Annotated in this window: 46 protein-coding genes, 1 pseudogene and 1 riboswitch (2 of these 48 cut by a window edge); of the genes and pseudogenes, 20 read left to right on the top strand and 27 right to left on the bottom strand. The window is 56.4% G+C overall.

Features of this window, described 5'->3' with window-relative positions; all coding sequences use genetic code 11:
• On the bottom strand, positions 1–264 hold the 5' end (the start) of the coding sequence (locus tag GSQ86_RS19535; protein ID WP_158751865.1) for a magnesium transporter MgtE N-terminal domain-containing protein. Its footprint begins 990 nt before the window's first position; 264 of the gene's 1,254 nt are visible here — the first part of the coding sequence; its start codon is at positions 262–264; the stop codon falls past the left edge of the window.
• A gap of 160 nt (positions 265–424) precedes the next feature.
• On the opposite strand from GSQ86_RS19535, the gene GSQ86_RS19530 reads away from it, so the two are divergent.
• Positions 425–895, top strand: a complete 471-nt coding sequence (locus GSQ86_RS19530) for an ATP-binding protein (RefSeq protein ID WP_371720682.1) — start codon at positions 425–427, stop codon at positions 893–895.
• Between the two features lie 19 nt (positions 896–914).
• Positions 915–1,265: an STAS domain-containing protein gene (locus GSQ86_RS19525; protein ID WP_158751864.1), complete on the top strand. Its 351-nt coding sequence runs from the start codon at positions 915–917 to the stop codon at positions 1,263–1,265.
• A gap of 68 nt (positions 1,266–1,333) precedes the next feature.
• On the opposite strand, the gene GSQ86_RS19520 is transcribed toward GSQ86_RS19525, so the two are convergent.
• The 3 genes from GSQ86_RS19520 to GSQ86_RS19510 all read right to left on the bottom strand — a co-directional run bounded on the left by GSQ86_RS19520 (position 1,334) and on the right by GSQ86_RS19510 (position 3,374).
• On the bottom strand, positions 1,334–1,597 hold the full coding sequence (locus tag GSQ86_RS19520; RefSeq protein ID WP_158751863.1) for a hypothetical protein: 264 nt from the start codon (positions 1,595–1,597) through the stop codon (positions 1,334–1,336).
• 58 nt (positions 1,598–1,655) lie between these two features.
• Positions 1,656–2,150 (bottom strand): MerR family transcriptional regulator, encoded by a 495-nt coding sequence (locus tag GSQ86_RS19515; protein ID WP_158751862.1) that lies wholly within the window; start codon positions 2,148–2,150, stop codon positions 1,656–1,658.
• 111 nt (positions 2,151–2,261) lie between these two features.
• Complete coding sequence (locus GSQ86_RS19510; protein ID WP_158751861.1) at positions 2,262–3,374, bottom strand: DegT/DnrJ/EryC1/StrS aminotransferase family protein; 1,113 nt, start codon at positions 3,372–3,374, stop codon at positions 2,262–2,264.
• A gap of 739 nt (positions 3,375–4,113) precedes the next feature.
• Between GSQ86_RS19510 and GSQ86_RS19505 the strand changes: the two genes are divergently transcribed.
• From GSQ86_RS19505 to GSQ86_RS19485, 5 genes are all read left to right on the top strand, one after another.
• Positions 4,114–6,627 (top strand): ABC transporter permease, encoded by a 2,514-nt coding sequence (locus GSQ86_RS19505; protein WP_158751860.1) that lies wholly within the window; start codon positions 4,114–4,116, stop codon positions 6,625–6,627.
• 319 nt (positions 6,628–6,946) lie between these two features.
• On the top strand, positions 6,947–8,137 hold the full coding sequence (locus GSQ86_RS19500; protein ID WP_158751859.1) for a hypothetical protein: 1,191 nt from the start codon (positions 6,947–6,949) through the stop codon (positions 8,135–8,137).
• 130 nt (positions 8,138–8,267) lie between these two features.
• A complete protein-coding gene (locus tag GSQ86_RS19495; RefSeq protein WP_158751858.1) occupies positions 8,268–8,945 on the top strand; it encodes an NAD-dependent epimerase/dehydratase family protein in 678 nt (225 codons plus the stop codon).
• Positions 8,946–9,300: 355 nt separating this feature from the next.
• Positions 9,301–10,176: an aldo/keto reductase gene (locus GSQ86_RS19490; protein WP_254062502.1), complete on the top strand. Its 876-nt coding sequence runs from the start codon at positions 9,301–9,303 to the stop codon at positions 10,174–10,176.
• 26 nt (positions 10,177–10,202) lie between these two features.
• Positions 10,203–10,586, top strand: a complete 384-nt coding sequence (locus GSQ86_RS19485) for a nuclear transport factor 2 family protein (protein WP_158751857.1) — start codon at positions 10,203–10,205, stop codon at positions 10,584–10,586.
• Positions 10,587–10,731: 145 nt separating this feature from the next.
• On the opposite strand, the gene GSQ86_RS19480 is transcribed toward GSQ86_RS19485, so the two are convergent.
• Positions 10,732–11,100 carry a YciI family protein gene (locus tag GSQ86_RS19480; protein ID WP_158751856.1) on the bottom strand — a complete coding sequence of 123 codons (369 nt, stop codon included), beginning with the start codon at positions 11,098–11,100 and terminating at the stop codon, positions 10,732–10,734.
• A gap of 205 nt (positions 11,101–11,305) precedes the next feature.
• Between GSQ86_RS19480 and GSQ86_RS19475 the strand changes: the two genes are divergently transcribed.
• The 3 genes from GSQ86_RS19475 to GSQ86_RS19465 are packed head-to-tail and all read left to right on the top strand — an operon-like array spanning position 11,306 to position 17,026.
• On the top strand, positions 11,306–11,659 hold the full coding sequence (locus GSQ86_RS19475) for a PadR family transcriptional regulator (protein ID WP_158751855.1): 354 nt from the start codon (positions 11,306–11,308) through the stop codon (positions 11,657–11,659).
• A complete protein-coding gene (locus tag GSQ86_RS19470) occupies positions 11,656–14,346 on the top strand; it encodes an ABC transporter permease (RefSeq protein ID WP_158751854.1) in 2,691 nt (896 codons plus the stop codon). Before GSQ86_RS19475 ends, GSQ86_RS19470 begins: the two co-directional genes overlap by 4 nt.
• 34 nt (positions 14,347–14,380) lie before the next feature.
• Complete coding sequence (locus GSQ86_RS19465; RefSeq protein ID WP_216841217.1) at positions 14,381–17,026, top strand: ABC transporter permease; 2,646 nt, start codon at positions 14,381–14,383, stop codon at positions 17,024–17,026.
• A gap of 98 nt (positions 17,027–17,124) precedes the next feature.
• Here GSQ86_RS19465 and GSQ86_RS19460 read toward each other — a convergent pair whose 3' ends face one another.
• Positions 17,125–19,497, bottom strand: coding sequence for a transglycosylase SLT domain-containing protein (locus GSQ86_RS19460; protein WP_158751853.1), 2,373 nt, complete (start codon positions 19,495–19,497; stop codon positions 17,125–17,127).
• Between the two features lie 278 nt (positions 19,498–19,775).
• On the opposite strand from GSQ86_RS19460, the gene GSQ86_RS19455 reads away from it, so the two are divergent.
• Together GSQ86_RS19455 and GSQ86_RS19450 are read left to right on the top strand one after the other, a co-directional pair.
• Positions 19,776–20,402, top strand: a complete 627-nt coding sequence (locus GSQ86_RS19455; protein WP_158751852.1) for a sigma-70 family RNA polymerase sigma factor — start codon at positions 19,776–19,778, stop codon at positions 20,400–20,402.
• Positions 20,399–20,632 carry an anti-sigma factor gene (locus GSQ86_RS19450; protein ID WP_158751851.1) on the top strand — a complete coding sequence of 78 codons (234 nt, stop codon included), beginning with the start codon at positions 20,399–20,401 and terminating at the stop codon, positions 20,630–20,632. Before GSQ86_RS19455 ends, GSQ86_RS19450 begins: the two co-directional genes overlap by 4 nt.
• Before the next feature lie 83 nt (positions 20,633–20,715).
• Here the strand turns inward: GSQ86_RS19450 and metE are convergent.
• Positions 20,716–23,005: pseudogene (gene metE / locus GSQ86_RS19445) on the bottom strand (5-methyltetrahydropteroyltriglutamate--homocysteine S-methyltransferase).
• Between the two features lie 94 nt (positions 23,006–23,099).
• A riboswitch (cobalamin riboswitch) is annotated at positions 23,100–23,313 on the bottom strand.
• 224 nt (positions 23,314–23,537) lie between these two features.
• Between metE and GSQ86_RS19440 the strand changes: the two are divergent.
• On the top strand, positions 23,538–25,085 hold the full coding sequence (locus GSQ86_RS19440; protein ID WP_254062501.1) for a hypothetical protein: 1,548 nt from the start codon (positions 23,538–23,540) through the stop codon (positions 25,083–25,085).
• A gap of 202 nt (positions 25,086–25,287) precedes the next feature.
• On the opposite strand, the gene GSQ86_RS19435 is transcribed toward GSQ86_RS19440, so the two are convergent.
• Positions 25,288–28,773: a TonB-dependent receptor gene (locus GSQ86_RS19435; protein WP_254062500.1), complete on the bottom strand. Its 3,486-nt coding sequence runs from the start codon at positions 28,771–28,773 to the stop codon at positions 25,288–25,290.
• Positions 28,774–29,232: 459 nt separating this feature from the next.
• Entirely contained in the window at positions 29,233–31,347 is a 2,115-nt protein-coding gene (locus GSQ86_RS19430) for a protein-disulfide reductase DsbD (protein ID WP_158751848.1), read from the bottom strand.
• Positions 31,348–31,550: 203 nt separating this feature from the next.
• Here GSQ86_RS19430 and GSQ86_RS19425 point away from each other — a divergent pair, with 203 nt between their 5' ends.
• Complete coding sequence (locus tag GSQ86_RS19425; RefSeq protein ID WP_158751847.1) at positions 31,551–33,125, top strand: FAD-dependent oxidoreductase; 1,575 nt, start codon at positions 31,551–31,553, stop codon at positions 33,123–33,125.
• A gap of 52 nt (positions 33,126–33,177) precedes the next feature.
• On the opposite strand, the gene GSQ86_RS19420 is transcribed toward GSQ86_RS19425, so the two are convergent.
• From GSQ86_RS19420 to lnt, 3 genes are all read right to left on the bottom strand, one after another.
• Positions 33,178–33,594 (bottom strand): CoA-binding protein, encoded by a 417-nt coding sequence (locus GSQ86_RS19420; RefSeq protein WP_158751846.1) that lies wholly within the window; start codon positions 33,592–33,594, stop codon positions 33,178–33,180.
• Between the two features lie 2 nt (positions 33,595–33,596).
• Positions 33,597–34,731, bottom strand: a protein-coding gene (prfB, locus tag GSQ86_RS19415; protein WP_158751845.1) for a peptide chain release factor 2 whose coding sequence is annotated in 2 segments (ribosomal slippage) — positions 33,597–34,661 and positions 34,663–34,731 — 1,134 coding nt in all. Because the reading frame shifts where the segments join, the coding sequence is not laid out codon by codon here.
• Between the two features lie 79 nt (positions 34,732–34,810).
• The gene (gene lnt / locus GSQ86_RS19410; protein WP_158751844.1) at positions 34,811–36,418 is read right to left on the bottom strand and encodes an apolipoprotein N-acyltransferase; all 1,608 of its coding nucleotides are present in this window, start codon (positions 36,416–36,418) and stop codon (positions 34,811–34,813) included.
• Between the two features lie 46 nt (positions 36,419–36,464).
• Between lnt and GSQ86_RS23705 the strand changes: the two genes are divergently transcribed.
• From GSQ86_RS23705 to GSQ86_RS19400, 3 genes are all read left to right on the top strand, one after another.
• On the top strand, positions 36,465–36,590 hold the full coding sequence (locus tag GSQ86_RS23705) for a hypothetical protein (RefSeq protein WP_256366850.1): 126 nt from the start codon (positions 36,465–36,467) through the stop codon (positions 36,588–36,590).
• Positions 36,591–36,714: 124 nt separating this feature from the next.
• Entirely contained in the window at positions 36,715–39,090 is a 2,376-nt protein-coding gene (locus GSQ86_RS19405; RefSeq protein ID WP_158751843.1) for an APC family permease, read from the top strand.
• 259 nt (positions 39,091–39,349) lie between these two features.
• Positions 39,350–39,574: a hypothetical protein gene (locus tag GSQ86_RS19400; protein WP_158751842.1), complete on the top strand. Its 225-nt coding sequence runs from the start codon at positions 39,350–39,352 to the stop codon at positions 39,572–39,574.
• 65 nt (positions 39,575–39,639) lie between these two features.
• Here GSQ86_RS19400 and GSQ86_RS19395 read toward each other — a convergent pair whose 3' ends face one another.
• A complete protein-coding gene (locus tag GSQ86_RS19395) occupies positions 39,640–40,350 on the bottom strand; it encodes a metal-dependent hydrolase (protein WP_158751841.1) in 711 nt (236 codons plus the stop codon).
• Between the two features lie 139 nt (positions 40,351–40,489).
• Here GSQ86_RS19395 and GSQ86_RS19390 point away from each other — a divergent pair, with 139 nt between their 5' ends.
• A complete protein-coding gene (locus GSQ86_RS19390) occupies positions 40,490–41,590 on the top strand; it encodes a radical SAM protein (RefSeq protein WP_158751840.1) in 1,101 nt (366 codons plus the stop codon).
• On the opposite strand, the gene GSQ86_RS19385 is transcribed toward GSQ86_RS19390, so the two are convergent.
• Both GSQ86_RS19385 and GSQ86_RS19380 read right to left on the bottom strand, forming a co-directional pair.
• Entirely contained in the window at positions 41,580–42,239 is a 660-nt protein-coding gene (locus GSQ86_RS19385) for a class I SAM-dependent methyltransferase (protein WP_158751839.1), read from the bottom strand. The genes GSQ86_RS19390 and GSQ86_RS19385 overlap by 11 nt on opposite strands.
• 57 nt (positions 42,240–42,296) lie before the next feature.
• A complete protein-coding gene (locus GSQ86_RS19380; protein WP_158751838.1) occupies positions 42,297–42,722 on the bottom strand; it encodes a polymer-forming cytoskeletal protein in 426 nt (141 codons plus the stop codon).
• 189 nt (positions 42,723–42,911) lie between these two features.
• Between GSQ86_RS19380 and GSQ86_RS19375 the strand changes: the two genes are divergently transcribed.
• Positions 42,912–43,823: a hypothetical protein gene (locus GSQ86_RS19375; RefSeq protein ID WP_158751837.1), complete on the top strand. Its 912-nt coding sequence runs from the start codon at positions 42,912–42,914 to the stop codon at positions 43,821–43,823.
• 110 nt (positions 43,824–43,933) lie between these two features.
• Here GSQ86_RS19375 and GSQ86_RS19370 read toward each other — a convergent pair whose 3' ends face one another.
• From GSQ86_RS19370 to dcd, 10 genes are all read right to left on the bottom strand, one after another.
• Positions 43,934–44,689 carry a DUF2076 domain-containing protein gene (locus GSQ86_RS19370; protein WP_216841216.1) on the bottom strand — a complete coding sequence of 252 codons (756 nt, stop codon included), beginning with the start codon at positions 44,687–44,689 and terminating at the stop codon, positions 43,934–43,936.
• 136 nt (positions 44,690–44,825) lie between these two features.
• The gene (menC, locus tag GSQ86_RS19365) at positions 44,826–45,947 is read right to left on the bottom strand and encodes an o-succinylbenzoate synthase (RefSeq protein WP_158751835.1); all 1,122 of its coding nucleotides are present in this window, start codon (positions 45,945–45,947) and stop codon (positions 44,826–44,828) included.
• A gap of 17 nt (positions 45,948–45,964) precedes the next feature.
• Entirely contained in the window at positions 45,965–46,813 is an 849-nt protein-coding gene (locus GSQ86_RS19360) for a GNAT family N-acetyltransferase (protein ID WP_158751834.1), read from the bottom strand.
• Positions 46,813–47,667 carry a nucleoside triphosphate pyrophosphohydrolase gene (gene mazG, locus GSQ86_RS19355; protein WP_158751833.1) on the bottom strand — a complete coding sequence of 285 codons (855 nt, stop codon included), beginning with the start codon at positions 47,665–47,667 and terminating at the stop codon, positions 46,813–46,815. Before mazG ends, GSQ86_RS19360 begins: the two co-directional genes overlap by 1 nt.
• Before the next feature lie 27 nt (positions 47,668–47,694).
• Positions 47,695–48,315 (bottom strand): hypothetical protein, encoded by a 621-nt coding sequence (locus GSQ86_RS19350; RefSeq protein ID WP_158751832.1) that lies wholly within the window; start codon positions 48,313–48,315, stop codon positions 47,695–47,697.
• A gap of 3 nt (positions 48,316–48,318) precedes the next feature.
• Positions 48,319–49,323 (bottom strand): UDP-3-O-(3-hydroxymyristoyl)glucosamine N-acyltransferase, encoded by a 1,005-nt coding sequence (lpxD, locus tag GSQ86_RS19345; protein WP_158751831.1) that lies wholly within the window; start codon positions 49,321–49,323, stop codon positions 48,319–48,321.
• Between the two features lie 6 nt (positions 49,324–49,329).
• Positions 49,330–50,229, bottom strand: coding sequence for a lysophospholipid acyltransferase family protein (locus GSQ86_RS19340; RefSeq protein WP_158751830.1), 900 nt, complete (start codon positions 50,227–50,229; stop codon positions 49,330–49,332).
• Positions 50,230–50,360: 131 nt separating this feature from the next.
• Complete coding sequence (locus tag GSQ86_RS19335) at positions 50,361–51,047, bottom strand: lipid-binding SYLF domain-containing protein (protein ID WP_158751829.1); 687 nt, start codon at positions 51,045–51,047, stop codon at positions 50,361–50,363.
• Positions 51,048–51,393: 346 nt separating this feature from the next.
• Entirely contained in the window at positions 51,394–52,059 is a 666-nt protein-coding gene (locus GSQ86_RS19330) for a response regulator transcription factor (RefSeq protein WP_158751828.1), read from the bottom strand.
• Positions 52,060–52,614 (bottom strand): dCTP deaminase, encoded by a 555-nt coding sequence (gene dcd / locus GSQ86_RS19325; protein ID WP_158751827.1) that lies wholly within the window; start codon positions 52,612–52,614, stop codon positions 52,060–52,062.
• 176 nt (positions 52,615–52,790) lie between these two features.
• On the opposite strand from dcd, the gene GSQ86_RS19320 reads away from it, so the two are divergent.
• A complete protein-coding gene (locus GSQ86_RS19320; RefSeq protein ID WP_158751826.1) occupies positions 52,791–53,063 on the top strand; it encodes an HU family DNA-binding protein in 273 nt (90 codons plus the stop codon).
• A 13-nt stretch (positions 53,064–53,076) separates the two neighbouring features.
• On the opposite strand, the gene priA is transcribed toward GSQ86_RS19320, so the two are convergent.
• Together priA and GSQ86_RS19310 are read right to left on the bottom strand one after the other, a co-directional pair.
• Positions 53,077–55,539, bottom strand: a complete 2,463-nt coding sequence (priA, locus tag GSQ86_RS19315; protein ID WP_158751825.1) for a primosomal protein N' — start codon at positions 55,537–55,539, stop codon at positions 53,077–53,079.
• 57 nt (positions 55,540–55,596) lie between these two features.
• Positions 55,597–57,671 carry the 3' portion of a M14 family zinc carboxypeptidase gene (locus GSQ86_RS19310; protein WP_254062572.1) on the bottom strand. Its footprint extends 910 nt past the window's final position, so the window shows 2,075 of its 2,985 coding nt (coding positions 911–2,985); its start codon lies off the right edge, out of view; its stop codon occupies positions 55,597–55,599.

Genomic DNA, 57,671 nt, shown 5'->3' with positions numbered 1-57,671 from the left:
AAGAAAGTTATCGTCCTCGCGCAAAGGTTGCAGCGCCTCGCGGGAACTGAGCACCAGCGCCCCGCTGGCCATAACGCTTACCTCGGTTGGGCGAACGAGTCTCAGTCCGGCCTTCGTCTTCAGGACAACCCCGGCAATACTGCCAGCCTCAGAGCCTGTGGCCACGGCAACATCTTTTAGCCGCCCAAGCAGCTCTCCGTGGGAATCGGTCACGGGCGTCCCCAACAGCAGGCTCAGGCTTGGGCCATTGTGTTTTTCACTCATCTCAATTCGCGTCCCGCGTGCAGTCTAACAGGCTGCGCCGCTGGCTGCTTATAGAGGCGAGATTTCGATTTAGCGCATATTTCCACGAGCGGGCCGCGGCTCGGCTTGACATTAGTCCGTCCAACAAGCAAACTGCCCTACAACAGGATAAAAATTAAGGATGTCCATGCAGCATGGCGAGGAACATCAATTGACAGGTTCGCAAGCAGGCCGGATAACGTATACGCTCGAATCCTCGCTCGACAGCGTGAACCGTGTGGAACAGACCGCCGAGCAGATGGCGAAGAAGGCTGGCATGGACGAAGACGAGGTTTTCCGCATTGCGATGGCGGTGCGGGAGGCGGCAGTCAATGCAGTCCTGCATGGCAATTCTTACGACCCGGAGAAACGCATCACTGCATCCTTTGAAAACACCGGGGAGGCACTGGTGATTCGCATCGCCGACCAGGGCAAGGGACTGGACCCCGAGACGCTTCCCGATCCGCTCGCGCCGGAAAATCTGCTGCGTGGCTCAGGTCGTGGAATCTTTCTTATCCGCTCCTTTATGGATGAGGTACACTTCAAGCAATTGCATCCTGGAACCGAGCTGACACTGATCAAACATCTTGGTACCGCCCAAACCGGCAGTTAGTTTTAAGGAGGAATTTTACGTGAGCATGAAGGTGAATACCCGTCAGGTGGACGGTGTAACCATTCTCGATCTTAGTGGCCGCATTACCCTCGGCGAAGGCAGTGTGCAGTTGCGTGATGCTGTTCGGGACCTTTTGGCAAAGGGATCCAAACTCATCCTGCTGAACCTGGGGGATGTCAACTATATTGACAGTTCGGGCATCGGCGAGCTGGTAAGCGCCTACACCACAGTCCGTAATCAGGGCGGTGAGCTGAAGCTGCTGAACCTGACTAAGAAGGTTCATGATCTGCTCCAGATCACGAAGCTTTACACCGTTTTCGATGTCAAGGACGACGAAGCCAGCGCGATCGCTTCTTTCAACCGCGCTTAAACTCTCGCGCACATTGCAAAGAAAAGGCTGCCTTTCGGCAGCCTTTTTCTGTCGATTGCAGCTTATATCTAATTTGGCTTGCGGTATTCGATCTCATCCTCGCGCAGGAAGTATTCCGCCGAGCAGTTGTTTGCGCCGCAGATCATTGACTCCAGACCGGCAAACTGTGCTCGGGTAATCAGTCCGAGTGCGCCGCAGCTGGGACAGGCCAGCACGGCCCAATAAGGATTTTTTGCATCGCCCATTGTGCCTGCGTTTTCCAGCACAAACAAGGTTCCTGGTTCCATTTGTTCGGGGATCCATTCTTCAAGCAACTGCAGTTCTGCGGACATTGATGACCTCCTGTTTTTAAGGGCTTGCTCTAATTTATGCCTTGGGGTGGCGGCCTCTTTACGCTGCGCTCGATTCTTCCGGTGCCCTCCTTTTGTTCCGGTGCTTTGCTGCCGGTTTCGCTGGCTCTTTGGTCAGAACCTGATCCAAGTCGACCTGCAGCCGGCTGACAGTGTCCGTCAGACATATCAACAGCATCGGCTGATCAGTGTTGCGCATGAGATCGACAATCTGCTTTGAATCCGACTCGAGATAGATGTGTTTCCCGTCGAGGAGAAGATGATGTTCCTCGTGGCCTTGTACGATATCGGCCAGCCGCGAATGGACTTCCTTCCGCAGGAAACGTAGCACACGGCGCACCTGCTGGAGCGAAATATGCCTGCGGCGAAGCTCTTCGATGACGAGGATTTCAACCAGATCGGCGGTCGAGTAGATGCGGTTGCGGCCCTCGCGCTCCGGCACTACGACGCGTTTTTCATCCCACCACTGCAGCTGGCGCGCGGTAGCGCCTGTCAATCGGAGAACATCGCTGGTGGTGAAGCGGTCTGTCTGCATCGCCTGCGGATGACCTCAAAACATTTCGTTGTCGAAATGTTTGATGAGATTTTTACCCCAATGCGGTTTGGTGTCAATCCCTCAGTGGTTTTTTGGGTGGATCTTTTGTATTCATTTGGTAACGGCGGTCACTCCTGCCACCGCTTGTTTGACCGCTTCGCTGATGGTTACGATCTGGGAGGGTTCAAGGTAAGGATGGATGGGCAGGCTCAGCACGCGCTTGCCTGCTCGCTCGGAGTGAGGGAAGCTGCCTTCAGGCAGGTTCATTCCGGCAAAGACGGGCTGGAGGTGCAGCGGGACCGGATAGTGAACTGCGGTAGGAATTCCCGCCTGCTGAAGGGCTTTCTGGACGGCGTCGCGCTCGTCTACTTCGATGGTGTACTGCGCCCAGGCGCTGGTGTATTCTTCCCCGACTGCAGGCGTGTGCACCGCTTCCCTCAGCTGTTCACTATAAGCGGCAGCGGCTTGCTGGCGAGCGGCCAGTTCGTCGTCGAAGACGGCCAGCTTCGCGAGCAAAATGGCGGCTTGGATGGTGTCGAGGCGTCCGTTGATGCCGACGCTCACGTGATGGTAGCGGCCGGCCTGGCCGTGATTGGCCAGCTCGCGCAGGCGGTGGGCGAGATCGTCGTCGCTGGTGAATATGGCGCCCCCGTCTCCATAGCAGCCCAGCGGCTTTGACGGGAAGAAGCTGGTGCAGGCAATGGTGCTCAGATTCCCGGACTGGCGGCCTTTATAGGTTCCGCCGAAGCTCTGGGCGGCATCTTCGATGACGGCCACGCCGTGCTTCGCCGCGATGGCGTTGATCGGGTCCATATCGGCGCATTGTCCGTAAAGACTGACGGGCATAATCGCTTTCGTGCGCGGCGTGATGGCGGCTTCGATCTTTGCCGGATCGATGTTGTAGGTTGCGGGGTCGATGTCGACGAAGATCGGGAGTGCGCCGAGGAGAGCGATCATCTCGCCAGTCGCGAAGAAAGTAAAGGGCGAGGTAATGACCTCATCGCCGGGGCCGATGTGGAGCGCCATCATTGCCAGGAGTAGCGCGTCAGTGCCGCTGGCGCAGCCGATGCAGTGCTTCGCGCCGGTACGGGCTGCAAGCTTCGCTTCGAGCTCCGAGACTTCAGGGCCGAGGATGTACTGGCCGTGGTCGAGGACCTTCTGGATGCGGGAATCGATATCCTGCTTCAGCCTGCGGTACTGCGCTTTGAGGTCAATGAACTGCATCACTCTATTTTCGCGTATTTCCGATGCCCCGGGGGTACCCTCCCCTGTTTTGTACGGAGATTGTTTATTTTCAGTGATTTACAGAGGGCATTCCATACGGAGATTGTTTAGTTTCAGTGGTTTAGCTGTAGTTTTCCCGGTTTACATGTGGAGAAAAGCACTATTTATGTTTACCTACTTTCAGGATAGCAAATTTGGTCATAATTCTCGGCGCCTTCGGCTTCTTGCTAAACCTTTGAAAATACTGTGGATGCGGTTAGGTTATCGAGACGGGGATCTTGACAAGAATAAGGCGTGAGGACTGGTTTGCGCCTTGATATGTCTTGGGGATTCTTCGCTTCTCTCAGCGTACGAAGTCTCTATCGGCTGACGTCTATATTGGCCACATTCCACTGGATGAGTATGTGTATTTAAGAGCAAAAATCTGCACGCTGGTTCGCTTTGAGCGCATTTTTGGTAGGTTTTATGATGATGGATTTTCCATGCTGAAAATCCCGGTCTCAGAATCGAGACCCGGTGTGCACCCGGCATTTTGACAAAGTAGTCCTCAATTTCTGAGGCTTGAGTGTTCGCTGCGCCTTGAGATATCTTCTGGATTCTTCGCTGCGCTCAGAATGACGGCCTGAGGGTTGGGGAGTTCTCGGATTGTGGAGGAATCCCGTGTTAGCTTCGCGAACCTGGGGCACGCGGCTATCCCCTCCACCTGCGGCTCAGGATAGGGCACCTGGCAGATGCTAGTATGAATTTTCTCCTAGTCATGGTCGCCTCCCTGCGTTCCGATTTCTATTTTGCCCTGCGCCAGCTGCGCAAATCGCCAGGCTTCGCATTGACCGCTATCCTCACCCTCGCTCTCGGCATTGGCACCACGAGCGCGATCTACAGCCTCATCGACGGTGTCCTGCTCAAGCCGCTGCCCCTGCCGCACCCGGAACAGCTCACTGCCGTTTACACCGTAGAATCGCGCCAGGGCCAGGGACTCGATCGCAGCGGGACCTCTTATCCCAACTACCTTGACTGGCGCGATCGCAGTCACTCCTTCGCCCAACTCGCTGCATTCTCCGGTGACGGGCGTCTCATCAGCCGCGCCAATGGCAGGGATGGCGACGTTCTCCCCATCTGCCGCGTCACGGCCAATTATTTCGACACCCTTGGCGTCCAGCCCATCCTCGGCCGCAACTTCACCCACGATGACGATCAGGCTGGTCATCATGTCGTCATTCTCGGCTACGGCCTCTGGGAGCGCCTTTTCGCCTCCGATAAGAACATCCTCGGCACTACCATCCTCGTCAGCGACCAGCCTTTCACCATCGTTGGAGTGATGCCCAAAGGCTTCACCGAGCCGCGGGGTAACGACCAGGCTGAGCTCTGGACCAGCTTCTCCTATTTCCTCGATGGCTCCGCGCCACGCGGCAAGGAGCGCGACAACGGATTCGCCGAAATCATAGGCCGCCTCAAGCCCGGCATCACCCTGCAGGAGGCCCATGCCGACCTCGCCACGATACAGTCCAGCCTTGCCCAGACCTACTCTGAAGACCGCTACCTCACCTCTGTCTTCGTCCAGTCCAAGCTGGCCGATGTTACCGGAGACATGCGCCCCGCACTGCTTTTGCTCATGGCCGCTGTCCTCGCCGTGCTCCTCATCGTTTGCACCAACGTTGCAGGACTCATGCTCACCCGCACCATGAAGCGGCGCGGCGAAATCGCCCTCCGCGCCGCCCTCGGCGCATCTTCATGGCGCATCTGGCGGCAGCTTTTCATCGAAGCCCTCGTCCTCGCCCTCGCTGGCGGAGCCATCGGCATCGCCCTCGCCTATGTCTTACTGCATACCGCCCTGCCGTTCGTCCCCGATGACATCCCACGCATTGGCGAAGTCGCCATTGATGGCCGTGTCCTCGCCTTCACCGCAGCGATCTCCATCCTCTGCGCCATCCTGAGCAGCCTCGTACCCGCATGGAAGCTCACGCGGATCTCGCCCATCGAGTCCCTTCGTGAACAGAGCCATAGCACCACCGGCCGACGCTCTCACGGCTTCCAGAACACCCTCGTCATCGCGCAGACCGCCCTCGGTTTCGCTTTATTGCTGGTCTCCGGACCGCTCATTCGCGGCTTTGTCAACGTGCGTCATGCCAAACTAGGCTTTCAGCCCGACCATCTGCTGCGCTTTATGCTGCCGCTCACAAACGCCCGCTACCCGGATGCAAAGAAAGCTCTCTTCTACAAAGAATATCTGCCCAAACTCGCCGCCATTCCCGGCGTCCGCAGTGCCTCCGGTGGCTATCCCACGCCCATGGAGGGCGCCTACGCCAGCGCACCCGTTGAAATCGATGGCCGTCCCAACCCGCCCGACAATCCGCTGACCGCCTTCATCGGCGAAGCCGAGCCCGGATACTTCGAGACCCTCGGCGTGCCTCTACTGCAGGGCCGCACCTTCACCGCCGCTGATAACGACCCCAAAGCTCCCTTCGTCACCCTCGTGAATCAGGCCTTCGTTAAAGAATACTTTCCCAACCAGAACCCCATAGGAAGGCACATCCGCCCCGATCTCATCCAGCTCCGCAACCAGTCCAACGACCTCGATCCCACCACACGCAACGACCGAGAAATCATCGGCGTGCTCGCCGACTTCCAGCAGTACTCCATTCAGGAACCGCCGCAGCCGATGGCCGTCTTCCCCTACTCGCAGGCTTCCATGCTCATGCGCCCCGCCATCGTCCTCCGCGTCGCCGGCAACCCCCTGCAGTACGGCAAGCCCGCGCAGGCTGCGCTCGCCAGCATCGATCCCACGCTCTTTCTTCTCACTCCTGAAACCATGGAAATGCACCTAAGCCTCGTCTCCGGCACGCAGCGCTTCGAAACTCTGCTCATTTCCGCCTTCGCAGCCATCGCGCTTTTCTTAACAGGACTCGGTCTCTACGCCACCCTCGCCGCCATGGTCGCGACACGCACCCGCGAAATCGGCCTCCGCATGGCGATTGGAGCCGATCGCCACCATATAGCCTCACTCATCCTCTTCCGCACCGCCGCATTAGTTCTCTCCGGCCTCGCCATCGGAACAGCCATCGCCCTGCTCGCCGCCCGCAGCCTTTCGGCAGCTGCGTGGTGGAAGCCGCTGCTCTTCGGCGTCTCCTGGCTTGACCCGAGGACCTACTCGGCGATCGTTCTTCTATTGGGAGCGGTCTCCTTAGCAGCGTGCTTTCTCCCGACATGGCGCGCCATGCGAGTTGACCCTATGCGTGTCCTGCGCGACGAATAGTGTCGAAAGAGGGCTGGCGTCCGCAACCTGTCCAGTGGGTGATACTTTCTGCCGTTACGAACTTGGTTCGTTCTTGGGGGTGATGAATACTAGATTCTCGTTATCTAATGCTTGGGGTTCGCCGCGCTTTGAGATATCTTCTGGATTCTTCACTCCATTTCGGTCAGAGTCAGAAGGACGGCCTCTAGGGTGGGTAGTTCTTGGATTGTGGAGGATCCCAGGTTAGCTCCGCGAACCTGGGGCACCCGATCATTTTCTAATGCTTGGGGTTTGCTGCGCTTTGAGATATTTCTGAATTTATACGTTGAAGAAGATGAAGATGCGGCGACTCGATCGAAGGCTCAAGTTGATGGCACTCAGCCTAGTGCTGACCGGAAGCCTTGGCTGTGCAGCTCACCGTCAGCCTGCTTCGCAGGAGTTTTATAAGCTCGCGGAAGTTGATTCTCAATATTTTTTGCTCCCGCCAGGGAGTGCATGGTCTCAGCAAGCTCACCAGACAATCCAGCTCCCCATCCGTTATGACGGGAATCGAATGCCGGAGAATCAGTGCTCGATTCATGGAAAGTGGTTTTCTCTGTATCCGGCGCAGTATCAGGGCACGGCGTATTGGAGTGCCGAAACTCCACTCGCTGAAACATGGGCGCAGAATGGCGGCTATGTCGATATGAAAGGCGAATGGAGTAAGTTTCTCGGCGAGCTGTCTGCGCGACAACGATGCTTCGCCTCTCCGAATGAGTTGGCGATGGTCGAGCAGGGTATGGTCGCAAACATGGCTTTGCCTGCGGACGAATCGCTGTTCTATCGCTACTCCTATGGGCCGGGTGGATATGTTGATCTGGCGCTGGGCATGGAATTGCGCATTGAGCGCAATTTGTTTGCGAAGGAAGGAGGCGACTTACAGAGCGGAGAGAATTATCAAGGCACGATCACCACGTACTACAGGGTTGCGCATGATGCTGACCAACGCACCCAGCTGAAGTTTCTTCGCAGCGAAGGCGATTACAAGAAATTTGCCACCTCGGTCGCAAATCTCCCTGACACGACGCTCGCTTCACGATTCAAGGAAAGCTCTCATCTTCGACTCTTACTGCAGAGCCTGGTGGTCTCGGGCAACATCAAGAGCCCCGCGATTCTGCTTGGCGGACGGGAGATTCAAAGCCTGAATGAAGCGACGCGAATGATGGTGAACGACCCGAAAGCGACCTGCGATGATCTCGACCCATCTCAGGTTGACTGCGTGAATTTCCAAGGGGTGGTGACGGTAAGCGCCATGCTCAACGTTGTTGTGAATGGCCATACGACCTATATTCCGCTTGGATCGAGGGCCTGGTATGTGTTTCCGCACTCGCTCAATTCTCTGCAGTCCGACATTGTGAAAACGTTACGAATCAGGCGCAGGTTCGAAGGCAGATATATAGACTTACAGTTTGCGCGCAATGAGCAGGATGTGGGGCAGATTCTGCTCTTTGGGGGAGATGAGATTTCGTGGTCGAAAACATCACCTCAATAAGTACTTTGAGTCGTACGCCAATTGAGAAAAGCCATGCTTCACTGGCTCAATTTAGAAACCGAGACCAGGCATGCTTCCCTCCTGGGATGAACGGGGCTATGGCACCCTTCCCTAAGCAGAGGTCCTCTTGATGAATCAGAATTTCGCCGCAATTGTTCTCGGTGGTACCGGGCAAGTCGGTGGTGCAGCGGTCGCGGAGCTGCTCGCAATTCCGGAATGTCGCGAAGTAGTGATGGTCACCAGAAAGCCCATTGCGATGCCGTCGCGGGTACGCAACGTCGTTCTTGATACCGGCGCTGCTGACTTTGCCGAGCGCACCGCCGCCCTTGCCCGCGAAGTTTTAAGCCAGGGTCCCGTCAGCGCCGTGAGCTGTGTGGGTGTCGGTTCTGGATCGGCGCGCTGGAGCGAAGAGGAATTGAAACAACTCGAAATCGGCGTGGTCGGCGCCTTTGCGCGTGGCTGCCATGACGCCGGAATCGCCCAGTTTTGCCTGCTTTCTGCGGCAGGAAGCACAGCCCGCAGCCACTTTCGCTATGTCCGCGTCATGGGCATGAAGGAAGACACCGTGCGCGCCATCGGTTTTACCCGCCTCGCCATCTTTCGTCCCGGCATCATTGTCGGCAACGCACATACCCCAGCCTGGGTCGGTTGGTTGGGAAGCCTCGTGCCTGGGCGGTTCGGCAATATCGATCAGCGAATTCTCGGTCGCTCCATCGCCGCAGAGATAGCTTTGCACAGTCGAGAGGCCGGCGAAGTTATCCTCGAAAATGCCGCCATGAAAAAACTCGCTGCACAGCTCAATAGCTGACTTGGGATGTTTTCATGGGGGTCCGGGCTAGATGAATGGCAAGAGAAAAAACCGGCGAGCGATGACGGCCAATTCCCGGCAGCAATTCCCAAAATTTTCAATCCCGAGTATCGCTAGTCATCCAAAATTCATCATCCATACTTTCGTCCAATAGACTATGCTGACTTGCCGGGCTTTAATTTTTGTTCAGGCGTCCTAATGGATCGGATATGGCCCGCGAATATCTGTTGGGCAAAGCAGAATTATTGTGCCGGTCACCTCAAGACTCGGCGCACTTCTTGTCTAGCTGTTCATGATGATCGAATCCTCTGATTTTCGGACTACGAAAATACCGCTCAGCCACGGCGCCGGTTATATGCCTGTTCTCGGGTTTGGCACTCTGATTCCTGATGCAGCCACCACGGTAAGTGCTATCAGAGATGCGCTGGCTGCCGGATTTCGGCACTTCGATTGTGCGGAACGATATCGGAATGAGCGTGAAGTAGGCGAGGCGTTACAGAAAGGCCTTGCTGGCGGGATTGCGCGAGAGGACATCTTCATCACCACAAAATTGTGGAATACCAATCATCGCCCTGAACGCGTGGAACCGGCCTTCGATGCGAGTCTGGACAGACTCAAGCTCAACCATCTGGATCTCTACCTCATTCATACTCCGTTTGCGTTCCAGGCGGGGGACGACCAGGATCCGAGAGATCAAAACGGCAATGTCATTTACGACCGCGGCGTGACCTTGCTCGACACGTGGGGAGCGATGGAGAATCTCGTAGATCGCGGCAAATGCCGTGCCATCGGATTGTCGGATATCAGCCTGAACGAATTGATACCAGTCTACGAAGCTGCCCGCATCAAACCGGCCGTGGTGCAGGTCGAGTCGCATCCGTATCTTCCGGAAACGGAGCTTCTGGAATTCTGCAAGAAAAAGGACATAGTATTTTTGGCCTTTGCGCCTTTAGGACATGGAATGAGGCCGGGCCTGTTGGAGGATCCGGTTATTCTGGCGATCGCCATACGCACTGGAAAGACGCCAGCACAAGTGCTGCTGGCATGGGCGGCGCAACGCGGCACGGCATTGCTTACCACCCCGAAGAGCGCGGCTCGCGCGAAGGAGAATTTCAACATCTCCGCGCTTCCGGAAGACGCGTTTCACGAAATCAATGGCATTCAGACCAGGCAGAGACTCAATGAAGTGGTGAAGACCGGCAGCCCGGGTTTTATTCCACAAGGCAAATAAAACCGAAATCTCACCGGGAGGAATCCATGCAAGAGGAACAGATACGTGAAGCCCTGGATAAGCACTGGCAGGCGTCGGCTGCCGGAGATACAAACGCGGAACACGACATTTACGATGACGATGCCATCTGTGACTATCCCCAGTCGGGCGAGCGAATCCTCGGGCGAAGCAATTTACAGGCCTTGCGGAGTCATCATCCGGGCAAGCCGTCAGGCTTCACCGTGAAGCGGATTCTCGGACGAGATGATCTCTGGATCACGGAATACACGATCACCTACCAGGGGCGATCAGCATTCACAGTGAGCATTATGGAGTTCCGCGACGATAAGGTCGTGCACGAGACACAGTATTTCGCGGATCCCTTTGAGGCGCCGGCCTGGCGGAGCCAATGGGTTCAACGGATCACCTAACACCAGCGTTCTCGCATTTCTCTTCCTCGGGCTGTATGACACCCCTCAAGGGAGACAATTCAAGCATATTGATTTTTCTCATGACTGAGTTTCTTTTGAGTCCTATCTGATTTTGTTTTTCAGGCCGTGATCGCCGGTAGTAATGCTACTCCCGCTCAGTTGTTTCAGGCCGACCCCGAAAAAATGCGCGCACCTCGACCGGTGCCCGACAGGCGACAACAGCTTTGCGGCCCCATGCCAGTGCCTCGTCCAGGTCAGCGGCTTCCAGTATCCAAAAGCCGCCAATATGCTCCTTGGTTTCCAGATACGGCCCGTCCGTCATGAGCACCTCACCATTAGCCTGCGCCCGCAGCGACTTGGCACTGCTGGCCGCGGTAAGCCCGCCAGCGAAGATCCTGGCACCAGCAGCATCCATCTCTTCGTTGAGCGCGCTGATATCCCGCACCATCGCTTTGCTCTCTGTGGACCCGTCGTAGCCGTCGGGGTGGTGAATAGCGATCAAATACTGCGCCATAATTTCTCCTTCTCCTGTAATGGTCTTCGGCGGCCGGTTACCCTGCCTTCACCATATCAACGAACGGCCGGACCGGAATTCGACAAATCGCCCAAGAAATTTGATTTTCACGCCTTAGAAAATTTGACGTTTTCTTGACGTTTTCCTGTGGCGTCACCACATATAAGTATGCAATGGTTATGTGGTGTGGCCACAGGAGACTTCGGTGGGCGAGTCGAAACTTGATCTTTTGCAGGGAACGCTGGACCTGATGGTTCTGCAGACGCTGGCGGCGATGGGCTCGCTGCATGGCTATGGGATTGCGCGGCGTATTGAGCAGATCAGCGGAGATGAGGTGCTGCTGAACCAGGGGACGATTTATGCATCGCTGGTAAGACTGCAGCAGCGCGGATGGATCGATGCCGAATGGGGCACATCGGAAAACAATCGTAAGGCCAAGTTTTATTCGATCACCAGAACGGGGCGAAAACAGCTTGCTCAGGATGCCGCGTACTGGGAGCGGCTGGCTGGTGTCATGGGCCGGGTATTGGCCATGCAGAACGAAGGCGGTGGTCAATGACGGACTCAAATGGGACCTCCGCAACGACTAATACCGTGAGCGCTTCACTCCGACGGGCGCTCAGCCGTCTTCGTTCTTTTTTCCGCAAGGATTCGCTCGACCATGACATGACTGACGAGATGACTTCGCATCTTGAGATGGCGATTGAAGAAAATGTGCGACGTGGAATGACGCCTGAAGAGGCGAGAAGGAAGGCCCTTGTGCGCTTTGGTGGAATGCAACAGCTGAGTGAGCAGCATCGTGAAGAACGCGGTTTGCCGTGGCTCGATGTATTAGGGCAGGATTTGCGATTTACCTTCCGGACGCTGCGGCGCGATCGCAGCTTCGCTATTGTTGCAGTGCTGATTCTGGGGCTGGGAATTGGCGCGAATGTCGCTGTCTTCAGCGTAGTGAATACGATTCTGCTGCGTCCGCTTCCCTTGCGTGATCCTGAACGGCTGGTGCGGATTGTGGAGAAGAATCCGCAGAGCGGCGAATCGAGCAAGACGTATACGGCGGATGCTACTGAGGAGTACCAGAAGCGGAATCGTTCCTTTCAGGATGTAACGGGATATTTTGCCTTCACCGGACCGGACAATTTCAAGCTGACTGCGCGCGCAGTGCCGCTACCCGTAACCGGCATCCTGGTGATGGGGAATTTCTTCCAGACACTCGGCGTGGATCCCGTACTTGGCCGGTTGTTCAGGCCAGAGGAGATCGTGAAGAATGCGCGGCCGGTCACGTTGTTGAGCCATGCCTTTTGGAAGAAAGAGTTTGGCGGAGACAGCAGCATCGTAGGCAAGGCAATCAGTTTCAATAACACGCCGGTAACGGTGATAGGCGTGCTGCCGGAAAGCTTCGATTTCGGATCAGTGTTTTCGCCCGGCGCGAAGGTGGACCTGTTCGTTCCGTACATCATGGACGATTTCCGCGATGACGGAAATGACCTGGCGCTGATTGGACGTTTGAAGCCGGGCGTGACGCTGGGCGCGGCTCAGGCTGAGGCCGATATGTTGCTGCCGCAACTGTTTTTCGAGCTGAAACACCCGGAGTACGGAAAGGGTTATACGGGCCAGCTCACGGTTCTGAAGGAGTATGTGAGCGGAAAGCTGCACCGGTCGCTGATTGTGCTGTGGTGCGCGGTGGGTCTGATTCTGCTGATTGTGTGCGTCAACCTTTCGAACCTGCTGCTGGCGCGGGCGGCGGCTCGCAGCAAGGAATTTGCCATGCGCAGCGCGCTGGGCGCGGAACGCGGACGGCTGGTTCGGCAACTGCTAACGGAGAGCCTTGTGCTGGCGAGCCTTGGCGCAATGCTCGGGCTGGGGATTGCTTACTCGGTAACGGCTTACCTGGCGCATCAGGGATCGATTGCGCTGCCGCTGCTGAGCAGTGTGCGCGTGGACAGCACGGCGCTGGCGTGGACAGTGATGATTGCGGTAGCAGCGGCGGTGCTCTTCGGGCTGGTTCCGGCGCTGAGGGTTTCGCGCGGCGACTTGCAGGAGGCGCTCAAAGATACTGGACACGGGACGAGCGAAGGCAGAAAGCATGAGCGGATGCGTTCGGTGCTGGTGATTTCAGAAGTAGCGCTGGCGTGCGTGCTGGTAGTAGGCGCGGGACTGTTGTTGCGGAGCTTTCTGCGCGTGCTGGATGTGGACCTTGGATTCCAGCCAAGTCGGGCTGCGGCGATCAGCGTGGACTATAACGATGGCGGCAATGCGGAGAAGAGAGCCGCGATATGGCAGGAAGTGGTGCGCCAGGTTTCGATGATTCCTGGAGTCGAGGCGGCAGGCATCTCGGACAATCTGCCCATGAGCCGGAATCGAAGCTGGGGCATTGCGGCAAAAGGCACCGAGAAGCCTAAGGACAATGATTTCATAGGTATTTTCGTCTACGTTGTTTCGCCCGGATATGTGAACGCGATGGGCATGCGCATGATGAAGGGGCGCGACATCAGTTGGGAAGATCTGGCAAATAACCAGAACGTGGTCGTTATTAACGAAACCATTGCGAAGAAGCTCTGGCCGGGGCAGGACCCGATTGGACGTATAGCTGTTGCGGGTGGCGCAGAAGTGCGCGTGATCGGCGTGATTGCCGATGTGCGCGAAAGCAGCGCGGAGGACAATGCAGGCGCGCAGATGTATCTGCCAGCGAACAAGAACTTTGGGCCGGAAGGGGCGAACCTGGTGGTGCGGACGAAGCTGCCGCCATCGGCACTGGCTTCGAGCGTGATGCATACGCTACGCGACATCAATCCGGGACAACCTGCTACCGAGTTCAAGCCGATTCAGGGGCTGGTGGATCATGCGACGTCGCCCCGGCGCTTCTTTGTGCTGCTGGTGGGCATCTTTGCGGGGCTTGGACTATTGCTGGCTTCGCTGGGGATTTATGGCGTGATCTCATATTCCGTCACGCGGCAGACGCAGGAGATTGGGATTCGCATGGCGCTGGGTGCCTCGCGGTCGCGGGTACAGCTTGGGGTGATTCGCAAGACGCTGCTGCTGGCATTGATTGGGATTGGTGCGGGTGCGGTGGCTTCGTTCGCGGTGGCTCGCGGCATTGCGTCGCTGCTGTATGGGACGGAGCCGACGGATCCGATTACGTTTGCGGCGACGGTGGTGCTGCTGGCCGTGGTTGCACTGCTGGCTGGGTATATTCCGGCGCGACGGGCTTCGCGGATCGATCCGATGATTGCGCTGCGTGCGAATTGAGGCTGACTACCAGGTTCTTTGAAAGGTAAAGTTTATGACCCATGTGTTTCTGCAGATGCTGCAGCGTATGCGCTCTTTTTTCGCGAAGGCACCTTTAGATCGGGATCTGGATGCGGAGATGGCTTCGCACCTTGATCTGGCGATTGAAGAAAACGTGCGGCGCGGGATGACGGTGGAAGAGGCGCGGAGAGCGGCACTGGTTCGCTTTGGCGGGGTGCAGCAGGCACGCGAGCAGCAGCGCGAAGAACGCGGGTTGCCGTGGCTCGATGTGCTGATGCAGGATCTGCGCTTTTCGTTTCGCACACTGGGGCACGATCGCGGCTTCGCGCTGATTGCAGTGCTGATTCTGGGGTTGGGGATCGGCGCGAATGTCGCCGTCTTCAGCGTGGTGAATACGATTCTGCTGCGGCCGCTTCCGTTTCACGATCCTGAGCGGCTGATTCGGATATTGACGAGGGATACGCGCGGCGGCGAGTCGAGCATGACGTACTCGGCGGATGCGGTAGAGGAGTTTCAGCAGCGCAACCATGCTTTTCAATCGGTGAGCGGCTACTTCGCCTTTAATGCCGATGACAATGTGAAGCTCATTGGTAGCGGCCAGCCGGTTCCGCTCAGCGGCATGATAGTGATGGGGAATTTCTTTCAGACGCTAGGCGTTGAACCGATGCTGGGACGGCTCTTTTTGCCGGAAGAGTGCTTGAAGAATGCTCGTCCGGTAGGGCTGCTGAGCTATGCGTATTGGAAGCATCAGTTTGCCGGAAACCCTGCCGTTGTTGGGCAGGCAGTCAATCTTGATGGGACGCTGACGACGATTATCGGTGTGCTGCCGGAGAACTTTGATTTCGGCTCGGTGTTTGCTCCGGGGAAGAAGGCGGATCTTTTTACGCCGGTCATCATGACCACTATTCGTGAATGGGGAAATACACTGGCGCTGATCGGGCGACTGAAGCCGGGGGTAGGCGTGGGGTTGGCGCAGGCCGAGGCGGACATGCTTTTTCCCGAGCTTGATAGCAACGTGCAGCGTCCAAATCAGAAGCCGGGCTACACTGCCAATCTTTTAGTTCTGAAGGATTATGTGAGCGGCAAGCTGCGGCGGTCGCTGATTGTGCTGTGGTGCGCGGTGGGCCTGATTCTGCTGATTGTGTGCGTGAATCTTTCAAACCTGCTGCTGGCGCGGGCTGCGGCCCGCAGCAAAGAGTTTGCCATGCGCAGCGCGCTGGGTGCGGGGCGCGGCAGGCTGGTTCGTCAGCTATTGACGGAGAGCCTGGTGCTTTCCGCTGCGGGATCATTGCTGGGGTTGGGCATTGCATTCGGTGTCACGAGCTATCTGGCGCATCAGGGATCGATTGCACTGCCGCTCCTGAGCAGTGTCCGGCTGGATGGAAGCGCTCTGGCTTGGACGGTGCTGATTGCAGTAGTCGCGGCGGTGCTGTTTGGGCTGGCTCCGGCGCTGAGGATGTCACGCAGCGATCTGCAGGACGCGCTCAAGGACAGCGGACATGGGGCGAGCGCAGGCCGGAAGCATGAGCGGATGCGCGCAGTGCTGGTGATTTCAGAAGTAGCGCTGGCCTGCGTACTGCTGGTAGGCGCGGGGCTGCTGCTGCGCAGCTTCATGCGCGTGCTGGATGTCGATCTTGGCTTCGAGCCGAGCCGGAGTGCGGCGATCAGCGTGGACTACGGCAATCCGGATACAGCTGAAAAAGCCAGGGCAAGCTGGAAAGAAATTCAGGGGCGCGTGCAGAGTCTTCCTGGGATTGAAGCTGCGGGGATCTCTGACATGCTGCCCATGAGCCGCAATCGAAGCTGGGGGATCTCGGCCAAAGGGCATGGAGAGTATGCCAAGGGAGAACTGGAAGACACGTTTGTCTATATCGTTTCGCCAGGATATCTCAACGCGATTGGTATGCGGCTGGTGAAGGGCCGCGACTTCGACTGGAACGATGGCTTCAACAGTGAAAAAGCAGTCATTATCAACGAGACGGTCGCCAAAAAACTCTGGCCCGGTCAGGATGCCGTGGGCCGCATTGCAGAGGTAAACGGGACGGATGCCCGCGTTATCGGCGTGGTTAGCGATGTGCATGAGAGCAGCGCAGAAACCGCTGCCGGCTGGCAGATGTATCTGCCCCTTTCATACGGGCCTGTGGGTGCGGAGCTGGTGGTGAGGACGAAGCTGCCTCCAGCTACATTGGCTTCGAGCGTGATGCATGCGTTGCGCGAGATCAATCCGGGACAGCCCGCGACGGAGTTCATTCCTATCCAGACACTGGTGGATCATTCCACCTCGCCGCGACGGTTTTTTGTCATGCTGGTAGGGATCTTTGCCGGGCTTGGGTTATTGCTGGCTTCTCTGGGAATTTACGGCGTGATCTCGTATTCGGTAACACGGCAGACGCAGGAGATCGGGATTCGCATGGCGTTGGGCGCTTCACGGTCGCGCGTGCAACTGGATGTGATTCGCAGGACGTTGTGGCTGGCGCTGGCGGGTATTGCTGTTGGAGCTGTTGCGGCGTTTGGAGTCGGAAGATTGATCGCTTCCCTACTCTTTGGGACAGAGCCTACCGATCCGTTGACGTTTGCGGGGATGGTGTTGCTGCTGGGTACGGTGGCCCTGCTGGCCGGATATATTCCGGCGCGTCGGGCTTCGCGGATCGATCCAATGATTGCGCTGCGAACGAATTAACTGGGTTGGGGCGTGATTGGCTCGATGGAGAGATTGGACCCCGCCCTTTGCTTCGCAAAGGATGGGGCACCCGGGTTATCGCTTAGACTGACATCACTTTATTTAGTAGCTGAGGCGCTTTGCTGTGTCGAGGCGTGGTCGAGCTCGCGATAGATTTCTTCATTGCGGATGATGGCCTGCACGTATTCGCGTGTTTCGGTGAAAGGGATAGATTCTACGAACTCATCCATGCCACTGTAGTGACCGATGGATTGCCAGTCGGTAACGCGATTGTCGCCCGCATTGTAAGCTGCAAAGGTGTACTCGGGCTGGCTGTTGAATTTCTCGAGCGTCTGGCGCAGGTAACGCGTGCCGAGGCGGATGTTCGTATCGGGATTAAGCAGATCGTTGGCTTCGAAGTGGTGGATACCTTCTTCTTTAGCCATGCTTTTGCCAACCGAGGGCAATAGCTGCATGAGGCCATAGGCACTCTTGTTCGAGATGGCGGCGGGATTGAACTCCGTTTCCTGGCGAATAAGCGACGCGACCATGTAAGGATCAAGCCCGTTCTTTTCCGATTCAGACTTAATGGTGGACCAATAGGCCTGCGGGAAAAGGATGCGCCAGTATTCCATCGGCAGCGAGTCAATCGGCGCCGAGGTGTAGAACGGAAGCGCGCGCTTCATGCAGCGCATGGCGCGCCAGTTCTCGCCATAAGAGGCATAGATCTTCGCTTCGGCGAGAGCGCCCCATTCGTCACTGCCGTCGGCCGCCTGAATTTCAGGCGCGATGTATTCGTTCAATCCGGCGTTGGCGAGAAGGTGTGCGCGAACGACATGCGGATCGTCTTCGGGAATGTCGTCGGTAAGCGTGGGGATGGGCTCGGGATGCATGGCTTCGAGCGAGGCGACGTTGGCCGGAGTCACGCTGCCGAGTTCAGCAAGCCGCTGCTGCGCGATGGATGCGTAGTAGTAGTGGCGATAGATGCGGGCGACGGTGTGGTAGTAGACCGCGGCCATCTCCGGGCGGCGTTCCTGATTTTGATAGAGACGTCCGCGCCAGTAGAGCGCTGAGGGAATTTCCTTGCCGCCGTGGTAGACGGCGATCTGCTCATCCATGAGGCGGGCAGCCTCAGAGTATTGCCCGGTGCGATAGTTAAGCCACGCGGCACGCCAGTGAGCGCTGGGCGCATAGGAGGACTTGGGGAATCGCTTGGCAAGCTCGCCATAGTAGCCAATGGCGGTGGGGAAATCCTTACGCAGCAGATACATGTTGCCGCTGGAGTAGAGAGCTTCATTGAGCCAGGGGCTGCTTGGGAAGCGCGTCTCCATTTGCTCGACAATGCTGCGCTGGGTTTCGCCGTCGTCCTTGTCGCGGGCAAGCTCCATGTAGAGATACATTCGACGCGCGCCGGTTTCGTCATCGCTGTCGGGGATTCGGTCGAGTGCGTCTTTGCTGAGGTGCTTGAGCTTCCAGTCGCAGTTGGCGGCGGCGACAAGCAGCGAATTTTTCAGACCGTCGGTGACGGATGGATCATTTGCCAAGGCGCGGTATTCATCGTCTGCTTCGTTGAAGCGCCCTGCCTTATAGAGAGCTTCGGCGTGATGGCTGCGCTCTTCGATCGTGAGCGACGAGGTTGCTCCTAATGCGGCCAGCTGCGCCTTAGCCTGCGTCGCCTCATAACTCAAAGGGAAACCAAGAAACGTGCGGCGGAAGAGTTGCGTCGCTTCAGGCAGACGGCCAGCCATCTGATAGCTTTTGGCGAGCGCGAGCTGATAGTCGGCATGGTTGGCGATGTTCTCATCTTTATGCGCGTCGAGGATGTGAAGCGCAGCCTGCGGATCGCCTTCCTGCAGGAAGAGATTGGCCTGCAACACAGGAACGCTGTGAACGAAGATGCTGTCAGGATGCTTTTGTACGAAGGAGCTGAGGATGGTTTCAGCCTGCGCGAGATTGTTGCTCTGCAGATCGGCCTGAGCTTCGAGGTAGTCGGCGTAGTCGTCAAGCGCCTGCCCCTGCACGTTTGCCTGATGGAAGGCGGTCACGGCATCAGGAAATTTGAGGTCGAGCAGATAGGCGTGACCGAGGGCCATGTATGCCGCAGCGGATGCTTCGCCACTATGAGAACGGGCGTAGGCCGATACTCCGGCATAAGCGGCCGGCGTACGCATGGTGGCCAGTTGCTGCGCCATTGGGCGAAGCTGCGATGAAGCTACGAAGGCCTGATGCAGCTTCTGGCTCTTTGCCTTGGCTTTGGCTGAGAGCGGGCGCCGCTTGGTGTGTGTCGATTTGTGGTGCGTCGCCGTGGATGTTTTATGCTCAACGCTGTGCGTCGTGGTCTTCTTCGCAGTATGTGTGGATGATGTAGTGGACGTATGCTTTTTATGTGTAGTGGAAGACGATGACGTTCCCTGTGACCAGCACGAGGCTGACACCGCGCCAGCGATAACCAAAGCTGCAACCTTATTTCCGCCAGAAAAAACTCGACTCACTGCGTACACTGCTCCCCTGCTTTCACTGTAAGCCGAAAACGCGGAGCATGGCTGCGTTTGCGGCACGATTGAGCGCAGAGGCGTTCCTATTTATGCACTGATCGGCGATGCGTAGACGCCAAAGATTTCAGTCTGATGAGACAACAAATGCAGAATCAGTAACTTCGCTCCTGCCGAGCGCAAATCATTTACTATGTAGGCTGGAACAGGCTGTAGCCCACGCTGCGGCGCGATCGCTGTTCCGGTCACGAAAGGTCGATTTCCTGAAGCCATCTGTCATGCCAGACATCCAAACACAAGGAACGGAAGAAGTTCACCCGGACGTTCTGCTCGTAAACCGAGCACGCGAAGGGGATGTGCAGGCGTTCGAAAAGCTGGTGAAGCAATATGACCGCCAGGTTTTTCGAATTGCGCAGCACATCACGCAAAACCGCGAAGACGCGGAAGACGTGGTGCAGGACGCCTTTTTAAAGGCGTACGAGAAGCTGGATCAGTTCCAGGGTAACTCGAAGTTTTATACCTGGCTGGTGCGGATTGCGGTGAACGAGTCGCTGATGCGCTTGCGTAAACGGCGCACCGGTCGTATGGTTTCGATCGACGAAGATGTCGAGACGGATGAAGGCTCCATGCCGCGCGATCTGGCGGACTGGGGTCCGGATCCGGAGATGCAATATGGTCAATCGGAACTGGCCGACATTTTGCGGAAGACGATTCAAGGGCTGCCCCCGGGCTTCCGTACCGTGTTTGTATTGCGGGACGTAGAAGGTCTCTCGACAGAAGAGACCGCTGAAACTTTGGGACTGAGTGTCCCGGCGGTTAAGTCGCGTTTGCTGAGGGCGCGGCTGCAGTTGCGGGAACGGCTGAGCCGGTACTTCCGCAAAAACAAAAGGGATGGTGCGAAGTGACGTGCACGGAGTTTATTGCGCAACTGGATGATCTGCTCGAAGAACGGGTATCGATAACACTAAGGGCGGACCTTGAAGAGCATCTGCGCGGCTGCGAGCATTGTGTCATCACGATGAACACCACGCGCAAAACAATCGAAATCTACCGCAGCCATGAGTTGTATGAGCTGCCGAATGCACTTCGTGAACGCCTGCAGAAGGCGATTCTTGCCAAGTGCAAAAAGTGCTAGCCATTCATTTAGGCGCGACAGTTTAAGCGCGGCGAAGAATTTCAACGATTTTGATTCGTTGAGATTCTTCGCCGCCTTGCTCCTTAGAATGACGACTGTGTTACTTCGGCGAACTCCACACGCAGTTGTTTTGCCGCTTCACACATATTCTTCAGCGCAATCAGCGTCTCTGGCCAGTTGCGCGTCTTCAAGCCACAATCTGGATTGATCCACAGCTGCTCTGGACGCAGAGCCTTGAGCGCGGCGTGGAGCAACTCGGTGACCTCGGCTGTGTCGGGAACCCGCGTCGAGTGGATGTCGTAGACGCCCGGTCCCATTTCGTTGGGATAGCCTGACTCGCGGAAGGCGTCGAGCAGTTCCATGCGCGAGCGTGCGGATTCGATGGAGATCACGTCGGCATCGAGCGCGGCGAGGGCAGCGAAGATGTCATTGAACTCGCTGTAGCACATGTGAGTGTGAATCTGCGTTTCGTCTCTCACTGATGAGGTGGCCAGGCGGAATGCCGCGGCTGCCCAATCGAGATAGGCGGCCCAGTCACTGCGGCGTAACGGCAGGCCTTCACGAAGAGCGGGCTCGTCGAGCTGGATAACACCGATACCGGCGGCTTCGAGGTCATGGATTTCATCGCGCAAAGCAAGCGCGATCTGCTGCGTCACTTCGCGGCAGGAGAGATCGTCGCGAACGAAGGACCATTGCAGAATCGTGACCGGGCCGGTGAGCATGCCTTTCATCGGCCTACTGGTGAGAGCCTGCGCGCGGGTACTCCAGCTTACAGTCATGGGCTCAGAGCGCAGAACGTCACCGTAGATAATTGGCGGCTTGACGCAGCGTGATCCGTAGCTCTGCACCCAACCATTTTTTGTGAAGGCGAAGCCTGCAAGCTGTTCGCCGAAATACTCGACCATGTCATTGCGCTCGAACTCGCCGTGCACCAGAACGTCGAGGCCAATCTCTTCCTGCTTGCGGATGCAGGCAGCCATCTCCTGTTCGAGATAGGTTTCGTATTCGGCGTTTGTTATCTCATCCTTGCGCCATTTGGCACGGGCTTTGCGTATCTCCTGAGTTTGAGGAAATGAGCCAATGGTAGTGGTGGGAAAGAGTGGAAGGTTGAGGGCTTTGCGCTGTTTGACGGCGCGCTGCGCGTAGACAGATGGTCGCGTGAAATCTTCCGGCTTGAGTGCTGTGACCGCTTCGCGCACCGATGCAATGCGGGCGTCGGCGGATGCCGCGCGTTCGGTGAGGATTTTGCGGCGCTCGGCGAAGGCTTCCGGGAATGTTTGCGGGCCTGCTGCGAGGATTTTGATTTCTTCGAGCTTCTGCTGCGCAAAGCTCAGCCAATGCTTCAGATTACCGGGCAACCCGTTTTCTTCTGAGCTGTCAGCCGGCACGTGCAGCAACGAACAGGAGGGCGCGACGATGACACGCTCGGCTCCGAGTTGCTGCGCAGCTTGGTGGATAAGCGCGTGAGATTTATCGAGATCGGCGACCCAAATATTGCGGCCGTCGACGACACCGAGGCTTAAGAGCTGTTCGGGCTTGATTGCTTTCAGTGCAGGTTCTAATTGCCCTGGAGCGCGAGCGAGGTCGATGTGAACGCCTGCGACGGGAAGTGAACATGCAAGATCGAGATGATCGCCAAGATCGCCGAAGTAGGTCATCAGCATGAGCTTCAGTGGAACCTCCGCGAGCTTTTCATACGCGCTGCGATAGGCGTCGCGATAGGCCGGTGCGAGATCGGTGACGAGGCACGGCTCGTCGATCTGCACCCATTCCGCACCCGCCTCGTGCAAAGCGCGCAGCACTTCCACATAACTGTTGAGCAGCTTTGGCAGGAGTGAAAGCGGGTCGACACCATCGACGGACTTGCCGAGAAGCAGCATTGTGATGGGCCCGATGAGTACGGGTCGCGTGTGGATATTGAGCTTTGCGCTGGCGGCTAGTTCATCGAGTAGTTTGGCGGGGTTGGTGTGAAATTCGAGATCGCTGGACCACTCAGGCACGAGGTAGTGATAGTTGGTGTTGAACCACTTCGTCATTTCGAGCGGCGGCTGTTGCTGGCTGTTGCGCGCCATCTCGAAGTATCGGCGAAGCGTCAATTCTTCTTTGCCGAAGCGGGTCGGCGTTGCCCCGAGCGTAACCAGCATGTCGAAAACCTGGTCGTAAAGAGAGAAGTCGTTCGATGGAATGATGTCGATGCTGGCGCTCGCCTGCGTGAGCCAGTGCTTATTCTTGAGTTCGCTTGCAGTGGCAAGCAGAAGCTTCATCACTTTTGCCCTGCCAGTAGGATTCAAGCGCGAACTTGAGTTCGCGGTGTGCGCCGATGCGCGGATAGCCTAGATTTGCGCTTATGAGCGTTACAGATGATGGAGTCATAGTGGTTCCCTTTCAAAAGCAAAATGGAACCATCTGTGCGCAGGGACATGTATCAGACTGGCCCATTCCCCGAGGCCGGCTGATGGTGTACGCACGCGATGGCGCTTGCACAGGCCGGTATTCGGACTCTGGGCGATCTACTTCGCGCCGCTTCCCATTCCCTTGAAGAACAGTGCGTGACCTTGCGGTCGTGCGCGTTTCGCTCCCATCACCGCTGCGGGACAGTGCCGGAATTGCACCGGCTTCCCGTTTAACAAAATTGCTCGCTCAAGAGCTCACAGCTTTGCACCTGTACGTCTTCGAGTCTACACCGCCGCGAAGAATTCCTTTTGACTGGCAGGCTTGCTTCGATAGACTTCTGGCCATGCTACGGATACGAACAGCACTCTCACTTGCGGCTTTATCGGTTTCACTTGGAGCCATGGCGCAGTCTCCGAAATTTTCTGTCAGCTTTCCCGCCGGGCGCAGCGCGCAACCGCTCGACGGTCGGCTCCTTCTTGTGCTTTCAAACGATCCTTCAGCAGAACCGCGGATGCAGATTGACGACACGGCGCGGACTCAGATGGTCTTCGGCTTGACCGTGGATGGGTGGAAGCCCGGCGCGGCGACGGTGGTAGACGACTCCGCGTTCGGCTATCCGATTCGCAGCCTGAAGGATGTTCCGACGGGCGACTATTATGTGCAGGCCGTGCTGAACCGATATGAGACATTTCACCGGAGCGACGGCACCCCGGTGAAGCTGCACATGGACCAGGGCGAGGGTCAGCACTGGAATGTTTCGCCGGGCAATCTTTACAGCAAGCCACAGAAAATTCATGTGGAGCCGGGTGCTACGGCTGCAATCACACTCGACCAGGAGATTCCTCCGATTCCGGATGCGAAAGATACGAAGTATATCCGGCACCTGAAGATCAAGAGCGAGTTGTTGACAAAGTTCTGGGGGCGACCGATGTATTTGTCCGCGATCGTACTCGTACCGGAGGGCTTCGATCAGCATACGGAAGCACACTTCCCGCTGATTATCTTTCACGATCATTTTTCCGATGGCTTTGACGACTTTCGCACTGAGCCGCCTGATCCGAATTTGAAGCCGGATTATAGCGAGCGCTTTCATCTTGCTGGCTACAACCGTATTCAACAGCAGGAGGCTTACAAGTTTTATCAACAATGGATCAGCCCGAAGTTCCCGCGAGTGCTGATCGTGAAGATCAATCATGCGAACCCTTTTTATGACGACTCGTACGCAGTGGATTCCGCCAATGTGGGGCCATACGGCGCGGCCATTGAGACGGAGCTGATTCCTGCGATTGAGAAGCAGTTTCGCGGCATTGGACAGGGGTGGGCGCGGTTTATGTATGGCGGTTCGACTGGTGGATGGGAGGCGCTGGCGGTACAGGTCTTCTATCCCGATCATTACAACGGGACGTTCGCAGCGTGCCCGGACCCGATTGATTTTCGCGCGTATACGACGATCAATTTGTATGACGACACGAATGCATTTTTTCTACAGGGAGCGCACAAGCAGGTGCCGCAGCCTTCGATGCGCAACTATCTAGGGCAAACGCTGGCACAGCAACGGGACAATAACGCCTATGAGCTGGCGCTGGGCGATCACGGTCGATCCGGCGAGCAGTATGACATCTGGCAGGCTGTCTTCGGCCCGGTTGGCGCGGACGGCTACCCACAGCCGATCTTCGACAAGGAAACAGGCGTGATCGACCATAAGACCGCCGAATACTGGAAGGAGCATTACGATCTGCGGGCGATTATGGAAAAGAACTGGCCCACGCTTGGACCAAAGCTACAGGGCAAGATTCACATCTATGTGGGTAGCGCCGATACCTATTTCCTGAACAATGCTGTGTATTACACCGAGGACTTTTTGAAGTCGACGAAGAACCCTCCGTATGACGGCGAGGTGAAGTACGGCGAGAAGGCGGAGCACTGCTGGAATGGCGATCCTACGCAGCCGAACTACATGTCGCGGCTGCACTACAACACGATGTACCTGCCGAAGATTCTCGATCGGATTGAGAAGACGGCTCCGCAGGGAGCGGATGTGACCAGCTGGCGGTATTGATTTGAACTCGTGAGCATTTCCCGATGGCTATCAACAGCCATCATTCTGACGACCGAAAGGGAGGAAGAATCTTAAAACCGGATGGGTGGGCTTCTTCGCCTGCGGCTCAGAGTGACGACTTTCGTTCCTGATACACCTAAGAACTTGCTCGAAGAAAGAAACGCGGGCCTTTACGGCCCGCGCTTTTTGGTTGAAGGAGAGTTTAGAAATCCAGACGCATCGAAACCTGTCCAGAGCGCGCGCCGCCGAAGTCTGAGGTCAGAGCGCTTGAGATCAAACCGAAGCTCGGCGAACTGATGTTCATATTCGGATCGCTGAGGTTGGTGTGGTTGAGCACGTTGGTAAAAGTGCCTTCCGCTCTCAACTTGAGCCGCTCGGTAATCGAGAAGGTCTTGCTGAGGCCAGCGGAAAGATTCACAGTGCCGGGTCCCACGACTGAGCCAACCTGCGCGTTGCCGAAGCGGCCAATCGGATTTGGCGATGGCCCTGCACCGCTGCCGGTGGTGCAGGCTGTTCCCGGTTGCCAGTTTGGATAGCCGGGGCAGGTGAAGCCGGAAGGATTGACCCACAGCAAGCGGTTTTGATGCGCGGGCTTGGAACTCGTGCCAACCACGGTATCGGGATATTGATTGCGGTGACTGCCGTCAAAGCCGGATGCTGTGCCGTCGAGTCCTGAACCGGTACCGGAGGGATCACCCTGACCATCCGGGAAGTATGGCGACTCAAACGGTCCCGTCTGCCAGAGGAAGATGGTCGAAAGACGCCAGCCTCCTACAGCCGCATCGGCGATGCGGGACATATTCGAACCGAACTCGCGTCCGCGTCCGAAGGGAAGATCGTAGACAGCCGTCGTGTTCCAACGATTGCGCCGGGTGCCGTAAACATTTCCGAAATCGGCCTGGCGGTCGAGGATGGAAGTAGCGCGTGCGCCGCCGTTTTCACCTGCGAAGCCAGTATTAGCCGGACCCTGATTGTCTGCAAGCGCCTTGGCGTATGTCCACGAAGAATTCAGCTGAAGGCCTCTCTGGAAGCGATGATCGAATTCTGCCTGGGCAGAGTGATAGCTCTCGTTAGCGCCGGTAGCGCGGGTGTTGATGCGGCCCCAGTTGGGGAAGATACGCGCGCTGAGCGGCTGGAAGTTAGCGGAGGTCGTGTTTGAGAAGGGCAGGGAGTTTTCATCGGGCGCCCAGACGAGCTGATGCGTCTCAGAACCGATGTAGGAGACTCGCGCAGCATATCCGCTGCCGAAATCGTGATCGACGCTCAATGACCACTGCTCAGTGTAGGGATCTTTCCAGTGGGTGCTGTTTGCGGTTCCAAAGTAATCCTGTCCATAGCAGGTGGTGCAGCCGCCGTTGCCAGCACCAGCGTAGATGTCCGGCCATTGATAGCCAACGGTGTGCGTGGCGGTATCGAATGTGTTGGTGTATTGCGTGGTCTGTGCCTGCAGGGTTCCGGTAAGCGAGTAGAAGTTGGTTCCGAGCAGCGTGATGTTGTACATGCCGAAGCCGCCGCGGACGGCAGTCTTGTCATCATCGAAGGGACGCCATGCGAAGCCGAAACGAGGCATGAAGCGCAGGTGCGGATACTTTTTCAAGCCTGCGGGAAAACCTGCCGCGCTATTGCCTTGCACCGGCATACAGGGTGCACCGTTGATTACTGCATCATTCGTGTTGTTGACGCCGTCAGGATCGCAGGCGTTCGCACTTGCAAGAAAGCTTTGCGCGAGCAACGCGGACTTGCCATCCGGATAGATGGAGCGGCCGGAGAGGGTTACGTCCGGATCGAAGTTGCCGATGTCGCCGCCTTTGTCGCTATAGCCGGGATGCAGTTCATAACGAATGCCGTAGCTCAGCGTCAGGTTTGAATTCACCTTCCACTGATCCTGGGCGAAGAAGTGGTAGTGGACTGAAGTGCCGTCGTTGTCCTGCTGCACTACGTCATAGAAGGTCTGGTAAGGCAGGCCGGAGAGGAAGTCGGCGAAGTCGACGCCGGTGAAGAGGCCTGCGCTGTTTTGAGTGTTGTATTGGAAGGTGCCGTAGTTGTCCGACCCATTGAAGCCAAGTGGCGTGATCGCTTCGAGGGTACGAATATCCAGACCGAACTTGAATTCGTGATTCCCTTTCGACCATGTCAGCGCATCGGTATAGACATAGGTGCGCGACTTGGTAATGGAAGTCAGACGATCAGCATTGAGGTGGCTGATGTTATTGAAATCAAGTTCTGGAATACCGTTATAAAAGAGGTTCTGCAGTCCGTTCAAGCCCAGTCCGGTAGTGAAAGACTTGCCATCGAAGCTGTTGGTTTCTCCTGAACCGTAGAGGGTAAAACCAAAACCGCCCTCATCGATCAGATGCGGGGTGATAGTCCAGTTAGCACTCACCTTGAGGACGCGGGATTGGTCGGTATATAGAGCCGAAGGGACGGAAAGTGGTTCGACGCTGCTTGTCGGAAAGTTCTTCCACGTGAAACGTCCCCACAACAGGAATTTCTGATTTGCACCGAAGTATTGGTCGCCTCGAATATCAAACTGATCTGAATGGCCGCTCGTATCTTTGTTGACGATGTAGTTGGCCACATCGTCATCGGAATAGTCTGTCGGATCGCCGACGTTGGGATCGGGATAAAACGAAAGCAGCTTTTGGGCAGATCCATTGATCGACGGCAACTTCGTACCATAGCTTCCGCCGGTGAACGGATTCGTCAAGCCGGTGAAGCCGTCGGAAACATACTTTGAGAAGTCTCCCTGCTTCATCAGCGTACTCGGCACCTTATACTGCTCTGTTGACTGTGAAGGATGCCGCCATCCTTCATAAGCCCCGTAGATGAAGGTCTTATTGTGCCCGTTATACAAGTGCGGAATTACAACCGGACCGCCGAAGCTGCCTCCATACGTATTACCAATAAGCTTTGGCTTCGAAGTGGTGATGGGGTACGTGTACGGAATGGCATCAAAGGCCGCGTTCTGGTGATACCAGAACGCCGAGCCATGAATTTTGTTGGTGCCACCCTTGGTGGTAATGGTGATTTCACCGGGTTGACCGAACTCGGCATTGTCCATGGCGCCGTCGGCGCGCAGTTCCGAAATAGATTCGCTGGATGGGAATGCGTCTGCGATCGGCGAATTACCAGTCGCGCTTTGGACGGTGATACCGTCAACGGAAACCTCCGTCTGGAACGGCAAGCCACCCTGCAAGGAGAAATTGCCGTGATCGGCCTGTACCCCAGGCAGCGTGCCCACGATGTTCAACGCGCTTGTACCACTGGCGCTGGCGCGTGTATTTACTGGCAGGTTGGCGACGTCGGCTGCGCTGTAAACCGCGTTGATAGACGGCGTTTCCGTATCAATGGCGGTGATGGTATCGCCCGAAACCTGGACTTCCTGCTGCACGCTGCCTACTACCAGCGTTGCATCGACGCGAAGCTGTTGGCGAACGTTCAGCGTCAGTCCGGTCGCTACCCACTTTTGAAATCCGTCGCGCGTCACTTCTACCGTGTAATGACCGGCCTTCACGTCGGAAAAGATGTATTCACCGGAATCGTTAGGATGTGCCGTGCGGATTGATCCTTCTTCGACGCTGGTAAGGGTGATGCTCGCGTCGGGAACGACGGCGCCCGCCACATCCTTCACAGCGCCGAGGATCGTTCCCTGGGTGGATTGCGCACGAACGATTGCGCCGCCAAACAAACAAATTATCAAGGCAAGTAGGGAGATGCGTTGGTTTCGTCGGAGCGAAAAATCTTTCATAAAGTTGGTGGTCTCCTAAATGACTACATCTTCGTTATGAAATGCTGAAGGCTTGAAGATCGACCGTTCACTGCGGCCGAAAGAGAGCGAGCCTGCGGCGTGAAAATTTAGTGTTGACCTAGTGTTGGTGTCTATTGTGCATAGACATGCTTGCCACGTCGAGGAAAATCTACAAGTGCAATGGGATCACCAGAAAGACAATGCCACAGTTGTGTGACAGGAATTTTACAAACGCATGATGGCCAGCTGAGAAGTAATTTTTATTTGCGGCATGAAGAAACGACTGGCCAGCAGCGCCGTTTTCGTTTTTATGAGCAGGCCAATAACGTTGCGCGTCGCATGGGTCGAGGGCGACGAATCAGCTGAAGATCTACACTCAGATTTTTCCGCGAGAAGACCCTACTTAGTAACGAGCGAAGCCTGCTTCTGCTGCTGGTGGTCGATGGCGTCGAGAACAATCCCCGGAGTAAGAACTTCGGGCAACACCTGGGGCTGCTCCTGTGCGGATGCGGGATAGATTGCGTAGGTGGGAACGCCGCTGCGGCCCAGCGCGTTAAGCGCCTCGGTGATAGTCTGATCGGCGTCGGTCCAGTCAGCACGAATGAGAGCGAAATTGCCGTCACGCAGTTTTTTCTGCACATCGTCACGGCTCAGAATGACGCGCTCGTTCACCTGGCAGCTGAGGCACCAGCTCGCTGTGAAATCAACGAAAACAGGGCGACCCTGAGCACGGTACTTTTCTACAAGCGCCGGGGAGAATGGCTGCCAGTTGGAATCGTGTGCCGCGGAAGCCTGCGCTGGCGTGGCAGCAAAGGTGCGCACAGCAAAAACAGGCAGCGCGACGGCTAATACGAGCACGACAACGGCGGCGGCGGTCGCCGGAGCTTTTGCCGGCCAGCGGCCAAGTATCCATGCGGCAATGGCCAGCAACAGAAATGCGGCGAGCAGTCCAGCGAGAGCGTTCAAGCCTGCGCTGTGGGCGAAGAGCCATAGCAGCCAGATCACAGTGGCGAAGATAGGGATGGATGTTGCCTGCTTGAGGATTTCCATCCACGCGCCGGGACGCGGCAGCAGGCTTGTCCATGCAGGATTGAAGGTCAACAACAGGTAGGGCGCGGCTAGTCCTAAAGCCAGCGAAGTAAAGATGATGAAGCTGACGAATGCGGAGTGCGCGAGCGCGTAGCCGATGGCTGCTCCCATAAACGGCGCGGTGCAGGGCGTGGCAACGACCATGGCTAATACGCCGGTGAAGAAGCTGCCTGCGTATCCATGCTGGGCGGCCAGGCTTGAGCCTTTACTGGTGAGCGTGAGGCCGACCTCAAACATGCCCGTCAGCGAGAGCCCGAGAAAGAAAAGCAGCATGGCGATGATGGCGATGAAGGTAGGCGACTGGAACTGGAAGCCCCAGCCCAGTTCGCGTCCACCAGCGCGCAGCACAAGCAGAACAGCCACTACGGCCCAGAAAGATACGAGAATGCCCAGCGTGTAGACCCAGCCGTGGGCGCGCAGCTTGTGGCGCTCCTGCTGCGATGACTGGACGAGCGAAAGCCCCTTGATAAACAGGACGGGAAAGACACAGGGCATGAGGTTGAGAATCATACCGCCGATAAACGCGAGGCCAACAACTTTTGCTAGCGCCCCAAAGTTTTCTTCGGATGTAGAGGCAGCGGCCAGGGTGCCGGGTGTCGCATGAATCTCGAGCGCTTCGCCATCTGACAGCACGATGAGGCCGTGCAGCTGATCGGGCGGTTTCTGAAGATTTTCGTCCTTCTTCAGGCTGATCTGAATGCCGTTGCTCAGCGGCTTCACTGGCTGCGGTGCAGCATTGGCAAGCTGGTTCTGATCGAAGGGAAAGAACTGTGCTGTAGATTCGCTCCTGCCGGTAAGTACGGTGAGATCGAAGCCGGTTGCCGTAGGCGTGAATTTTGCCAGCATGCCTGCAGACAGCTGCTGCGGCAGAGTGCGAGTAAATCGCGCGATGAGTTGCTGGTCGGCACTGATATACGTCGGCGCGGAGGGTGGCGACGATAGAGCTTTGCGCTCGATATCGAGCGTCGCTTTGCCGGGAAGGCAGACTTCGCGGCAGACGAGCCAGTCTACCCTTGCGCTGAGAGTCGTCGAGTTTCCTTCCGGCTTGAATGCTGTGCCGATGTGCATGGGGATGGGAAAGAGAACTTCGTTCTCATAGCCGAAGTCCATGAGCGGACCAAGCGGCAGGCGCTTGGGCGCGGGAAACTGCATCGGATCGGCTGTAACGCCTTCTGGTAGCGTCCACCGGATGCGAGGCGGCTCACCGGAATCGCCTGCATTGACCCAATAGACGTGCCAGCCGGGATCAAGCTTGAAGTAGAGTCCCGCGGTGAAGTTCTGTCCCGGAAAGATTTCTGCCGGTGGTACTGCGAGCTGAACGGTGAGATGCGGTGCGGTCGCTGTCGGCGCGGACCATGCGGCAGTGGTTCCCGCTACAAGAAAAGACAGGAGGCAGAGGACCGGAATCAGAATACGTGCGCGCATGTTGTTCCTTCTATTGTAGGACGCTGCCCGGGGCGTCGAGGTTACAGATTGTCCAGGTGGGGTGAAATCCCCCGAGGAGCAAAACATTTCTTTATCCGGAATAAAAGGGATTTCCATGCTGTTGCCAACTACTTACCGGCAGGCGACACTGGAGGCACTTCCTTTCTTAGCTGTTTCTTTCTGGTTCCGGAGGACTGCTTCTGATGGCGTGGACACGGCGTACGTTTATTGGCCGGGTTGCGATGGCGGGCGGCTATCGCGCGGCATTTACGGCTATGCAGGCGCTCGGCCTCATGGCCACGAAAGCAGAGGCTTCTCCGCTGCCTGCTCTGCCGGCCGATTTTGGCAAGGGCAAAAAGATCGTGATCCTTGGCGGCGGCATCGCCGGATTGGTCTCGGCTTATGAGCTACGCAAGGCTGGTTTCAGCTGTACCGTGCTTGAGGCGCGGGAGCGTCCCGGAGGCAGAAACTGGAGCGTCCGCAACGGAAGCAAGGTGGAGTTTACAGATGGCACTGTTCAGAACTGCGATTGGCAGGATGGCCATTACTTAAATGCGGGGCCGGCGCGCCTGCCTTCCATCCATCGCACCATCCTGGGCTACTGCGAAGAATTGGGTGTGCCGCTGGAAGTTGAGATTAATACCTCGCGCAGCACGCTGATGCAGGCCGACACATTGAACGGCGGCAAGCCGGTGGAACAGCGACAGGTGGTCAACGATACGCGCGGTTATGTGTCTGAGCTGCTCGCCAAGTGCATCGACCAGCATGGGCTGGATAAGGTTTTGAGCACGGAAGACACGGAGCGAATGCTTGCTTTTTTGAAACAGTATGGTGATCTTTCAAAAGATTTTAGTTACAAGGGCTCGGAGCGCAGCGGCTTTGTCTCCCCTCCCGGCGCGGGCTCGGATGAAGAAAAATTGCGGCCGCCGCTTAGTTTGCATGAGCTGCTGATTTCGGATTTTTCTACGGGTGAGCTATACGAGGAGCAGATCGACTGGCAGGCGACCATGTTTCAGCCTGTCGGCGGCATGGACCGCATTCCTTATGCGTTCGCGAAATCGCTGGGCGATATCGTTCACTACAGGACCTTGGTAAAGAAGGTCGCCAAGACTGCGAACGGCGTGCGGGTGGAATACACGGAGAGTGGTTCGCCCAAAAGCATCGAAGCCGATTACTGCATCTGCACTTTTCCGCTGAGTATTCTCAAGACACTCGATATCGACTGTTCGTCGGAGACGAAGCAGGCCTTCAGCGGCATGACGATGGCATCCCTTTACAAGATTGGATGGGAGGCTCCGCGCTTCTGGGAGAAGCAGTACAACATCTATGGCGGCATTTCTTTTCCGAAACAGATTGTGAATCTGGTCTGGTATCCAAGCGCCGGACTATTTACGAAAACAGGAATCATTCTCTCGGGCTTCAACTTCGAGCAAAATGACTACGACGATGGCAAGCCTACCGAGTTCGGCGCGTTGCCGACAGTGCAGGCAAAACTCGATGCGTCGCGTGCTGCGGTTGAGGTGCTGCATCCGGGACACGGCCAGTCGCTGACGAAGCCGATTTATATTTCGTGGCAGCGAATTCCCTACAGCCTTGGCTGCTTCGCGATGAACATGATTCCTTCTACCAAGCCTGCTTACGATGAACTGAATAAGCCAGATGGCAGAATCTACTTTGCCGGGGATTACCTGAGCCATATTGTTGGCTGGCAGGAGGGCGCGGCGTTATCAGCGCATCGCGCCATTCATGGCATTGCAGAGCAGATGCGAAGCAGTTAGGAATCGAAGCGCCGTCTGTCTTGTGGCGCGGGAGGCGCGTCCGCCTGGATGACTAGACCCAGCCAGCAGCCATACGGTCTTTGAGGATGCAGCGGTCCATGACAAGCTTGATCCCTGCGGCTTCGGCCTGAGCCGCGGCTTCTTCGTGCACGATGCCCTCCTGTATCCAGAGGTACGGAATTTTGAGGCGGATCGTGTCTTTCACGATGTCCGGTATGTAGTGCGGCAGGCGAAAGACATTCACGAGGTCGATCTTGCCAGCGGCTTCGAGCGCGGCGTCGAGCGAGGGATAAGCCTTCTCGCCGAGCGCGCTTTCAATTTTCGGATTGACTGGGATAATGCGATATCCGCGACTCTGCATGAAACGCGAGACGCCGAGGCTGGCGCGACCTTCTTTGTTGGTCAGGCCGACTACGGCGATGGTCTTCGCGTTGTCGAGGATTTCACGGATGGTGTTGGGCTCGTTCATAACTACTCCAGATCATCTCCAACATCCGCTACGACAGGCACTCCGCCGTTTCTACGCATCAACAGATATCCGCGGATAAATGGATCCAGGAAACCATCCAATACTTTGTCTACATCGCCTACTTCCACTTTTGTGCGATGGTCTTTGGCGATGCGATAGGGTTGCAGGACATAAGAGCGAATCTGTGATCCAAAGTTAATGTCCAGCTTTGAGTCTTCGAGCTTCTTACTCTCGGCTTTCTTCTTGTCCAACTCGTATTCGTAGAGGCGCGAGCGCAGCATCTTCATCGCCTTCTCGCGGTTCTTGTGCTGCGAGCGCTCGTTCTGGCATTGCACCACAATGTTAGTAGGAATGTGCGTGATGCGCACGGCTGAATCCGTCGTGTTGACATGCTGGCCGCCCTTTCCGCCTGAGCGGTAAGTGTCCGTTCGGATGTCGTCAGGCTTGATGTCGATCTCGATGGAGTCATCGATTTCCGGCGAAATAAAGACGGAGGCGAACGATGTGTGCCGTCGCTTAGCCTGATCGAAAGGCGAGATGCGTACCAGGCGGTGCACACCGGTCTCGCCGGAAAGCAGCCCGAAGGCATAGTCGCCGGTGACAGTGAAGGTCGCGGACTTAATGCCTGCTTCTTCGCCATCCTGATAGTCGTTCATTTCCGTCTTGAAGCCCTGCTGTTCCGCCCACCGCAGATACATGCGCATCAGCATCTCTGCCCAGTCCTGACTTTCAGTACCACCGGCGCCTGGATGCACAGTGACGATCGCATTCAGTGCATCGTTCTCGCCGGAGAGCATGGTGCGCTCTTCCAGCTTTTCGACATAATCGCTCAGCGATTTAATCTCACGTTCAAGATCAGACTCGACCGACTCGCCTTCACGAGCCAGGTCGAAATAAGCTTCGATATCGCCGGCGCGACGGACAAGCTCATCGTCCGATGCAAGCTGATCTTCATAACGCCTGCGGTCGCGCATCAACGGCTGCGACAGAGCGGCATTCGCCCACAGCGCAGGATCGGAGAGCTTGTTTTCTATGACGGCTAGTTCTTTGCGGAGACGGGCGGAGTCAAAGATACTCCCGCAGGTCACGGACTTTGTCCCGGACGGGAGTGTAGGCGAATTCGAGATCGTTCAACACTTAGGAGACCTGTCTTTTTATTCAATGTATGAGGAGCAGACCGTGGCTAAAGCCCGTTCCACTCATCATCAGTTAAAACTTAGCGACGTGCCACAGAGCGTACTGCCATTGCCGCGGCCGCTATAGAAATTATCCCACACAGCATGGCGAAGAGATCGCCGTGGCGAGCATAGAAGGTCAGGTCGTCTTCATATCCGTAACGGGCTACGAGCGATGTTCGTATATTACGCGGTGAACTGACGGTTGTTCTGCCCTGCGGGTCGATGGCAGTCGTAATGCCGTTGTTGGTGTCGAGGAGAATCCAGCGGTGGTTCTCGATGGACCGCATGCGCGCCATGTTCAGGTGCTGCCAGGGAGCGCTGGTGTCGCCATACCAGCCATCGTCGGAGATATTGACGAATACCTCCGCGCCATTCTTTGCAAACTGACGGACTTCGTCGGCAAAAATCGATTCATAGCAGATGAAGATGCCGAATGTATGACCATTCGAGCGAAATACCTTGCGATCCGTTCCGCGCTGCAGGTCGACGAGCTGTTGTGTGAGATGTCCCGCAAAAAAGAAGACGTTGCGGAACGGCACGTATTCACCGAAGGGGACAAGATGGATTTTGTCGTAACGACCGATGACGTTGCCATCCGGTATGGTGAAGACGCCTGAGTTGTAGGTTCCAGTCTGGTCGTGGCCGAGCATGCCGGCGACGACCGGCGCATGCGTGGAAGTTGCCATCTCACGCAGCAAATCGATCGTGTGTGGATCATTGCTGCCCAGCGAAGATTGCGCCTCCGGCCAGACGACGACCCCGGGAGGCGGGACATTCTGGCTGCATTGTGGTTGTTGCAACTTTGCGGCCGGCCAGGGCAAGCCAATATACGCAGGTGTACAGGTGAGACGGCTCTGCTCCAGTATCCACGACGCATTTTCGTCCCATACAGGGCCGACCCATTCGTTATCCATGCCCACGTCGAGGTTCGGCTGCAACATGACACTGAAGACCGAAGTGGAAGCCGATTTCGGCGCGAAGAGAGAGCCGAGTTGAAAAAGAACAATCAGAAGCGCAGCTCCCACACCTAAGCGAATACGCGTATGAATCGATCTAGCGAGCAAAGCTGCAGCGAGAAGTGCATTTGCCGCCATCAAAACGAAAGAGATTCCGTAGACACCAGTAAAGGGCGCGAGACGCGTGAGCAAAAAATTATCGACTTGCGCATAACCCAGTTGGTCCCAGGGAACGCTGGTGATGCGTGAGGCGGCAAGCTCAATAGCGGCCCAGAAGAACGGCGCGAGCGCCAGGGGAATCGTATTCGATCGAAACGCTTTGCGGCAAAGTGCAATCAGAAAACCGAAGAGCGCGAAGTAAAGTCCCAGCACCAGGCTGTAAAGAAGCACGATACCTGCTGCACCTGGAGCCGGCACATGCCCGTAATAGAGCATGGTGTCGTAGATCCAATAACAGTTCAGGATGTACCAGAGCACGCCGCATGCGTACCCGGCGAGCGCACTGCGCTGGAGATATCGCGGCGCGCTAAAGCTGGACTCGGAAAGCAGGCCGTAAAGCAGCGGTACCAGTGCGATCCATGAAAAGACGGCGCGCCACGGCGGCATAGGCCCGGCGATAGGGAATGGCAGGTCCAGAAGGACGGCGGAGAGCAATCCAAGCAAGATGGGATTGCGTAGATAAGAGCGCATTCAGGGTGAGTCTACCATTCTGGCCAGATCGCGGTAGAATGCTTGTGTGGACACTCTTGTCTATTTCGGAATGCATGTGTTGACCTATCTCTTCTTCATCGGGATGGCAGGAGCGTCGATCGTCATTATCATCAGCTTCGTCGAGGATCTTCACGAGCTTCTTGGTGACTGACCCACTCTACAAGGGCATCCTTTCATTGACTATAGGTCCAACTAGACATACACTCAGCGCTGAGCGTCCTCGCCGGGGCAGTCACTCGCCTGGTGGTGAGTAGCCAGGTCGTCACCTTTCATCCATGTCAGTTGGTCAAACGTTTACCGCTCCGCAATCGAACCGAGTAAGGCTGGTTGTCGCCTCCTCGGTCATGCTTACTTTCATCTCCTTCTGGCGGGCGGCAGCGGTCGTTCTCAATGACTTAGGCTCATCAGCTTTCTACGCTGGTGGCATTGCAGAAGAGGCGGTGGGAAAAGCTGCGCCCTGGTTCATTCTCGGCGTCATGCTCTTCTCATTTGCCGTTCGCGCGGTCTACGTGGAGAGCTGTTCCATGTTCACGCGCGGCGGCGTTTACCGTGTGGTGAAAGAAGCATTGGGCGGCACCTTCGCCAAGCTGAGTGTCTCGGCCCTGATGTTTGATTACATCCTTACCGGCCCGATCTCAGGCGTATCTGCGGGACAATATATTACCGGCCTGCTGAATGAACTCATGGCAGTAGGGGCGACGCACGGATGGCTACCTGTCGCGCTCATCCACGGAGGCCACGCACGCCAATTGCCGATGAATGAGACATCGGCAGTTTTTTGCGCTGCGGTCACGATGTACTACTGGTGGCAGAACACCAAGGGCATTGAGGAATCAACCGACAAGGCCCTCGAAGTCATGAAGATCACCACCGTTATGGTGGTCCTGCTGCTGGGCTGGGGCATCTACTCTGCGATTCACCTCAGCGCCCCGTTGCCGCCGCTCCCGGTTCCTTCCAACCTGCATTTTTCTAACGATGCTCTCGGCTTTCTTTCAGGAACGAAGTTTGCCACCACGCTCGGACTCTTCGGCATATTGATGGCCTTCGGGCATTCGGTACTTGCAATGAGCGGCGAAGAGACGCTGGCGCAGGTGAACCGCGAAATTGAGCACCCGAAGCTCAAGAATCTGAAGCGCGCCGCAATCGTGATCGCGATCTACAGCCTGGTATTTACCGGCATCGTTTCACTGCTGGCTGTCATGCTGATCCCGGATTCCGTGCGCGTACCGGTGTTCCGCGACAATCTGATCGCCGGGCTTGCCATGTATATGGTGGGACCGCTCACGCTGAAGATTGTCTTCCGCGTTTTTGTCGTGATCGTAGGCTTTTTGATCCTCTCCGGTGCGATCAATACATCGATCATCGGCTCGACCGGCGTCTTGATGCGCATTGCCGAAGACGGCGTACTGACGGACTGGTTTCGCAAACCGCATCGTAAGTTCGGCACTAGTTATCGCATCGTGAACCTGGTTACGGCGCTGCAGCTATTCACGATCATCGCGAGTCGCGGCAACGTCATCACCCTTGGTGAAGCTTACGCGTTCGGTGTGATCTGGAGCTTTACCTTCAACTCGCTGGCCATGCTAGTGTTGCGATGGAAGTACAAAGGCGAGCGTGGCTGGAAAGTTCCCATCAATATCCGTATCGGCAAAGTAGAGCTGCCGGTCGGCTTGTTCTCAGTGTTTCTCGTTCTCTTCTCCACAGCAATCGTAAACCTCTTTACGAAGAGTGTCGCCACTAAGAGCGGCGTGCTCTTTGCCGCTACCTTCTACGTTATCTTCACCATTTCCGAGCGGCGCAACAAACGGAAACAGGCTGCTACCGAAAAGCAGATGAAGGAGCATTTCCAGCTTGAGCATCAGGATACGATCGGACGCGAAGCGCTGGAAATTCGTCCCGGCGGCATTCTGGTCACGATGCGGGATGCAGTAAATCCTTTCGCTTTGAAGTGGGCTTTATCGCGCACGAATACAGACGATCAAGACGTTGTTGTGTTGACGGCACGCATGATGGGAGCCGGCGGACCCGAATATATCGACCCCTCTGAGCAGCTCTTCAGCGAGCACGAACAAATGCTCTTTACCAAGGCCGTCTCTGTCGCTGAAAGTTTTGGTAAACACATATCACTGCTGGTAGTTCCCGCTGGCGATATCTTCGCCGCACTGGTGCAGACAGCGAATTCTTTGGAAGTTACCGCGCTTGTTTCAGGACTATCTAACAAAATGACCGCGCAGGAACAGGCTTACCATGTGGGGCAGGCATGGGAGAATCTACCGGAGCCGAAGCGCCAGTTTACTTTCTATGTTGTAACCGCAAATGGCGACGCGCAGGGCTTTCATATCGGACCGCACGCGCCTGCCTTGCAGGCTGACGATGTGCAGTTAGTCCACAGGCTGTGGCTGAACTTCCGCCGCGATCCTGAAATGCAGGGACTGCACCACAGCGATATAGTTACCTACGCGCTCACGCGTCTTGCAATTGAATATGCGCGCGACAAGCAGGAGACTCTCCGAGATATCCGGCGTTATACCAAGGATGGTAGTAAGTCGACACTGGAAACGCCTGCCGGAATACAGACTGGAAGAGATCGAAGCGATTACTCCATCCCAGCCCCGCGACCTTCATCAGGCTCTGCCGATCACGAGAACTAGCTCCGCTCTGGCTGAACAAAATACAACTTACTATCGTCAATTCCACTTAGTTATCCGGGCTACGATTTGTCAAGCGCGTGCTGGTGCCGTAGAGTGAAAGAGTAGTTAATACTCATTGTTTTCGTTTTTTTTTGCTATTAATAGGTTGCCCCTGCCGGTACCGTTGGTTTAATTGCGGATAAGTTTCTTTACTTCGTCTGGCACGGACACCTCCACTCATGAATGTTTACCTGAATCGACGTTCTCCCATGGAGGAACAGTGGAAGTCAACAAAATCGTCGCTGAGCTCGACAAAGAAATAGCGCGTCTTAAAGAAGCGCGCGCGCTACTTGCAGGATCATCCACCGCTCGTTACGAGGGAAGCAGGAAGTCTGTTATTCGCAAGCGTAAGAGCACGATGAGTGCCGAGGGCCGGCGCCGTATTGGCGAAGCCATGAAAAAACGGTGGGCCGAGCGTAGAAAACAGCAAGCCGGCAAGAAGTAGATCGTCATCCCGAATACAAGAGGTGCGGCGTCTGACGATGAGACACCGCCGCCCTTTTAGTCTCTTCAGCGCAGGCTCTCGCCCGGCGTTAAAGCTTTCACTTCGATACCACTTCCCTCCAGAAAACCTGCAAGCTCCGCGGGTGTTCCTGTGAGTACCGGGAAAGTTCCATAGTGGATCGGCAGAATTGTTCCGGCTTCAAGATATTTCGCCGCCAGGGCAGCAGCTTTTGGTCCCATCGTGTAGTGGTCTCCAATGGGCAGCATGGCAACTTCCGGATGATATAGATCGCGGATCAGCTGCATATCGAGAAAAACGCTGGTATCGCCTGCGTGGTACAGCACTGGGCCGTCCTGAATTGAGATGACGAACCCAATGGGCTCACCGCCATAAATCATCTTGCCGCCGTCCTCGATGCCGGAGCTGTGCCTGGCTTCGACGATGCTGATCGTCAGATCCTCATACTTCCACGATCCTCCAAGATTCATTCCAACCGCATTTTTCACGCCCTTCGACTGCGCCCATCCCGTGAGCTCCACCATGCCTACTACGGTCGAATGATGGGTCGTAGCCACCGAAACCAGATCTGCGATGTGATCGCCGTGTCCGTGAGTCGCAAGGATCAGATCGATTTTCTCGGGGAGCTTATAGTTCTTCGGAAATTTTGGATTCTGCTCAATGAATGGATCGATGAGGATCGATGTTCCCTTCGCGGTTGCAATGTGAACGGTAGCATGCCCCAACCAGGTCACTACTGTGCCCTTCAAGTCCGCCATATAGATACTCCTGTTTTCTTATGCGAAAATTCTTCGGCTTCTTTGCTCTAGGATGCGCATCAGGAGCGCTAATTTCTTCATTTTCTGATTAAAAAACCCGCGCTTGACGCCTCCTTAGGACAAGAGTATTGTAGTGGCCATGAGCGAAGAAAAGGCGAAAATAGAGAGATCGGGTTCCCTCTTTACTGAAGAAGACGCCCACCCGGGGCTAGTCGGCATTGCCCGCCTCGCAAGCCATGCTGAGGTCACGAATACCGGTCACCTGACGCAGTACAGCGCGCTCGCAGTGCGGTCGATTCTAAACACCTCTGTCTCTAAACGCGGATTGCCCTTCGGAAAAAGTATCAATCCTTATCGCGGATGCGAATTCGCCTGCCGCTACTGCTATGCGCGCTACACGCATGAATTTATGGAGCTACGCGATCCTCAGCTTTTCGAGCGGCACATTTTTATCAAGCAGAATGCAGCATGGCTACTGCGTCAGGAACTAAGAAAGATGCATGCCAACGAGCTCATCGCCATCGGAACCGCTACCGATCCCTATCAGCCGATTGAGCGCCGTGCCAGGGTGACACGCAGCCTGCTGGAGGTCTTCGCCGAATGTCGCGGGCTGCATTTGGGCATTGTGACGAAATCGACGCTGATTTTGCGAGACCTCGACTTGCTGAAGAAGATCGCCGAGCGTAACCGGCTCGTGCTGCATATCACCATTACGACCCCTGACACCGAGCTGGCTCGCATCCTTGAGCCGCGGGCTCCGCGGCCTGATCTGCGCTTCAAAACAGTAGCTGCGCTTCGTGCGGAGGGCCTGCGAACGGGAATTTTATGCTGCCCGATTATGCCCGGCATCACCGACACGCCAGCGGCTTTTGACTCCATGGCAAAACGCGCTCGCGCAACCGATGCGAATTTTCTCGCTGCCAATCCCCTTTTCCTGAAACCGTGCTCGAAGGAGACGTTTTTAAGCTTTGTGCGTGAGCATTTTCCCGCGCTTGAGGCTTCCTACGAGAAGCGGTATGGCGAAGATGCCTTTGTTTCCAAGGCTTATCAGAAGCGCATTTCCGATCTGCTCGCCGCCGCCGTAAAAAAATACGGGCTCGGCAACAGAGCGAGTGAATGGATCCCTTCAGAGAGAATTCCGCGGGATACCAGGCCGGTCCAGCAGTCACTCTGGCCAGAGCCCGTCAGAATGTGGAAGCCTGCCCGTGCCGAAAACATAAGGCGCCGATTCAGCGCGTGATGATGACTTCGTAGAGATTGTCTTTAGCCAGAAAGAAGCGGTAATTGCTGAAGGCGGTAAAAAGCTTCTCGATGTTCCGATTGGTATAGACGCGCCTCACCGGGAACGGAGCGCTCTCCTGCATCTCGATGGTATCGCCTTCGGTAAGGTGATACCGGCAGAAGGCTGTCTCGGGGCCGCTCGGTTTCGTATGAAAGAGCGCCAGCACACGTCCACCCGCTACCAGGGACCGGTGAAGCCTCTCGATGAGCGGTGCAATCAGTCCGTCGGGCACGTAATCAAGAGTCGTCCACAGCAGCACGACATCGAATTCGCGGCCGCTGAAATTAAGGTTCTGCTCGAAGAAGCCATCCAGGTCGAATCCTGGCTCACCGCCTTCTTCCGCTGGTGTTTCCCATCCACCCTTCAAAGCCTCGTGGACGACATCCGCCATCCAGACGCTATGACCCATGCTGGTGAGATGGTTGATATTGGAAGGCGAGGTGGGCCCGATATCCAGTACGCGCAAAGAGGACTCTGCCTTCAGATGTTGCTGCAAGGCTGACCACCCGCTGGAATGGCGGGGCATACGCGGTCCGGAAAGCAAAGTGGGTTTCTGCCCTTGCTCCTCTGTCTGACCGCGGCTGAATAGGCTACGCAGCACGCTCATCTCATGCCTTTAAGCAATTTCGTCACCACAGATCGAGTTCATGCGCTTAAAACAGGCTTATTTTGCAGCACCAAAAAGCGCGCCTGGCTTGTCAGCTGAAGCCGTCGATGAAGGCGCTGCCGCAGCCGAGCCCTTCTCCGCCGATCCTGATGACTGCACTAAGTCTACCTTGCCAGAGAAAATTGCGTTCTCCTCAATTGACAGGCGTCCCGCGCGAATGTCACCAGTAACATGGCATCCGGAGCGCAACTCTACCCGTCCCGTCGCGCTGATATCGCCATTCAGCGTGCCCACAACTACTACGTCACGGGCCGCAACATTGGCTTTTACGTGAGCATTTGCGCCGATGCTTAACCGGCTCTCGCTCAAGGTGATGGTACCCTCCACCAAGCCATCGACAAGAAGGTCTTCGTTTCCTTTAACCTCGCCGCGTATCTGAACTGACTTGCCGATCGTGGCAGTCGTGCCGTCGCCTGCAGCCATGTATATTTCTCCTGAGAATCGTAACTGGGACGTTGCCACGACTATACGCAAGGAACTTTCACGGTGCAACCACCGCCACTGTTTTGGCGTACACTCTGAGTTCCGAAACGGTTCTGAAGCTGTTGATTCGGGAAAACTTCTCGTTGCCGTTCGGCGTCTAACGGCTCAGGCTTATTGAAAGATGCAGTGATGATAGAAGAACGTAGTTTGCAGGATGGACCACGAGGTGCCTGTCGTGGTCTCCGGCCCAGTGGAGCGACGATTGCGGTTTTGATAGCTGTGCTTGCTGCTCTTCAGCCGCTGGGCTCTGCCGCACGGGCGCAGGACGTAGAACATGATCCAGTTCCGCTCGTGCGCCGCGCTTCGCAAAATGAGCTGCACTCGTCCAACGGCGGCCACCCTTACCGCTACCAGTTGCACAAGATCGATGACGGAAAGATCACGACCAAGGAGATTGTCGAGACCAAGGACGGCGATGTTGCCCGCCTCATTGCCATCGATGACAAGCCGCTGGATGCTGACGTGCAACAGGCGGAGTTGGACCGGCTGAACAATCTGGCCGCGCACCCGGAAGTGCAGGAGCACCGCCGCAAGCGGGAGCAGGAAGACAGCGATCGCGCCAACAAGATGATCCGCTTACTGCCAGACGCTTTCGCTTATAAATACGAGGGCATGGTCGATGGCCCGAATGGTCAGTGCTACCGGTTAAGCTTTCAGCCGAACCCTAACTTCACCCCACCGGACCGCGAAGCACAGGTTTACGCCGGCATGGCTGGCGAACTCTGGATCGATAAAGGTCAGGAGCGCATGGTGAAGCTCGACGCTCACCTCATTGCCGATGTTGAATTTGGCTGGGGCATCCTGGGGCGGCTCTACAAGGGTGGCAGCATCCTGGTGGAACAGGCCGACGTGGGCGATCACCATTGGGAGACCACACACATGAAGCTGAACCTGACCGGCAAGGCATTGATGATTAAAACGCTGAGTTTCCAGACAACCGAAGACGCCTCCCACTTCGAGCCGGTTCCGGCGCAGATGGGATATCAGGAAGCGATCAAGATGCTGTTAAGCGACGGGAACGGACGCGTAGCCGCCAGGTAGCCTCTCGTTAACAGAGCATCTCTTTTGGAGCATCATTCACTATTCACTAATGCAAAAGCTCCGGCTAAGGCTGGAGCTTTTTTAATTGCGCAATACTCTCATCGCGGTTATCACGCGAAATTACTGTCGTCGCCTCCGCCGAGATCACTGCTGAAATCATCACCGCTGCCGAAATCGTCTGCCTGCGTGTCGTCCAGAGAAGTTGGATCGGTGTCGGGCTGATAGCTGGCATCCTGCAGACCAGCGTCGCTACCGGGGCGCTCATCGTAAGACGCTTCATGCTCACGGTGTTCTGCGAAGCCGCCTCCGGGCTGAGACTGGTCGTCGTAGTAATTATTGATGACGGTTTCCTCGACCGGCGGAGCACCGAATCCGGAGCCATATCCCCCGCCACCCCATCCTCCGCCATGGCCGTGTATGAGGGATTCGATACCCTCAAAAGCAAGAGCGCCCGCGGCGACCCCTGCCGCTGTCGTGGCGGCACTACGCAGGAAGTTTCCCGTAGCGCTGGGCTGCGGCGAATAAGTCGGCGCTGGGGCATACTGCGGCGCTTCGTATGTTGGCACAGGTTGATACTGAGGCTGGGCAGGAGGCACGGGATCACGATGGCCGAGCAGGCCACCAAGAAAACTGGTCGTGTGAGGAGGCTGCTGTGCCTGCTGCTGTAGCTGCTGCATCTGGGCGCGCGCTTGATTCAGCGCCAGGTTCTGCACCAGTACAGTTTGCGCCAGCTTGTAAATCGCGTCTGGGTCCTGCCCTAAAGTCTGAAATAACAGCCGTTCAGCTTCCGGATCTTTTTCTGTAAGTTGTGTTTCCTGCACTTTGCGGATCAAATCCTGCAACATTGAGCTTTCCTGCGGAGTCATTGCAATTACCTCAATTCCTTTGGATGCTCCTCAAGAGCATCTTCCTGATAAGACGCGCGTCCACGCACAAAGTGGCGGACATTTGTCCGCCACATCGAAAGTACGCAGTAATAATGATTTCTGTTCCGCGGAAGCCTCAGGCCAACGCCAGTGCTCGAACTTCTTCCTTGCGCACGGTAAGTTTTTCGATCAGGTCTTCGCGTACTTCAAAACCCCTGCCGACGCCCTGCGGCACGGTGATCTCGCCTTCTGTTGAGACAGTCACTTCCGGCTCGATGATGTCTTCTTTCCAATAGCGCTTGGAAGCGGAAACATCTCCCGGCAGCGAGAAGTTTTCAAGCGATGACAGGGCAATATTGTGTGCGCGTCCGATACCCGTTTCCAGCATCCCGCCACACCAGACCGGGATGCCACGTTCCTGTGCCGCATTATGCACAGCAATCGCCTCACTGAAGCCGCCGACCCGACCATTCTTGATATTGATGATGCGGCAGGACTCCATCTCGATCGCGGCCAGCGCATCGCGGCGATTCCGGATCGATTCATCAAGGCAGATGGCCGTCTTCAAGCGCTTTTGCAGCAATGAATGAAAATAAAAATCGTCGGACCACAGCGGCTGCTCAATCATGAGCAAGTTAAATTTTTCGAAATCAACGAGATGCTCGATATCATTCATGCGATACGCGGAGTTTGCATCGCAGCTCAGCATAATATCCGGCCAGCGATTACGCACCGCTTCGAAGACACGGATATCCCAGCCTGGTTTGCATTTCAGCTTAATGCGTTGATATCCCGCCTCGACTTCCCTCTCGACCTCGGCAAGCTGTCCCTCAAGAGTGGGCTGAATACCGATCGAGACGCCGCAGGGGATGGTTTCCCGGATGCCGCCCAGCAGCTCCGATAGCGCAATGCCGCGCATTTGCGCTTCCAGATCCCAGACCGCGTTTTCAAGCGCGGCCTTGGCCATACGATGACCCCGTACTTGGCGAAAGATTGTCGGACATTTTCCACCGTGCTCCGGATCGCCATTGGCAAGAGCCGGTACGAGTTCCTGCAGGGAGACGATCCAGGCGGTGTCAATGGTTTCGTCGCTGAAGTAAGGATGTTCGCCTGCGACGCACTCCCCCCATCCGGTTAAGCCTTCGCCTTTGATCTCAACCAGCAGGATGCGCCGGTCGGTCGTTGTGCCGAAGCTGGTCTGAAATGGCTTGACCAGCGGCATGCGGATCTCACGAAGTGTGATGGCTTCAATTTTCATGCGTTACTCTCTTGTTCCTAAAACTTGGGCTCATGCCAATGTCCGAGCTCAAAAATTCCGTTGCCTTCCGCGTCCGTTCTGAAGCCGATGACGGCCAGCCTGCGCGCAAATGCTTTCTGAAAGCGCTCGCGATTATCTGCCTGCACTGCGAACGCCCGCCCCTGTTCTTCCTCGGATGCCTTCCATCTGGCGATCTCGCGGGGCACAATGATCGTTTCAACAATTGTCTCAGAAACTGTCTGCGGAGCCGGGAGCGTAGAACGAGAAACGCCAGACAGGATTGCCTGGACGTGCTCCGACTGCATCCACCACTCGGCATGCAAACGGTCTGTAGGCAATCCTCCTTGCAGACGAGAAGAGGATACACCATAAAAGTCCGGAGTGTACCTGCGAACGATCACGCCCAGCCTGTGGATATTGAGGAAAGAATTTTTAATCTCCAGCGGATCGAAGGTCCACTCCATCAGGCGGAAACCCCGGGCAATAGCGTCGTCGCGCTGGGCCAGTTTCAGCCGCCGGCCAATGCCGGAGTTGCGATACTCGGGAAGAACGGCCAGCATGTGGGAGTGCAGATACGGGTCCGGGCCTGCCTGGGGCTCGACCTGCGGGCGGACAGCCGGCAAAGCCATGGCGAAGCCAACGAGTTTTTCGTACGTATCGGATACTCCGCCGGTCACGTCGAAAGCTCCCAGCACCTGGCCGCCGATTTTTTGAGTGACGGTAAAGACGCGTCGCGGAATCACGTCGCCGTCGGAATATCCCCATACTGCGATCTGGAGCTGAACACAGGCATCGAGTTCTTCAAAGCCCTTGCAGGAGCGGATCACAATGGAATGCCCCTGCGGAGTGGTATAGGTCAGATTCATCACTTACTGTTCTCTTGGTCCTTGGCTTCTTTCCACAGCTTTTCCAAAGCCTCCGGGGATAGCTCTTCCAATGATTTCTCGCTGGCCGATTCCATAGCCGCGAAACGACGGCGAAACTTTGCATTCGTCTCCCGCAGCGCGAACTCGGGATCGACATGAAGGTGACGGGCTAAGTTCACGGCAGTGAAAAGCAAGTCGCCGATCTCTGCAGCGATGGCTTTTTCGTCCTTTTCCGCAGCAGTTAACTCAGCATGGATTTCGCCAATCTCCTCCTGCAGCTTGTCGAAAAGTCCGGTTACATCCGGCCAGTCAAAGCCTGCCTTCGCCGCCTTGGAGCCGAGCTTGGTCGCTTCCATCAAGGCAGGAAAGGAGCGAGGAACGCCATCGAGCCGCCCCGCTGCTTCTTCAACTTTTACATTAGCTATTTTCTCTAATTGCTTGATTTCTTCCCAATTGCGGAGAACTTGCCGCGAGTCGATTCCCTCCGTCTGCAATCCCTGCGCAGCGTTGCCCGCAGCAGCGGCAGCTTCGTCTCCGAAGACGTGGGGATGGCGGCGGATCAGCTTGCGGTTCAATCCCTCAACGACGTCGGAGATGGTGAAATCGCCTGCTTCTGATGCCATTTCGGAATAAAAAAGCACCTGCAGAAGCAGATCGCCAAGCTCATCTTTCAAGCCAGACCAGTCGCGGCGCTCGATGGCGTCGAAGACCTCATAGGTCTCTTCGAGGGTGTATTTGCGAATGGAATCGAAGGTCTGTTCACGGTCCCACGGACATCCGCCGGGTGCGCGCAAGCGGGCCATGATGGCCACAGCTTCGGCAAAGCTGCCGCCTGCATTCTGCTCTGAGGGCATACCCATACTTTAACCGATGCGACTGCCTCAGGCGTGGGTCAGCGGCTCAAGGCGGTGGGCAACGAAGTGAGTCACTTCATCGCTCATGTAGTCCGGCGGAGCGATCACAAACTGCGGCTTGTTTTCAATGAGCTTGAGGGAAACTTTCTGCCACTGAGGAAGAAGCTCTGAAGTGGCTGCTCGCACCAGCACTGCGTCCGCCCGGTCAAGAAAAAGTCGTGCCGAATCCTTGAAATCGGCCGTGCCTGCGTCGAGGACTGTCAGGTAGAGATCCGGACGCACGAATTGCAGGATGCTGTTCGATTCGATGATCGCGTTCTCTGCAGCGGCTAGCTCTTTGCGAATACGCGGCATAGCTTCGGCCAGCATGCCGGTGCGCGTCCGCACCCAGATGGAGCGCGCGGCGCCAGCAGCCAGAAAGCGGGCGGTATCGGTTCCGCTCTCTCGGCTTCTCTCTTCACTGACGGCGAGCGTATGGTCGTCCGTCTGGCAATCGCAGGGTTCACCATTGGCCGTGCAAAAGCCGTGGCCATATTGGGTAATTTTGAAGGCGGTCCAGCGGTACTGCGACAGGCGTGCAATCAGGCCCGCTACAACAGAGGTCTTGCCGATGTTTCGCGAATGCCCACCGATAACGACGACGGCCACGGCTTAATCCTCTTTCCGTTTCGATGCGCGGGTCAGCCGCGAGAGAGCAGCCAGTTCTTTGAGGTAGTCCTTGATCGGACGCGCCGGTGTGCCCCAGAAGACGATGCCGGGACCGCGAATTTTCTTCCGGGACGGGATGCCCGCCTGCGCCCCAAGAATCACCTTTTCGCCAATCTCAACGTGATCCGCGATACCAACCTGGCCGCCGACGATGGCGTCATCTCCTATCACGCTGCTGCCGGAGACGCCGGTCTGTGCGGCAATGACGACATTTTTCCCGATGCTGACATTGTGGCCGACGTGAACGAGGTTATCGAGCTTCACGCCGCGAGCGATACGGGTCTCTGCGAGCGCGCCGCGATCGACTGTGGTATTCGCGCCAATCTCTACGTCGTCTTCGATGATCAAGACGCCCTGTTGAGGAAATTGCAGGTATTCGCCGCTGGCGGCGTCACGAACATAGCCGAAACCATCGCCGCCGAGAACAGCTCCGGCATGCACTACGACGCGATCGCCTAATGTCACACCGGGATAGAGCACGACACGCGGATAGATGCGGCACTCCTGTCCGATTCGCGCATTTCTGCCAATCACGCAGCCGGGGCCGATCCTCGTTCCGACGCCTATATTTGCGTCTTCTTCGATGACCGCATACGCGCCGACGGAGACATTCTGGCCAAGAACTGCGCCGTGCCCGACAACCGCACTGGAATGCACTCCCGTCGCCAGCTCGGAGGAGCGGAGCATACGTGCCGCACGCGCAAAGCCGAGACGCGGCTGTTGCATGAGCAGCAGCGATTTCATATCAGATGCCTGTTTCGCCAGCTCTTCCGTCAGCAGCACAGCAGCGGCGGAAGATTGCAACGCACCCTGCAAAGCAGTTTCGTCTTCGGCGAAAACGAGAGACGCTCCATCCGCAAGGGCGGCGCTCGAAACCTGGACAATATCCCTATCCCCGCCGCGCAACTTCGCGCCGATAGCGTCTGCAATTTTCTTCAGGCTCGCCATATCACCTCAATACACCGAATTCTCGCCCTCGGGGCGCGTCTTCCAGCGCCGGTGTACCCAAAGCCACTGATCAGGATACCGCCTGACGTAATCTTCAATGGCTGCGGTGCACCTGGCCGTGTTGGTCACGGCGTCGGCCTCGTCGTTGCCGGTACGTTCGAAAGGAATCTCTTCACCGAAGTGCAGGACGTATTTCTTCTCTGCCTCTTCCCACAGCATGAAGCCCGGCAAAACAGCGGCTCCAGTTTTGAGCGCGACCCGCGCCAATCCGGAAGCGGTACACGCAGGCTTGCCGAAGAAAGGCACGAAGACCCCCTGAGGCGGCGTCATATTCGTATCCATGAGGATGCCGACGGTCTCGCCTTGCCGCATGGCTCCCAGCAGGCCACGGGCAAAATCATCCTTGTGCAGCACGCGGTTTCCGTGAGCGCAGCGAATGTCGTTCACCATCTTGTCCACCCTGGGATTATCGAGGCGTCGGATGACCATGCTCATCGCATATCCCATCAGCGAATGGTAGAAACTGGAGAGCTCCCACGCTCCCAGGTGACCGGTGACGATCAAAACGCCTTTGCCCTTGTTTCTGGCGTCCAGATAATTCTCGAGACCTTCGTAGCATATGAATGGCCGCGTATTCTCCGGAGTATATTTCGGCATCTGGCAGAATTCTGCGAGCTGCCAGCCCAGGTTGCGATAGAGACGACGCAATGTCTGCTCCCGCTCCGTGGAACTCCACTGCGGGAAAGCAAGCTCAAGGTTTCTCAATCCAACCTGGCGCAGGCGTGGCACCGCCTGCCATGCAAGCGCTCCTATGGATGCGCCGAAGGCCCGCGCAACGGGACGCGGCAACAGGCGCATAAAGCCAACCAATACCCAGACAACGGCGAACTCGAGACTTTCTCGCATGGAAGAAATTCATTTCAGTGTAACCGCAGGCAGGGCGGTGAGACGTTTTTGAGGCTTCGGCGGTGCCATTAGCCAAAAACAAAAGGAGCCGCATCGCTGCGGCCCCTTTTACATTATGAGTTTAAGGATGATTACTGGTCTTGGCTGGTGTGGAAATACTTTGCTACGGTGCGGAGGAACGGGCGTGCATCCTCGGGAGGAAGAACGTTGCCCTTCAGAATCTCTGCGAAAGTATGCGGAGCACCATACAGTTCCGTGGTGTCTTCCGAGTTCTGGCTGACAGTGGTTCCATCCAGATCAATACCAGCGAATAGACCCTTGCTGCGCGAGTAGGTTAAGAGTTCGGAGTGCAAGGTAATGTCCGTGGCAGCCTGAGCATTGCGGCCCACCGGGCCAGCGGAAGCAGCGGCATCGCCACCAATCTTGAACTTGCTCTTCAGAAGGTCTTGCAAACCCTTGTCATTCACGGCTACAAGAACTAGATCCGTTCCCTGACCGCCAATCTGGAAGCCGAATGACCCACCCGCCATGCGGATGAATACTGGACCGCTCCAACCGCGGCCTGTACGGCAGGTAACAACACCCTGGCCATACTCTGCGCCAACAATAAAGGCACCTTTCTTGAGGCTGGGAACAACTGCAATGCAGGTAGCCTGTTTTACGATGCCGTCGGGAATACCCTTATCCGGTGTTTGCATAATCTCATCGATGATGACCCGGGAATTTTCCAAACGCTGATCGAGCGTCGCTTTGTCACTGGCGGCAAGTGCGGGGAATGCCATGCCTGCCATGCACAACAGCGCTATAAATTTCTTCATTCGTTCTTTCCTCTTTCTTCTTATTGTCCATTGCTTTTAAAGATTTTGCAGAATGTTCCAGCTACAAAGCCGCGACCATTTTGAGAAGAGACACATCAACTGTATGAAAGCGCGGCTATGCTCTTCCTGACACTGTGATGCGAAGTTAGTCGCGCGGGTTGAATCGGAGGCGGGAAGGTGTCGCAAACAAAAAAATGGGGGTGGCTGGCAGTTTCCCGCAAAACCATCCCCGTTCCCCAGATCTGCGTTGTTGCTAATTGAGTTGTAAAGTTTTGAAGATATTCGCGCAAGATAACCGAGGTAGGTGGACCTAAGTAAGACCGACAGGCAGACGCCCGATCTGCCTCTAGCTCCCGCGCTCAGGACCACTCCCCAGCGCATGCTTGGCAGCGTGAATGGAAAGCGCGATGCGGTTTCCAACGCCGACCTTCCGCATCATCCGTCCCACATAGGACTTGACTGTACGGACCTCAATACCCAGCGCCTCAGCGATCTCCCGATTGGATCGGGCGGCCACAAGCAGCTGCAGGACTTCCAGCTCGCGAGTGGTAAATTGCGGCGCGGAACGGGTAGAGAATGTGCCGCCGCCAAGCATACGATCGACCAACTTGGAGAGGGCACTCCGAGGAGCCCAGATGGATCCGCTGTGCACAACTTCAATCGCACGTATAACTTCCTCCGGCGTCGCGCTGTCCTCGAGATAGCCCTTGGCGCCGGCAGAAATTGCTGCGATTACGCTCTCGTCATCCCCATCCTCGCTCATCACAATAATCCGAATGGCAGGCATTTCGGCGCGCAGGCGCTCGATGGTAGTCAGCATCTCCGCAGTCAGCATAAGACTGATAACCGCGATATCCAGAGAGTGGGCAGCCAGAAGACCATCGAGGCCGGTATCGGTAAGCTGCACCCCGGGAACCTCCTCGAGGATGCTTCGCAGGCCGGTACGGCGGATCGGCTCGACAGCCAGCAGGCCCAATTTCAGGGTCTGCGCGTATTGGCGTTGGTCATTCATCTAAAGCTTCGGCAGAACAATTCCCTGCTGTTTCTGATACTTTCCACGGCGATCCGCGTAGCTGATTTCGCACACTTCGTCCGACTGGAAAAACAAAATCTGGCAGAGGCCCTCATTTGCGTAGACCCGGGCAGGCAGAGGAGTCGTATTGGAGATCTCCAATGTCACGTATCCCTCCCACTCTGGCTCAAACGGCGTCACATTCACTATGATTCCGCACCGAGCATAGGTCGATTTTCCGACGCAAATCGTGAGTACATCCCGTGGGATCTTGAAATATTCGACAGAACGTGCCAAGGCAAATGAGTTTGGGGGGACGATCACCGACTCGGCCTGAACTGTAACAAACGACCGTTCGTCGAAATTCTTCGGGTCTATGATAGCGCTATTTACGTTGGTAAAAATTTTAAATTCATCGGAAACACGCAAATCGTATCCATAGGATGAAAGCCCATAGGAGATAACCCCTTCTTTTACTTGCTTTTCACTGAAGGGGTGAATCATTTGATTCTTTGTGGCTTGTTCTCTGATCCAACGGTCGCTCTTGATTGCCATGCAACTCCTTAATCTTGTCTAAAAGGGTATCGCGAAACTGTAAAAAGTAGAATAATCCGCTCAAAATCTGCATCTTATGTGACATCTGGGACGTTGACAATGGGCGGAAACATTTCTACTATCCTTGCTAGCCGGAAACATGTGTAGAAAAAGCCTTGTAAAAGAGAGGGAAGACGTTGATAAAACAGGACATTATTCATCACGTCATTGAACGCACCGGCCTGCCGCGCAACAAGGCGGAAGCAGCTGTAGACACGGTGTTTGAGAGCCTGAAGAAGGCGCTGGCTGGTGGTGACCGCATTGAGCTGCGAGGCTTTGGCGTCTTCAATGTGCGGCCCCGCAAGACTGGTATCGGACGCAATCCGCGGACCGGAGCGGTGGTTAATATCACGCCGGGCAAGGCGGTTCGGTTCAAACCCGGCAAAGAACTGCACCTGCTCGATTCCTAAACTGGCTCGTCGCTCACATCAGGCTTACGGCGTCCACATCCACGATTAGATTGCGTCGTGGAATTCCGGCAGCGTCTGCGTGCGCGAGCATGGCACGAAGTGTTTTCGCCAGGAGCTGGCGTTTTTCCGCTTTCATGACCAGATGAAATCGATAGATGCGCTTGATGCGTGCGATCGGCGCGGTTGCGGGGCCGAGCACGCGTACACCAGTGAGTTGAGTTTGCTGGAACCAGCGTCCCAGGGTAGCGGCCCATCCGGCGGCCTCTTCCAGATGCTGGCTCTGAATCAATACATTCGCCAATACCTGAAATGGCGGATAGTGCATCCACCGACGGTATTTCAATTCCCTCTCAACAAATGCGTGGAAATCATGCTTCGCCGCGCACTCAATTGCATAATGATCCGGATGGTAGGTCTGCACGATCACTTTTCCAGGCAATTCCCCGCGCCCGGCTCGTCCTGAAACCTGCGTCATCAATTGAAAGACGCGCTCTGAAGCGCGGAAATCCGGCATACCCAGTGCATGATCGCAACCGACGACCCCAACCAGCGTGACGCCGTGAATATCATGCCCCTTGGCGATCATCTGGGTGCCGACCAGCAGGTTGATCTCACCCGAATGGAGTCGGGTCAGCAGCCGTTCGAGATCGTGGCGCCCGCGTACCGTGTCGCGGTCCATGCGGCCAATTCGCGCTCCGGGAAATATCTCCTGCAACCGCTCTTCGCCCTGCTGTGAGCCCGCGCCGAGAAAATAGAGATGCTCGCTTTCGCATTTCGGACAGAGCTTGGGCACCGTTCTTTTGTAACCGCAATAGTGACATTCCAGGCGCTGGCCCACGTGTGCGCGGGCGTCGTCACTAGTCAGAGCTTTATGGTAGGTCAGCGAGATGGCGCAGTTTTCGCATTCCAGCTTTTCCCCGCAGGCACGGCACATCACCACGAACGAATAGCCCCGACGATTAAGCAGGATGATCGCCTGCTCGCCGCGCTCGATCGTAGCCTTTGTTTCTTCTATCAGCGAACGAGAAAAAAGCTGCTCCTGCCCTGTCTCCTGAAATTCGCGGCGCATGTCGATCAGCTCGACCAGCGGCAGCGGTCGCTGATTCACGCGCTCGTGCATCTCGATCTTCGCGTACCGGCCACGCTCGGCGTTCTGCCACGATTCAAGAGACGGCGTTGCCGACCCGAGCACGATGGTTGCAGATGAGAATTTTGCGCGCATCACAGCCACATCGCGGGCGTGGTAACGCGGCATCTCTTCCTGCTTGTAGCTGGAGTCGTGCTCTTCATCGACAACAATCAATCCGAGATTCTGAACCGGAGCAAAGATCGCCGAGCGAGTGCCGACAACAATGCGCGCATCCCCCCTGCGGATACGGTGCCACTGCTCGGCGCGCTCTTCGGGCGTGAGCGCCGAATGTAAAAGCGCTACGTCAGAGGCAAAAGCATGATGCAGTTGTGCGGCCATCGCCGGGGTGAGACCTATCTCGGGAACAAGTAAAATTGCCGACTTGCCCCGATCGAGCGCATGCCGCATGACAGCGAGGTACACGGCGGTCTTGCCAGAGCCTGTCACACCGTGCAACAGGTGTGGACGAAATTCGCCGGAGTCTGCCGCTGCTGTGATCGCATCAAATGCTGCCCGTTGCTGGAAGTTCAATTCATATTCAGGGCGTTTGATGCCGAGGCCAGTCAGATGAAAATCCGCCGCGCGCTCTTCGATGCGCACGAGCTCTCGCTTCACCAGTGTGGCCAGCGTCGATTGCGGCACTGTCAGCTTGCGCAGCTCCACAACTGGAAGCTCGCCCCCCGCACCCGCCAGCTCAGCCAGAATGATCTGCTGGTTTTCATTCAATTTCGGCAGCCGGGTGTCGGCGACAATCACGGCATAGCGGACGGTCCTTCGCGCATCGCGGGCATCGGCTGCCGTCTCGCGCGTGATCCAGCGCTTGCGCAGCATGCCCTGCAGCAGTTGCAGACTCGCTCCCGTCGCAGACCGCAGAGGTGAAGCGCGTGCTGCTTCACCATTCTCCAGATAGTTGAGAACGGCATATTCGATGTTCTGCTCTTCGGGCGAAAGTTTTGAGCGGCGCGACGATCCCTTTTCCGCGCCCTCATACAAGGCCTGGCGGCCTGCATCAGCAATGCGGTAGAGCACGACGCGCCGCACTTCGGCCGTCAGCGGGAGCATGGTGCGCAGAACCTCGCCCAAGGGAGCGATGTAGTATTGCGCGATCCACTGCGCCAGTTCAAGCAGGGTGCCGGAAATGATCGGATCAGGATCGAGAATGGCGAGGAGCGGTTTCGCTTCTACCGGCGGCGGGTCATCATGTACGCGTATCACGACCCCGGCCAGTTTTTCATTGCGAAACGGAACCAGCACGCGGCAGCCCACGCCTGGAACTTCGCCATTCAGCGCATAGGTAAAGGCGCGGTCGAGCGGAACAGGCAGGGCTACATCACAAAAAGCGGGCATGGTTCTTAGGCGAGAGTATCAGAAGAAATTTCCTCCCGCCTAAGCGCCTCGTAATGACTACTGGCCTGCGCTGCTCTGAGCCGGAGGTGCGGTCTGGCTCAGATGATCGAAGTTAAGAATGGCATTGAAGACGAGCGAATAGCTGCCGATGGTCTCACCTCGATACAAAGGATTATTGGCGAAGAGCAAAACCGTTCCCTTGCCCAGATGCGCGGCAACCACCGCTGCATGCTGCGCGAGCAGATCGCCATGGTCGAGCAAGCCCGAGACCAGCAGCGAATCTTTGTCTGCGTAGCGCAATACGACCTGAGGCCGCAACTCTGCCGGAATGACATTAGGGTTGTTGCGCATCTGCTCTTCGTTCAGCGGCATCGGCTCCCACGGCTTCGGACGTGGCCGCTCGTCGGCAGCAACAAAAGGACGGCCCTGCGGAATATCGGGGTCGTCTGGTCCGCCGCGTCCGGTTGGGCGCTGATCTTCGGCGCCGAAGCGCGGCCCACGCGTGCCTCCAACTGTATTGCTCACGTTCAGCGAAAGGCCATCTTCGCTATAGACAGTAAGTGGCTTGCTGTAGCCGTAGAGCAGCGGCGATTTGGAATCGACGACCGCGGTTCCCAGCAATGAGCCGACGACTTTTAGATCGCCGTGCGTGACGACAGAAACACCGGGCGCGAGGCCAGTGTCGATGGCGAACTGTGCCGTATCCTGCGAAGTGACGAGTAGGCCGCCCTGCTCTACGAAGTGACGCAGGTGGTCGACGCCGCTATAACCGAGCCCGGGGCGCATGTCATCTGTCGAATCGATACGGCCAAGGTTCGGCGTGAGCTCCGTCTTCTTCCACGGAAGCGCGTTGCCCCACATTGGCATCCCTTCGATGATCTGCTGTGTGCGCGAGTAACCTACCGGTGCGAAGAGGATGACGTCATATTTTGAACGCAGATCATCTTCACTGCTCACCGTCTGTGTGCTGATGTAGTCGTAGGGAACGCCCTGTTTATCGAGCGCCTGACGCCACCAGCCTTCACCCTGCGTACTGAGCCATGTGTGCATCATGGCAATGCGCGGCGCCGCAGCAGAGTGCATAGCAACCGATGGAGGAGTACATACCCCGACCATTGGCAGTAGCGTTTTTCCGAATGCCATCATTGCCTCCTCCCGCGAACTCTCCTTGATAATCAGGGAACCGGCTGGGAACTGCTGGTTATTCGCCGTGAACGGAGAATCTGCAACTGACACAGTTGCATTCTTCAGCAGATACCGAAACGTGATGAGACTCGGATCGGCATGATTGAGAACCAGATCGATAGAACAATTGCCTCCCCATCCCCCGAAACCTACTCCATCCGGAACGCTTTCCATTTTTGCCTTCAAAATCGCGGGCTCGATGACACGCACGGCCTCCACATTAAAGAGCGCAGGCAGCGACCAGCCAGTGTCGTCATATGGAGTCTTCTGCGGATCATTCGGTGCCCAGTACTGGCGATCAAGCAACGCATCGGCGATGCGCGAATAGGGCTGATCCATACGGATCACATAGCTGCCTGCTGGGAAGCTACGTTGCTCCGTCTTCGCTTGCTCGGACTTTGGTTTCGCTTCCTTGTCGTCAGCGTCGTCCTTCTTTTCGCGCTTGGGCTTAGCCGGAACCGCGACTGTCACAGCTTCCGTCGTCCTGCTGATTTCCACATGCTGTCCGCGAAGAACGTCGAGCAGCATGCGCTGCCGGTCTGCAGAATCGTCGTTGGCGGGAAGCACATAAGCGGCTGGTCCGGAATCAGTCGGCTTGAGGATGGAGCGCTTGCTCTTGAGATAGAAATTATTGAGAAAGGTCTGCGAGTTTTGCGCAAAATAGCTGAGCGAGACCAGCAGCGCAGTCTGCTCATAGTTATTGTTATCGCGCTGTGACCACTTGATCTTCGGATACGGCGGATTCTGGCGGAACCAGGTGCGCGAGTATTCGCCGGGCTGAAGGATGCGTTCGACAGTATCCGCACCCCCGTTGCCGAAGGTTTCGTAAAGACGGCTGATGCCGTTGTGCATCGCCGCCATAAACATCAGATAGCCAGGGCTCCAGGTGTCGAAGTCGCCGTGGGTGAAGACGCCCGGCATGCCGAACTTTGTCATCTCCTGCACGT

The organism is Acidobacterium sp. S8, assembly GCF_009765985.1.
GTDB lineage: Bacteria > Acidobacteriota > Terriglobia > Terriglobales > Acidobacteriaceae > Alloacidobacterium.
The sequence above is the reverse complement of the archived record's forward strand: the minus strand, read 5'-3'. Positions and strand labels throughout refer to the sequence as shown.

Coding starts and splice junctions, on each gene's coding strand:
- GSQ86_RS19530 (WP_371720682.1), top strand. CDS start 425: ATGTCCATGCAGCATGGCGAGGAACATCAATTGACAGGTTCGCAAGCA.
- GSQ86_RS19520 (WP_158751863.1), bottom strand. CDS start 1,597: ATGTCCGCAGAACTGCAGTTGCTTGAAGAATGGATCCCCGAACAAATG.
- GSQ86_RS19515 (WP_158751862.1), bottom strand. CDS start 2,150: ATGCAGACAGACCGCTTCACCACCAGCGATGTTCTCCGATTGACAGGC.
- GSQ86_RS19510 (WP_158751861.1), bottom strand. CDS start 3,374: ATGCAGTTCATTGACCTCAAAGCGCAGTACCGCAGGCTGAAGCAGGAT.
- GSQ86_RS19505 (WP_158751860.1), top strand. CDS start 4,114: ATGAATTTTCTCCTAGTCATGGTCGCCTCCCTGCGTTCCGATTTCTAT.
- GSQ86_RS19500 (WP_158751859.1), top strand. CDS start 6,947: ATGCGGCGACTCGATCGAAGGCTCAAGTTGATGGCACTCAGCCTAGTG.
- GSQ86_RS19495 (WP_158751858.1), top strand. CDS start 8,268: ATGAATCAGAATTTCGCCGCAATTGTTCTCGGTGGTACCGGGCAAGTC.
- GSQ86_RS19490 (WP_254062502.1), top strand. CDS start 9,301: ATGCCTGTTCTCGGGTTTGGCACTCTGATTCCTGATGCAGCCACCACG.
- GSQ86_RS19485 (WP_158751857.1), top strand. CDS start 10,203: ATGCAAGAGGAACAGATACGTGAAGCCCTGGATAAGCACTGGCAGGCG.
- GSQ86_RS19480 (WP_158751856.1), bottom strand. CDS start 11,100: ATGGCGCAGTATTTGATCGCTATTCACCACCCCGACGGCTACGACGGG.
- GSQ86_RS19470 (WP_158751854.1), top strand. CDS start 11,656: ATGACGGACTCAAATGGGACCTCCGCAACGACTAATACCGTGAGCGCT.
- GSQ86_RS19465 (WP_216841217.1), top strand. CDS start 14,381: ATGACCCATGTGTTTCTGCAGATGCTGCAGCGTATGCGCTCTTTTTTC.
- GSQ86_RS19455 (WP_158751852.1), top strand. CDS start 19,776: ATGCCAGACATCCAAACACAAGGAACGGAAGAAGTTCACCCGGACGTT.
- GSQ86_RS19440 (WP_254062501.1), top strand. CDS start 23,538: ATGCAGATTGACGACACGGCGCGGACTCAGATGGTCTTCGGCTTGACC.
- GSQ86_RS19430 (WP_158751848.1), bottom strand. CDS start 31,347: ATGCGCGCACGTATTCTGATTCCGGTCCTCTGCCTCCTGTCTTTTCTT.
- GSQ86_RS19425 (WP_158751847.1), top strand. CDS start 31,551: ATGGCGTGGACACGGCGTACGTTTATTGGCCGGGTTGCGATGGCGGGC.
- GSQ86_RS19420 (WP_158751846.1), bottom strand. CDS start 33,594: ATGAACGAGCCCAACACCATCCGTGAAATCCTCGACAACGCGAAGACC.
- lnt (WP_158751844.1), bottom strand. CDS start 36,418: ATGCGCTCTTATCTACGCAATCCCATCTTGCTTGGATTGCTCTCCGCC.
- GSQ86_RS19405 (WP_158751843.1), top strand. CDS start 36,715: ATGTCAGTTGGTCAAACGTTTACCGCTCCGCAATCGAACCGAGTAAGG.
- GSQ86_RS19395 (WP_158751841.1), bottom strand. CDS start 40,350: ATGGCGGACTTGAAGGGCACAGTAGTGACCTGGTTGGGGCATGCTACC.
- GSQ86_RS19390 (WP_158751840.1), top strand. CDS start 40,490: ATGAGCGAAGAAAAGGCGAAAATAGAGAGATCGGGTTCCCTCTTTACT.
- GSQ86_RS19385 (WP_158751839.1), bottom strand. CDS start 42,239: ATGAGCGTGCTGCGTAGCCTATTCAGCCGCGGTCAGACAGAGGAGCAA.
- GSQ86_RS19380 (WP_158751838.1), bottom strand. CDS start 42,722: ATGGCTGCAGGCGACGGCACGACTGCCACGATCGGCAAGTCAGTTCAG.
- GSQ86_RS19375 (WP_158751837.1), top strand. CDS start 42,912: ATGATAGAAGAACGTAGTTTGCAGGATGGACCACGAGGTGCCTGTCGT.
- GSQ86_RS19370 (WP_216841216.1), bottom strand. CDS start 44,689: ATGACTCCGCAGGAAAGCTCAATGTTGCAGGATTTGATCCGCAAAGTG.
- menC (WP_158751835.1), bottom strand. CDS start 45,947: ATGAAAATTGAAGCCATCACACTTCGTGAGATCCGCATGCCGCTGGTC.
- GSQ86_RS19360 (WP_158751834.1), bottom strand. CDS start 46,813: ATGAATCTGACCTATACCACTCCGCAGGGGCATTCCATTGTGATCCGC.
- mazG (WP_158751833.1), bottom strand. CDS start 47,667: ATGCCCTCAGAGCAGAATGCAGGCGGCAGCTTTGCCGAAGCTGTGGCC.
- lpxD (WP_158751831.1), bottom strand. CDS start 49,323: ATGGCGAGCCTGAAGAAAATTGCAGACGCTATCGGCGCGAAGTTGCGC.
- GSQ86_RS19340 (WP_158751830.1), bottom strand. CDS start 50,229: ATGCGAGAAAGTCTCGAGTTCGCCGTTGTCTGGGTATTGGTTGGCTTT.
- GSQ86_RS19335 (WP_158751829.1), bottom strand. CDS start 51,047: ATGAAGAAATTTATAGCGCTGTTGTGCATGGCAGGCATGGCATTCCCC.
- GSQ86_RS19330 (WP_158751828.1), bottom strand. CDS start 52,059: ATGAATGACCAACGCCAATACGCGCAGACCCTGAAATTGGGCCTGCTG.
- dcd (WP_158751827.1), bottom strand. CDS start 52,614: ATGGCAATCAAGAGCGACCGTTGGATCAGAGAACAAGCCACAAAGAAT.
- priA (WP_158751825.1), bottom strand. CDS start 55,539: ATGCCCGCTTTTTGTGATGTAGCCCTGCCTGTTCCGCTCGACCGCGCC.